Source organism: Aeromonas sp. Prich7-2, from assembly GCF_017939255.1.
GTDB classification, from domain to species: Bacteria; Pseudomonadota; Gammaproteobacteria; order Enterobacterales; family Aeromonadaceae; genus Aeromonas; species Aeromonas caviae.
The window spans coordinates 57,672-114,385 of record NZ_JAGKRI010000169.1 but is presented as its reverse complement, the minus strand read 5'-3'; the positions used below and the strand labels follow the sequence as shown (position 1 = coordinate 114,385).

The window sequence follows — 56,714 nt, the reverse complement described above, 5'->3', positions numbered from 1 at the left end:
CTTCCCGTTCGCCGTCGCTGCGCAGCGACTACCCGCTGACCGATGACCAGATTCACCGCGTGGCCCCGTCCATCTTCGCGGAGGCCCCGCACGAAAGCCGTTCGCAGCGGTACGCCTATATTCCCACCGCCGCCGTGCTGGCCGAACTGCGCAAAGAGGGTTTTCAGCCGTTCATGGCGTGCCAAACCCGCGTGCGCGACGAAGGCAAGCGCGAACACACCAAGCACATGCTGCGCTTGCGCCACGCCAGCCAGATCAACGGCGCGGAAGCCAATGAAATCATCCTGCTGAACTCGCACGACGGCACCAGCAGCTATCAGATGCTGGCCGGGATGTTCCGGTTCGTGTGCAGCAATGGCCTTGTGTGCGGCGACACCGTGGCGGATGTGCGCGTGCCGCACAAAGGCGACGTGGCCGGTTCCGTCATCGAAGGCGCTTACGAAGTCTTGCAGGGCTTCGAGCGGGTGAAGGAATCCCGCGATGCCATGCGCGCGATCACGCTGGATGAAGGCGAAGCCGAAGTGTTCGCCCGCGCCGCGCTGGCCCTCAAGTACGACCCCACCGGCAACAAGCCCGCGCCCATCACCGAATCGCAAATCCTGATGCCGCGCCGGTTCGACGACCGCCGCCCGGACTTGTGGAGCGTGTTCAATCGCACCCAAGAAAACCTGACCAAAGGCGGATTGCATGGCCGCAGCGCCAATGGTCGCCGCCAGAAAACCCGCCCGGTGCAGGGCATTGACTCCGATGTGCGCCTGAACCGCGCCCTCTGGATGCTGGCCGATGGCCTGCGCCAGTTGAAAGTCTGAATCCCCACGCGGCAGGGGCAGGCAGCAGCCCTTGCCGCTTCTTTCGCTGCTGCATTCCTCACCGCAAGGAGTTATCACCATGAACGCCATCCCCCAAAGCGAAGCCCGCGCCATCCAAGTCCCCGCGCTGGAAACTGTCGACCCGACCAAGAGCCTGATTCTGGTTCCGCTGTCGCGGCTGGTGTCGCGCCCGACTGGTCGCAACGTGCGCAAGACCCCGCGCATGTCCATCCCCGAGCTGGCCGCGAGCATCCAACGTGTCGGCCTGCTGCAAAACCTCATCGTCACCGCGACCGCTGACGACGAACCTTATGAAGTCGTCGCCGGTGGCCGTCGTCTTGCCGCGTTGAAGCTGCTGGCGAAGAAGCACCGCATCAGCAAAGAATGGGAAGTGCCTTGCTTGCTGGTGGCCGATGGCACCGCCCGCACGGCCAGCCTCACCGAGAACGTGCAGCGCGAAGCCATGCACCCGGCAGACCAGTTTGAAGCCTTTGCCGCGCTGGTGGCCGAAGGCCGGCCCATCGAGGACATTGCAGCGGATTTCAGCGTTACGCCGTTGGTGGTGCAGCGCCGCTTGAAGCTGGCGAACGTATCGCCGCGTCTGATGGCCGACTATCGCGCCGATGCCGTCACGCTCGACCAGTTGATGGCCCTTGCCATCACCGACGATCACGCCGCGCAGGAAACCGCCTTCTACGATGCGCCGACGTGGCAGCGGCACCCGTCCCAATTGCGCGACCGCCTTACCGAGCGTGAGATTGACGCCTATCGGCATCCACTGGTTCGCTTTGTAGGGCTGGATGCCTACGAAGCTGCAGGCGGCGGCATCCGCCGCGACCTGTTCGCGGATGATGATGCAGGTGTGTATCTGACCGATGCCGCGCTACTGGAGAAGCTGGCGCAAGACAAGCTGGCCGGTATTGCCGCCGAGGTGAAGGCCGAAGGCTGGGCATGGGTGGATGCCACGCCGAGCGTGACCCATGCCGACTTGCACGCCTTCCAACGCGTCCCGAGGGAACGCCTTGCGGCGAACAAGCGCGAAGCTGCCCGCATCGAGAAGCTGCAAGCCAAGCTGCACGACCTGGCAGAAGCCGTGGATGCTGCGCTGGATGCCGACGACGAGGAAAAGGCCGGTGTCTTGCAGGAGAAAGGCGAAGCCTTGGGCGAACAGTTGCAGGCCATCGAGGACAGTTTGCAAGACTACAGCCCGAACGTGAAGGCCGCAGCCGGTGCCATCGTCACCATCGACCGCAGCGGCGAAGCCGTGATTCATCGCGGCCTGATGCGCGAAGCCGAAGCCAAGGCGCTGCGCACGCTGGAACGCTTTCGGCAGGGTTTCGGTGGCGCAGACGCTGAAAACGAGGATAAAGCCGAGGACGACGAGCAGCCCAAGGCAGCCGCCATGTCCGACCGGCTGGCACAGCGGTTGAGCGCCCACCGCACCGCCGTGCTGCAAATCGAAGTCGCCCGGCGTCCGCAAGTGGCGCTGGCTGCGCTGGTGCATGGCATGGTGCAGACCGTCTTGCAGAAAAGCCACTACGGCCACGACCTGCCATTGGGCGTGAGCCTGAAGGTGCAAGACCGACTGGAAGGCATGGCCCCGGACTGGCCAGAATCGCCCGCCGCCGTCGCGCTGCGCGAACTGCAACAGGTAGCAGGCGACGCCTTGCCGGAGGACAGTGCCGAACTGTTCGCCGTGCTGCTGGCGAAGTCGCAGGATGAACTGGTGCGGTTGCTGGCCGTGTGCGTGGCACCCACGGTAGACGTGGTGACGCTCCGCGCCACCACGCTGCAACCCGGCGCGGAACTAGCGCAGGCCGTGGGGCTGGACATAGCCGCATGGTGGAAGCCCACCAATGAGGGTTATTTCCGGCATGTGCCGAAAGCCGCGATTCTGGAAGCCGTGGGCGAGTTTGCACCGGAGCATGTGACCCGGCTGGCGAAGTTGAAGAAGGCCGACAGTGCCAGCGAAGCCGAACGGCTGGCCGATGGCACCGGCTGGATGCCCGCCATCTTCCGCACCGAAGGCCCGCAAGAGGTAATGCCGGAAGCAGGCACGGAGCAGGACGGTACGGGAGAAGCTGCCGCCGTGGCGGATGAACCGGCCGAGGCATTGGCCGCGTGACCCTGCACCGCAGATAGGCGCTCCGGTTCCGACCGGGGCGCTTCATGCTGTCGAAACGAAGGACTCCCCCCATTCGCACCAGCTCCAGGCCGTTCCGCCTTGGAGCTGGCGGTCAAGAATCCGGGCGCGGCGGTAGCCGCGCTCGGATTCAAGGCCCAAGCCAAAACGCCCCTTCGCCGCCTTCGGGCAGGCGGCGAAGGGGCCGCGCACAAGCAGCCTTGTGCGCGAGAAACCCAAGAAGCCGGCAAGTGCGCCGGCGCATCGCGCCGCCGGTGCTTAGACAGCGCCCCGCTGCAATGGGCGAGGCTTGTAGGGCTACGCTCAGGTTTGCTGCGGCAGGTTGTGCGAAAGCGTGCCGTCCCCGACGCTGGCAGTTCGCTGCCTGGTCGTCACGAAGGACGGTTCACCGACACGCCGCACGGCCATGCCTATGGAGCTTCCACGCCACGCCTCAAGCACGTTGCCGCCTGCGACGGCAGGCGCGTTCTCGCCCTTGTCCTTGGTGGTTGGCCTTGCCCGCGTCAGGGCGCAAGCCGGTGAAGCCGTCGCGCGGGGATGCCGAGTCGGCCATGTCTCCATTCGGGGGCGGTCGGCCTGTACGTCCTTGTCTTGTTGTGAATCCTGGCGGGGGGGCGGCTGCGCCTTGGGCTTGATGGTCGCAACCTTCCAGCGAAAACAATTTCCCCTGCGCTGCGCGCATTCCTCGCGGGACAAATTCTTTTCGCTTCCAGGCTCTCCGCTGCGCTTCGACCGCAAGCGGTGCGGCCAGCCCATCCCCCGCCGGACGGATCACAACAAGGACGCACTGGCGCGACCTTGTTCAACCCGAAAGGAGAAACATCATGGCTAACATCGGCACCTTCATCGCAGAGAAAGACGGCTTCACCGGCACGCTCCGCACCCTGACGCTCAACGTCAAGGTCAAGCTGGTTCCCAACGACAAGGGCGACACCGAGAACGCCCCCGACTTCCACCTTCAGGCGGCCGGCCACGAGATCGGCGCGGCGTGGAAGAAAACCAGCCAGGCCGACCGTCCGTACCTGTCGGTTTCACTCGATGACCCTTCGTTCCCCGCGACGGTCTATGCCCGCCTGATCGAGAACGAGGACGGCACGCACGACCTGATCTGGTCGCGTAGCAAACCCAAGGCAGCCTGACGGCCGCCTACCGCGCCCCGCCCCTTGCGGCGGGGCATGGCATCTCTCAGTTCCAATCGCTCGCCTGCGCGTTAGGCGAGCGCAATCTTTCGATCTACGCCGCAAAAATCAGCGATCACTCCAACCACTGCCTGCGCCTGTGAAGGCAGCGCGGATGGCGTGGGAGCTTGGGGCGAAAAGGCTGCGGACTCTAACGCAAGGGCCACATCGAACGCCGCTGACCCCGTTAGGTTCCTGGCAAAGAACTCGGCCAACAGATCGGCTTTGACGTTACTGGCCTGTTGCTGAAGCTCCTGTTGCAGCGTATCAGCGAGGCCAGGTTGAGCCGCGACGCCCTCCACCAGTGCTGCCGCCATGCGACCGACCTTCTCCGTGAAAGCCTGCCCTGATACGCCGTAGCGTATTCCGCGTTCGATGATCTGACGGCGTTGCTCCTGATCCTCAGCAATGAATTCTCTGAGGATGAAGTCCATCGCGATCATGAAATGCGAGCATGAGGCATAGAAGAGTCTCCATGCCCGATTGCCGGAGGCGATTTGGGTCAACAAATATTCGATGTCTTCAAGCCAAGCGTTGCATCCGTCGAAGTTCAAGGAGTGAAGCAGGCGAGATTTGCTTTCCTCATACCTGCCACGCCAGTCACCACTCAATCGGCCTAGAGAGCCCGATTCAAGATCCGCAAGGAAGTCTTCCTCGGTGATGCGCTCTTTGTGGCTGCGTGCGCTATTAGTTAGTCGCGAAAGGAACTTACCATCCAATACCCGGACATTGTGTTGGAGGCCAAACTCGCGAACATCCGGCCTAGAATCTGTTGTCGCGACAATGCACGAGTCAAGACCTAGAACTGACTGCAGTCCCTTTGCCCAAAAAATGCGTTCGAGAGCCTGCGGTGTCTTCTTGTTCTTGATGTCGACGCAGATGCGTTCTCTGCTGAGAGGCGAATTGCGCGCATATAGCCACAGATCGACATCGGTTACATCAAATCGATGGAATGTAAACTTGATGCCTCTGGCAACATAGTAGCCAATGCTTAGGAAATAATTCCGCAGCGCTTCCTCGGCGGCAGAGCCCTTTAGTGGTTGACTTTTCATCTCTTGAGCCCGCCGGTTCGAATTTCTTGGAGCAGGTTGCGCGCCTTCAGTTTCACTGCCTCTGTGGCATTTTTCCGCTGCACTTCTCGATTCAATTCCGGCGCGACGTACTCAGTGATACGTGCACCAGGAATATGCGAAACGCTCTCGGCCGTTATGTCGCCATCTTCGATTACGGCGAGTGCAAGACGCCCCACTTCCGGCTTCAGGAGCCTCATGCTGAACATGCCGTTATCAGCAGGTGTCACGGCGACGACGCCTTTGAGCTCAAGGGCCTGATAGTCGCTTCCAATAGCGGTGGCGGGACCGACGCTATGGCCTGCGATCAGCTTATTCATGAGTGCCGAAACCATCTGGATACGGCCACGGTAATAGCTGCTGACGGTCATCCCGTAGGTGAGCGAGGCTACCAGCGCCTTGGCCAAATCCAACGCGTCGTCCGCAATGGAGTTGCTGAATTTGGAGAATGCAGCCGGACGGGTAACGAAGTAGCTCTTTCCCTGATCATTACCCACGACGCTGACATCGAATAGACCAATGGAGTGAAGGCGTGCGAAAAGATCCTGCCCGAGAATCCTGTTGACCGTCTCCAATGGTAGGCAGCCTGTTTCTTGAAGCTTCTGATTCACTTCTGTCAGAAGCGCAGCCTCGGGGGCTTTCAAGGTTGATAGAATTGCATTGACCTTCCGCGCATCATCGCGCCGGAACAGGTTGCCATTGAAAAGTAATTTCTCTTGAGCCGAGATCGGCTCAGAGTCAAAGAAGCCGATGTTGGTCGCAAGATCCAGCGTATCGCCGACTTCCTTGCGTGAAAGCTTCAAATTATCGGAAACGACCTCGGCGATAGCTTTGTCCGTCGTGGGCGTCTCGGAGGCAATCTCTGATACGAAGATTACGGCTTCTTCATGTGCCTCGTGGCTGCTTTCATCGAAAATTCTGGATGTGTGCTCGAGCACGCTATGTCCAGTCAAACCGAGGACTTCCACCCCCCCGCTGCCCGGCAGGATTAGCTTTTGTCGCGCGAGTTCGGCAACGATTGCAGGGAGTTCCGTTTTGGGGCTGATGTGGTTGGCACGTGCGAGGGCTTCTAGGCGTTGTTGCGTGACAACGCTTTGCCTTTCCGCGGAGATTGCGGACAACAACGTGCCACTTTTCCCAGCGAAGGCGATCGAGTCAAAATCTTGGTTCGTTGTTGCTTGAAGTTTTCTTGCGTGGTGCAGCAACCACGCGCCTTGGGTCTTCTTATCCATGAACATCCCGTTGCTTGATAGATAGCAGCTCTTGTTCTATTTGCTTAAGCACACGCCTTACCTTGTCCATGTCGTCGCCTGCATAGGCCAGAGTCAGCAACGTGAGCGGATGCACGTCCATGACCTTGCACAGTTCGGTCAGCTTGTGCATGGTCGGGCTTTTCAAGTCGCGCTCCAGCGAACTCATGTAGGTACGGCTGGACACGTCGGAGAACGCTTCCTGGCTCAAGCCGCGCGCCTTCCTGACTGTCCGTATCGCCGTCGCCAATGAGTGTTTCGCTGCCACCAACTTGGTTTCCCCTAGAAAACCAAGATGACAGCTCATTGCACCCAATAGGGCTACAATCTATAGTATTCATTCCTGCTGAGCAATCCGCCTCATGCTTTTACGGAAATCCGCAACTGCGGATTTAGCCGGAGCCAGAGAGTTACTTCCGTGCCTTTCCTGACCCTCACAATTGCGCTTCTGCGTTTCTGTGCATGTACGGATTCGATGGCTTGCGCCTTCGTGCTTTCCCGCCAAAGCACGCAGCCGCTTCAGCGGTTCCGCGCTTCGGTGGAAAAGCGTACCCGTGCATCTTCGGATGCGTGGGGATTCGGGGCATGACCCAGCCGCTCGTCACCGCTGAACAGCGGGCGCAACTGCTCGCCGTCGGCGCGGCACGCACCGCTGGCCGGAGCATCGACCCGATGCCGGCGGTGCGACTGTTCACCCCTGACGCGCACGCCACCTGGCTGCTAGCCGCGCTTGACCCGGACGACGGTGATACGGCCTGGGGACTGATCGACCTGGGTATCGGCCTGCCGACGTTGGGAACGGTGAAGCTATCCGATCTGGCATCCATCGTCGGGCCGAGCCAGCATCCGGTGATGCGTGATCTCTACTTTCTGGCAGAGCGCCCGCTGTCGGAGTACGTCCGACGGGCGCAGGAGAACGGCTCGATCACGGATTGAGCGGCCACGAAGACAGAGAAGGCCGAGCCAAGGCGAGCACATTGTGACTATTTCGGTCTTGGTCAAGACCGAATAGATCTTGCTCGGCTTTATTGCACGAAATCGGTGCGTGCCTGACCGAAACAGACATGATCTTTGGCGCGGGTTTCGGCACGGTGCCTGATGCTGACTCCGATTTTCTGGCGTTTCAGCCGTCGCATCGAGACGATTTTCGCAATGCTTCGGAGCCAATCGGTCTTGACACCTGCCACATCAGTTCACCCCGACCCGATGACAGCTTGATGGCGATTCGATAGCTCCGTACGGCGAAATCCGTGGCGACGTTCCTGCTACACGGGAGGTTGCGTCATGGCCGAAGCGAGCGCCGAGCATTGGTATCCCACCGCCGCCTATCTCTACACACTGCACCTCGACGGCCCGGCACTGGCCTGGGAGTACCTGCGACGGAATCCCGATTACCGCCGCGACTGGCTGCGCCGTCGTCGCCGGCCGGACGCGGCGCAGGCTTGGGGCCTGCGCCTGCTGGAAGATCCCGCCCTGGATGCGCGGGACGCGCATCCGGCCTGGTTCCCCGATCACGATGCCGTGGTGCAGCTTCTTCCCGATGCCGATCCACCGCCCGAAGCCGCTGTCTTCGAATTCTGGCGCGTGCCTGGCCGCAAGCAACTGATCCACGATGGCAAGCGCCTGGTGCTGGTGTCGCACTGGCCCGGCTGCTGCTTGCGGCTCGCACTTGCGCCCGGCCTGGAAGACGGCATGGCGTATCTCTACGCCACCCGTGCTTGCGCCGCGCCTTGCGCGCGCTATCGCACGCTGGCGGCCGAGCTGGATGCGCTGTCCGCCGCGACCGTGGCCGCGCCTGCGGCAGCGGCCCGCTCCCGGCCTACGCCGTCCGCGGTGCTGGAGCTACACAGCTTGCAGGCGCTCGACGCGACCCTGGCGGGCGCATCCTTACGCGAGGTGGCCGAAGGACTGTTCGGCACCGATATCGTCGTGGCCGATTGGCACAAGGACAGCGCCTTGCGCGCCCGCGTGCGCCGGCTGGTGCGGCGTGGCGAGGCGTTGATGCGCGGCGGCTATCGCAGCCTGGCGCAGCTTCCGCCAGTTGCATCGCAGTAAGGGGGACGTTTTGCAGTCCCTGCAATTCGTCCCTTAGCAGGAAGCCCGGATTTCTCGAAAGTGCCTCTATCCGGTCGCGTGGTGTGGCCGGGCTTGATGGAGGACCATCCCATGCGACCCGCTCCCTTGCGGCCTGCCGCCGCTGCTGTCGCTGCGCCCGCGCAGCCCCAACGCTACCTGACCAACGACGAAGCCGCCGACTACCTGCGCCTTTCGCCGCGCACGCTGGAAAAGCAGCGCGTGATCGGCGGCGGGCCGAAATTCCGCAAGTTCGGCCGCCGCGTCATGTACGCGGTGTCCGACCTCGACGCCTGGGCCGATGCGCGCAGCTACGCGGCTACGTCCGATCCCGAGTACGCCGAGCGCCACGCGGGCGACTACCGTGATGGTCGCTGACCTTCGGCGCGTGGATGGCCTTCGCCATGCCCAGCCCGCCAGGGCAAGCCTTGCCGCAGCGCGAACAACTCGACCTGTTCCGCGCGCTGCCGGGCGACATGGCGCCGCGCGACAGCCAGGACTTGATGGCCTTTCCGTTCTTTTCGCTCGCCAAGTCGCGGCGCACAACGCCGATCGACTTTCGCACTGGCGGTATCACCATCCGCGTGGAAGGCACGCAGGAGCATGGCATCGCCACGATCTGGGATGCCGACATCCTGATCTGGGCCGCCAGCCAGATCGTGGAAGCCCGCGATGCGGGCATACCGACCTCGCGGCTGATGCAGGTGCGCCCCTACGAGATCCTGCGCTTCATCGGGCGCGGTACGTCGCTGCGCGACTACCAGCGCCTGAAAGCGGCGCTCGACCGGCTGCAATCGACCACGGTGGCCACGTCCATCCGCGAAACCACGGGAAGGCGTTTGCACCGCTTCTCGTGGATCAACGAGTGGAAGGAACTGGCCGATGCCAGCGGCACGCCGCTGGGCATCGAACTGATCCTGCCGGACTGGTTCTATGCGGGCGTGGTGGACGCGGCCCTGGTGCTGACCATCGACCCGACGTATTTCCGGCTCACCGGTGGCATCGAACGCTGGCTGTACCGATTGGTGCGCAAGCATGGCGGGCGGCAAGAACACGGCTGGCAATTCGACTTTCAGCACCTGTACCGCAAGTCGGGCAGCGTAGCGCGCTTCTACGACTTCGCCGCCGATTTGCGCGCCCTGGTGGCGCGGCAATCGTTGCCCGGCTACGTCTTGGGCATCGAGCGGATGCCTGGCGAGAAAACCGAGCTGCTGACCTTCCGGCCCGTGCTGCCTACGGCACGGGGATAAGTGCGGGAAAACCTGTGGATTCACTCGTGCTATCAGGCAACAGGAGGCTCGTGCTATCAGGCAACACATCCTCGTGCTATCAGGCACAAAAATCGGCTGAAAACCCGCGCCATTGCTGGCTTTGCGCGCCCTCTAACATACCTAACAAGAAATACATAACTTTTAGTAGAAGCGCGCCGCTTCGGTGGACAACTGCGAAACGGCACCACGCGCAACAGCCAAAGCCCGGCTTTCCAACCCGGAGGGCCGCGCCATGATCGTCGCGCTGCTCAACCAGAAAGGCGGTGTCGGAAAGACCACGCTCGCCACGCACCTCGCGGGCGAACTCGCGCTGCGCGGCCAGCACGTCATCCTGCTGGATGCCGACCCGCAGGGTTCTTCGCTGGACTGGACGCAGCGCAGAAGCCAGCAGGGCTTGCCACGGCTGTTCAGCGTCGTGGGCCTCGCCCGCGAAACGCTGCATCAGGAAGCGCCGGAGCTGGCCCGCCGCGCCGATCACGTCATCATCGACGGCCCGCCGCGCATCGCCGCCTTGGCGCGCTCCGCGCTGCTGGCGGCCGAGCGCGTGCTGATCCCGGTGCAGCCCAGCCCCTACGACCTGTGGGCCAGCGCCGAGATGGTGGCGCTGATCCGCGAGGCGCAGGTGTTCCGGCCTGCACTGCGCGCGGCCTTCGTCATCAACCGGCGCGTCAGCACCACCATCACCGGCAGGGAAGCGCGGCAGTCGCTGGCCGAACAGCCGCTGCCGGCGCTGCGTAGCGAAGTACGTCAGCGCATCGTCTTCGCCGACAGCGTGGCCGCTGGCCGGCTCGCCCGCGAGACGGCACCCGACAGCGTCGCCACCCGCGAGATTGCCGCGCTCGCCGATGAACTGCTGCGGTGGCCGACATGAGCAGCCCGCGCAGCAAGCGCGTTGGCATCGGCGCACGTCCGCCCGCGAATCCGCACGCCGAGGCGTGGATTCGCCAGGGCGATGCCGGTGCGCTCAACAAGGGCGACCTCTACACCGCACGCCTGACGCTCGACGTGACGCCCGCGCTCCGCGCGCGCATCAAGATCGCCGCCTTTGGCCAGGGCGTGACCGTGGCCGAACTGCTGCGCGGCCTGCTGGAGCGCGAGTTTCCCGACAAGCGCCTGGAGAACCCGCCATGAACGCATCCGCCTTGCCTGCCGCTCACGCGGCGACGGCTGCACCGGCTGCTGCGCGGCCTGCTGGAGCGCGAGTTTCCCGACAAGCGCCTGGAGAACCCGCCATGAACGCATCCGCCTTGCCTGCCGCTCACGCGGCGACGGCTGCACCGGCTGCTGCGCCGCCGCCTTCGCTTTCGGCACTCGCCGGCCAGGCCGGCAGCGTGCCGCTGACTCGCGTATCGCTCGCTTACATCGAACCGCGCTTCAAGCTCTACCTGCGCTTCGGTGAGCCGGCGCGCACGCTGCGGCTCGACCGCTGGCGGCGCTGCGCGGTGTTCCTGCCGCGAGCCATGTTCTGCCGCGTGCGCTGGGAGGCCAACGACTACGGCACGATCCGCTGGCAGCTCATGGTGATGCAAGCCGCCACGCCGCTGGACGACATGCAGCGCATCCCCGGCGTGCGGCCGGGCGCACGCCTGCTGCTGCACGCCGAAGGCGAGAACGCGGTGCGTTCCGTGCTGGAATGCATCGACGGCATCGACGCGCAAGGCATCGCCGCCATCGATGTGTCGCCCGCGTACTGGCGCACGCTGGGCAACCGTCTGGCGGCCCGTCTGCCGCTGCCCGAATACACCGCCGAGCGGTACGCCGCCTGGCTGGCCGGGAGGGCGCTGCCATGACGACCCAATCCACCACCGCGCGCACGCACGAAGCCGCGCCGCATCCTCGCTCGCGCCTGCGCGCTCGCATCGTGCTGGCGTGCTTCGCCGCCGTCGGCCTCGCTGCGCTGGCCTGGGCGGCTTTCGTGTCGCCGCTGCCGCGTCTGACCTACAACCCGTCCGACAGCGTGGCGGTCGGTTGGTATCGCATCGAGCCGTTCGACCCGCGCACCGCCTCGCTGCCACGTCCGTTGTCCGTGGACAGCATCGTGCTGGTGCCGCTGCCCGATAGGGCCGCCATGCTGGCTGCGCATCGCGGCTACCTGCCGATGCGCGTGCCGCTGCTCAAACGTGTGGGCGCGGTCGCGCCGCAACACGTTTGCATCGTCGCCGGGCAGGTAAGCATCGACGGCGTGCCTGCGGCCGCCGCGCTGCCTGCCGACCGGCTGGGCCGGCCGCTGCCATCCTTGCAGCTTTGCCGCCGCCTCGAACCGGGCGAGCTGTTCCTGTTGAGCGTGACCAATCCGGCGTCGTTCGACAGCCGCTATTTCGGGCCGGTCAGTGCGTCCGCCGTGATCGGCGTCGCGCATCCGGTCTGGCTGGAGACAAGCCCATGATGGCCGCCGATTCGCAGCACGTTGCCGTGCCTCTCATCGTGCCATCGGGCAAGTCGTTCCGGCTGCTGCAGCCGTGTCGTCGCGCGTGCAGCGCGAGCGCATCCGCGCCGCGCTTCGCGCAACATCCGGCGCAGCCGTCCAACGTGCAGGCGTCTTGCCTCGAACGCGCCCAGCCTGCGGCCATTGGCGCGTTCGCCGGCGGGCTGGCTGCTGGTGCAGCAGCGCCGCCGGGCCGCCGACGCCCGGAGCGACAGCGAAGGGCAAAGGCGGAAGGCAAGACAAAAGGACGCGGCACCGGGCCGCGTCGAAAACCAGTCTGCACATGGGGGTTGCGCGGCACGGAGCGGCTTCGCCGCCGTGCCGCTTGTGGCGCGAAGCCCGCGCCGATGCGGGCATGTCTGCGTGCTTCGCACGACCGGACACGCCAGAGCTTGCAAGGAACGCGGCCATGACCGACCGCCGCGATGACGATTTCCGCATCCGCCCCAGCGCCCCGAAGAACCGGGGCCAGGGCTTCGTCTCCAAGGTGCTCAAGCAGGCAGGCAAGGTCAGCAGCGGCAAGTCGTCGGTGCGTCGTCCTGGCGTTGCCAGCGGCTCCGCGAGGGGCACGGGCCAGCGGCCCGGCTCGCGCCTTGGTCGCGGCCACACGGCGGCGCGCTTCGCCGGGGCGAAGCTGACGCCCATGTCGCGGCGCGTGACCATCAAGACGCTACTGGTCAACCAGCGCCAAGCCAGCCCGCAGTCGCTCGCCAAGCACCTGCGCTACATCGAGCGCGACGGCGTGGGCCGCGACGGCGAGCCGGGCCAAGCCTACGGGCCGCAGACAGACGTGGCCGATCTCGACGCCTTCAAGGAACGCTGCGCCGACGACCGGCACCATTTCCGCTTCATCCTCTCGCCCGAGGATGGCGCGGAGCTGGAAGACCTGCGCACCTACACGCGGCACCTCATGGGCCGCATGGAGGCCGACCTGGGTACGGGCCTCGATTGGGTGGCCGTGAACCACTGGAACACCGACAACCCGCACACGCACATCGTCGTGCGCGGGCGCGACGACACCGGCAAAGACCTCATCATCGCGGGCGACTACATCGCCGATGGCTTCCGCTATCGCGCCGCCGAGCTGGCGACCGAATGGCTGGGGCCGCGCACCGAACTGGAGATCCAGCAGACCTTGCAGCGTGAGGTGGAGCAAGAGCGGTGGACGAGCCTGGATCGCACCCTCAAGCGTGAGATAGGCGAGGCCGGCGGCGATGGCCTGGTGCGCGTCGAAAGGTTCAACGCCCCCCGCTTGCAGCGCCAACGCCTGATGCTAATCGGCCGCCTGCAACACTTGCAGCGCCTGGGCCTGGCCGACGAGACGCAGCCCGGCACCTGGGCCATCCATGCCGATGCGGAAAAGACATTGCGCGCGCAGGGCGAGCGCGGCGACATCATCCGCACCGTGCAGCGGGCCATGCGCGGCGAGCCGCGCGAGCTGGCCGTGTTCGAGCCGGGGGACGATGGCCGAACCATCCTCGGCCGTGTGGCCGCGAAGGGGCTGGCCGACGAGCTGCGCGACCGGGGCTATCTGGTCATCGACGGGGTGGACGGCAAGGCCCATTACGTCGCGCTCAACGCCCGCGACGAGCTGGCGAACTACCCGAGCGGCGCCGTGGTGGAGGTGAAAGGCTCGGCCGACGTGCGCGCAGCCGACAAGAACATCGCCGCGCTGGCGAGCGATGGCCTGTACCGCACTGACCATCACCTGGCGATCGGGCAGGGCCGGGCCAAGGCCGGACGCGACCCGCAAGAAGTCGTCGCCGCCCACATCCGCCGGCTGGAGGCCCTGCGTCGGGCCGGCATTGTGGAGCGCGTTGCCGAAGGGCTATGGAAGGTGCCGGACGACCTGGCCGAGCGTGGCCGCCAGTACGACGCGCAGCGCCTGGGCGGCGTGGCCGTGGAGCTGAAATCGCACTTGCCCATCGAGCGGCAGGCCCGCGTGATCGGGGCCACGTGGCTCGACCAGCAGTTGATCGGCGGCGGCTCGGGCCTGGGCGACCTGGGCTTTGGTGGCGAGGCCAAACAGGCCATGCAACAGCGCGCCGACTTCCTGGCCGAACAGGGGCTGGCCGAGCGGCGCGGGCAGCGCGTGATCCTGGCGCGCAACCTGCTGGGCACACTGCGCAACCGGGAACTGGCACAGGCCGCGAAGGGCATTGCCGCTGAAACCGGCCTGGAGCATCGCCCGGTGGCCGACGGGCAGCGCGTGGCTGGCATCTACCGGCGCAGCGTCATGCTCGCCAGCGGGCGCTACGCGATGCTGGACGACGGCATGGGATTCAGCTTGGTGCCGTGGCGGCCGGTGATCGAGCAGCGGCTGGGGCAGCATATCGCCGCCGTGGTGCGCGGTGGCGGCGTATCTTGGGAGCTTGGACGGCAGCGCGGGCCAAGTATTTCTTGAGACCCTTCATCTACTTTTCGAACGGCCGAGCGCCTTCATCAGCCCCGGCTTCTGGCTCGCAAAGGTGCCATAGAAGACCTCATTACCGATGAGCGTGATCGGAGCCACGCGCACGCCGGTTCGTGACTTGGCTTCCGCAGAAATCTTCGGGTCGGTCAGGTCGCGTTCTTCAAACACGATGCTCTGCTGGGACAGCCACTCCTTCAGCACCCGACAGTCCGGGCAGGCTGGAGTGCTATAGATGATGATGCGCGGGGTGCTGGCTTGGTTCATGGTCGTGCCTTCACTTTCCCCGAGCGGCAAGCCAGCTCTTCATCATGGCGATCTCTCCTTCCTGCGCAGAGATAACCTCCTGAGCCAACTCGCGGACCTCCGGGTCCTTGCCGTACTGCAACGCCACCTTGGCCATGTCGATCGCGCCCTGGTGATGCGGGATCATGCCGCGCATAAAGTCCACATCGGCATCGCCGCTGAAGTCAATCATCATGTCGGCGTGCATGCGGTCATTGCCGGCACGGTAGGCGGTCGTCGAGGCGTCGCCCGAGCTGCCGGTCGCCGCCTGTTGGCCGCGTTCTCCAAGCCACTTATTCATCATGGCGATCTCGCCTTCCTGCGCAGAGATAACCTCCTCAGCCAACTTGCGGACCTCCGGGTCCTTGCCGTACTGCAACGCCACCTTGGCCATGTCGATCGCGCCCTGGTGGTGCGGGATCATGCCGCGCATGAAATCGACGTCGGCGTTGCCAGTGAACTGCGCTCCCATCCCCGCGTGCATCTGGTCGTTCACGGCGCGATACGCGGTCGTGGAAGGGCTGTCATTGGCCGAGGCGCTGGAGGGCATCGCGTGCCCTTGGTGATCTCCGCTCGCATTGGCCTGCATCACTTCACCCGACGGGACCACCTTCTTCTGAACGGCCATCAGGCCGATGGCGACCACGACGGCGCCCGCAATGAACAACAGGCTGAACTTGTTGACTCTCATGAAAAACTCCTTGAATGAGATTGATGGAGTCACTGTAGGGCTTCCCATTGTTGGAAGGTCAAGCCCCTCATTTCGCCGTTGATGCCGATGAAGACCCTCGGCGCAAGATCCAGTCCTTCACTTCCGCCGCCTACGACAACGCGCTGTCGAAGCTGCAGCGGTGGAAGCAGGTGATGTAGCGCCTGAGGCGACCGCTAGATGGAACACCTCCCGCATCGGCCCGATCAGCCCGGACCTAGCCGCACCGGCTTTCGCGCGGTCTGCCACAGCAGCGGCACCAAGATCAGCGCCAGGGCCGGGAAGATCATCCAGTTGACCGCCTGCCAGCCCGAGCTGTGCAGGATCGATCCCGCGAGGAACGACACGGCCGCCGTGGCGGCGAAGACGAAGAAATCGTTCATGCCCTGCGCCTTGCTGCGCTCGGCCGGGGTGTGGCAATCGGTGACCACCGCCGTCGCGCCGATGAAACTGAAATTCCAGCCGATGCCCAGCAGCGCCAGCGAGCCCCAGAAGTGGGACAGGCCGAGCCCGCCCAGGGCCACCACCCCAGAGGCGGCGAGCAGCACCATGCCGACGGCGGTCACGCGCTCCTTGCCGTAGCGCACCATCAGTCGTCCGGTGAAGAAGCTCGGCCCGAACATCGCCAGCAAGTGCCACTGGATGCCCAGGGCGGCGTTGTCCACCGAATGTCCATGGTTGACCATCGCTACAGGTGCGGCGGTCATCACGAACGCCATCACCCCATAGGACACCACGCCCGCAGCCACGGCCAGCAGATAGCGCGGCATCGCCAAGAGCTGCAGCACCGTCCGACCGCTATCGGCGACTGCTTCGGCCTGGGTCTGGCGCGGCGTGCGCAGCATGAGCAGGATCGGCAAGGCGATCAGCGGCAACAGCGCCTGGCTGAGGAAGCTGCCGACGTAGGGCGTGCCCGCTACCGCGTCGCGTGTGAAGATCACCAACTGCGGCCCGATGATAGCGCCCGCGAGGCCGCCCACCATGACCCAGGAAATGGCCTTGGCCTTGAGTGCGTCCTCGGCGGTGTCGGCAGCTGCGAAGCGGTAGCTCTGCACATACGCGCTGTAGAAGCCTGCCAGGAAGGTGCCGGCGCAGAAGATCCAGAACGACGCCAGCATGATGCCCAGTGCGGCGATCAGGCCCGAGGCTACGCCGAAGCCGACCCCGACCACGTATCCGTTACGGCGGCCATGGCGTCGCATGATGAACGCTGCGGGCAAGGTGCCGATGGCAAGGCCCAGGCCAAACAGGCTCACGGGCAACGTGATCCAGGCCGAATCGTTGGCAAGCTGCTGGCCGACCAGCCCACCCAGCGACATCACGATGGGCGCGCTGGCGCCGCCGAGCGCCTGCGCGGCGGTGAGAACACCGATGTTTCGGCGCGTGATGTTCGGGTCGGTCATGGCGTCTTTCTTATTCGTTTGTCTGGCCGGAAATATTACACGAATGAATATATATTCAGTTATAAGGCCATGCGATGCTCACGAGCCATCGCGAGCCGGTCCATCCTCGGAAGCCGCCCCGTGCAAGGCCAAGCCGAGCAGGTGCTCTTTCACCTGGATCAGTTGCTCCATACGTTCCTCGACACAGGCGAGATGGCCTTGGACAGCCTGCCTTAGCAGTTCAGGTTCCAGCAACCCCTCATGTGCCCAACTCAGCAGACGGCGCACGTCATCCAGGCCGATCCCCGACGCACGGTAGTTGCGAATCAGGTGAAGCCGTTCGACATGCGCCGGGCCATAGCGCCGATAGTTGTTGCGTGACCGCTCCGGGGCTTGCAACAGGCCCTCCCGCTCGTAGAAACGAATGTTCTCCGGGGGGTGCCCGTCAAGCGCGCAAGCTCACCGATTCTCATCCAGTTCTCCGTGCGCAACGATGGGGAACGCCACCGTTGCGCATAGCCTTTATCCCGGCGACCGGGTGGATGATTGCGCGGTGGAGCCCGATTGCACCGTATGCTCAGTCCAGCCGCCACCCAGCGCCTTGTAAAGGTGGATGAGGTTGTTCAGCCGCGTCAGGCGCGTGCGCACCAGGGTCTGCTGCGCACCGTACTGTGTGCGTTGCGCGTCGAGCAAGGTAAGGTTGTCGTCCACGCCTTCTTGAAAACGCTGCCCGGCCAGCTCGTAGGCCTTTTGACTCGCGGCCACCAGGAGTTGCTCCGAGCGGATCTGCTCATCGAGTGTGCGCTTGCCCGCCAAGCCGTCGGCCACCTCTGCGAAAGCCGCCTGAATAGACTTCTCGTAGTTGGCGATCTCTATCCTCTTTTGTACCTGTGCCATGTCCAGGCTGGCGCGCAATGCGCCGCCGCGGAAGATGGGCAGCGTGAGCTGCGGCAGAAAGCTCCAGGCCCGCGAGCCCGAATCGAACAGGCCGTCGAGCGAGGCGCTGGCCGTGCCGGCCGAACCCGTGAGGCTGATCGTTGGGAAGAATGCTGCCCGCGCCGCGCCGATGTTGGCGTTGGAACCGATCAGCATCTGCTCGGCAGCGCGGATGTCAGGACGGCGCGCGAGTAGTTCCGACGGTAAACCGCTTGGTAGATCGGTTGGCACGATGTTGTCGGGTAGCACCACAGCCTCGTCCAACTGTCGGGAAAGCTCGGGCGTCAGCGGCTGGCCCAGCAGCAGTACCAGCGCGTTGCGGTCCCTGGCCGCCTGTCGCGTGTAAGCAGCATGATTGGCCTCGGCGGTGCGCAGCGCGATCTCCACGAGGCGCAGGTCGAGCTGAGTGGAGTTGCCAGCTTCCACCAGTTGGGTCGTCAGGTCGTAGGAGAGCTTCTGTGTGGCGAGGGTGTCGCTTGTCAGGCGCAGCAGCTCCTGGTCGGCAAGTAGCGTGAGGTAAGCGCCGGCCACCTCGGACACCAAGCTCATCTGCGTAGCGATGCGGGTCTCGTCGAGGGCCAAGTAGGGCGCCAGCGCTCGGTCGTTAAGGCTGCGGATGCGGCCCCACAGGTCCAGTTCCCAGGCGGCCGCCACCCCGGCCACGTCGTAGCGCCTGAGCACCTCGCTTTGCCCCGTGGTGCTGAGGTCGGCCGGTACACGTTCTGACGCGCCGCTGGCGGAAACGCCCAGGTTTGGCAGCACCTCGGCGCGCTGGATGCGGTACAGCGCCTGCGCCGCTTCGACGTTGAGCGCGGCCTTGCGCATGTCGCGGTTGTTCTCCAACGAGATGCCGATCAACTGCAGCAGCAGCGGGTCGCGGAAGAAGTCCCGCCAGCCGATCTCGGCCGTGATCGCGTCGTCGGGCGTCGCGACCGCCGGTTCCACATAGGCCGCGCCGGAAGGATACGCTGTGTCGATCGGCGCTACGGGCCGGTCATATTTCGGTGCCATGGAGCAGCCAGCCAGTGCCGCCGCGAGGACGAGCGGCGCCAGCATCTTGGCGGATCGTTTGAGTGTGAAAGATGTCTTCATGTCGTATGTCCTCCTGGCCGTCACGCCTGCTGGTCGGTCATGCCGACATGGGCATGGCGCGCTTCGCGGCGCAGCGCCAGCTTACGCACCACAACGTAGAACACCGGCGTCAGCACCAGGCCGAATACCGTCACGCCCAGCATGCCGGCGAACACCGCGATGCCCATGGCGTGGCGCATCTCGGCGCCCGCACCGCTGGCCAGCACCAGCGGCACCACGCCAGCGATGAAGGCGAACGACGTCATCAAGATCGGGCGCAGCCGCAAGCGCGCGGCTTCGAGCACGGCTGCCAGCGGATCGGCCCCTTCGCTTTCCTTCGCGCGGGCGAACTCCACGATCAGGATCGCGTTCTTGGCAGCCAGGCCGACCAGCACCACGAAACCGATCTGCGTGAAGATGTTGTTGTCGCCCCCAGAGAGCCAGACGCCGGCGATCGCCGAGAGCAGCGCCATGGGTGCAATCAGCAGCACAGCGAACGGCAGCGACCAACTGTTGTACTGGGCCGCCAGGAACAGGAAGGCGAGCAGCACCGCCAGCGCGAAGATGTAGATCGCCGTGTTGCCAACCCGTTTTTCCTGGAAAGTCAGGTCCGTCCATTCGTAGGTCATACCGTCCGGCAGCGATTCGCTCACGATCTTCTCAATCGCGGCGGTGGCCTGGCCGGACGAGTAGCCCGGCGCTGGCCCGCCGCTGATGTCGGCCGAGGGAAAGCCGTTGTAATGCATCACCCGGTCGGGGCCGGAACTGCGCTCGATGGTCGCGATCGCGCTCAGCGGGATCATGTCGCCCGCTGCATTGCGCACCTTGAGCATGCCTATGTCCTCAGCCTGCATGCGGAACTGCGCATCGGCCTGGGCCATGACCCGGTAGGTGCGACCGAAGCGGTTGAAGTCGTTGACGTAGAGCGAGCCAAGGTTGACCTGCAGGGTGTCGAACACCTCGGTCAGCGATACGCCCTGCGACTTGGCCTTCACCCGGTCGATGTCCACCTGCAACTGCGGCGCATTGGTCTGGAAGCTGGCGAGCATGTTCGCCAGCTCGGGCGCCTGCATGGCCTTGCCCATGATCTGGCCCTGTGCCTGCGCAAGCGCCTCGGGACCCAGGCCCGCCCGGTCCTCGATCTGCAGCTTGAAGCCGCCCATCGAACCCAGGCCCGGCACCGGCGGCGGCGGGAAGATGCCAACGAAGCCGTCCGGGATCTGGCTGAACTTGCCCATGAGCTTGCCCTGGATGGCGAAGGCCGACAGCGACGGGTCCTTGCGCTCATCGAAGGGCTTGAGCATGGCGAACATCAGCGCGGTGTTCGGCTGGTTCACCGGTCCATTGACCGACAGGCCCGGGAAGGCCACCACGCTCTCGACGCCCGGCTCAGCCAGTGCGATCTTGGTCATCTCCTTGACGACCGCCTCGGTGCGATCCAGCGAGGCGCCGGTCGGAAGCTGGGCGATGCCCACGAGATAGTACTTGTCCTGGGCCGGCACGAAGCCCGCAGGCACCTTGTGGAAGCCCAGCCAGGTCAGGCCCAGGAAGCCGACGTAGAGCAGCAGCACGATGGCGCTGCCGCGCACCGCGCGGCGCACGCCCCCGACGTAGGAATTCGAGGCGCGATCGAAGAAGCGGTTGAAGCGGCGGAAGAAGCCGCCGAACACGCCGTCGATGATGCGCGTGAGACGATCGGGCTTGGCCGCGCCGTGGTGCGGCTTGAGCAGGATGGCGGCCAGCGCTGGCGACAGCGTAAGCGAGTTGATCGCCGACAGGATGGTCGAGAACGCGATGGTCAGCGCGAACTGGCGATAGAACTCGCCCTGCAGCCCCGACAGGAACGCCGAGGGGATGAAGACCGCTGCCAGCACCGAGGTGATGGCCAGGATCGGGCCAGTCACTTCATCCATCGCCTTGCGCGCCGCATCCTTGGGCGATTCGCCCAGCGCCATGTGGCGCTCCACGTTCTCCACCACCACGATGGCGTCATCCACCACGATGCCGATGGAGAGCACGAGGCCAAACAGCGACAGCGTGTTCAGCGAGAAGCCGAACATGTGCATCACCGCGAACGTGCCGACCAGCGAGACCGGCACGGCGATCAGTGGAATGATCGACGCGCGCCAAGATTGCAGGAACAGCACCACCACGATCACCACCAGGAGGATGGCCTCCAGCAGCGTGACGGCGACGGACTGGAGCGAGGCGCGCACGAAGACTGTGGGGTCGTAGGCGATCTTGTACTCGATGCCTTCGGGGAACTTGGCCTGCAGCCGCTCCATCGTCGCGCGCACCGCGCTGGACGTGTCCAGGGCATTGGAGCCGGGCGTCATCAGGATTTGCAGGCCGACCGCGTTCTCGCCGTCGAGCTGGCCGCGCATGGTGTAGTTGTCCGAGCCCAGTTCCAGGCGTGCGACGTCGCGCAGGCGGGTCACCTGGCCGTTGGCGCCGGCCTTGATCACGATGTCGCCGAACTGCTCTTCGGTGGTCAGGCGCCCCAGCGCATTGACGCTGACCTGGAAGGCGGCCGACGCATTCGGCTGCTGGCCGATCGAGCCGGCTGCGACCTGCACGTTCTGCTCGCGGATGGCGGCGACCACATCGCTGGCGGTCATGCCCCGCGATGCGACCTTCTCGGGGTCGAGCCAGACGCGCATTGCGTACTCGCCTTCACCGCCGATGATCACGTTGGCGATGCCCGGCAGGCGCGCCAGTTCGTCGCGCACGTTGAGCATCGCGTAGTTGGACACGTACAGCGGGTCGTAGCGGTCCCCCGGCGAGAGCATATGCACCACCATGAGAATATCGGGCGCGGTCTTGTCGGTGACCACGCCGATGCGCTGGACCTCGGGCGGCAACCGGGGCAGCGCGCGTGAGACGCGGTTCTGCACCTGGATCTGCGCGACGTCGGGGTCGATGTGCTGCTCGAACGAGATGGTCAGCACCATCCGCCCGTCCGTGGACATCTGGGACTGCATGTACATCATGCCTTCCACGCCGTTGACCGCCTGCTCCAGCGGCGATGCCACGGTGTCGGCGATCACCTGCGGGTTGGCGCCGGGATAGCTGGCGGTGACCTGCACCGTCGGCGGCGTGACCTGGGGGTACTCGCTCAGGGGGAGCTGGAAATAGCTGATCGCGCCCGCGATCAGCATCAGCACCGACAGGACGATGGCGAAGATCGGCCGGTTGATGAAGAAGCGGGGGAAATTCATTTGCGGGCCTCCGCCGAGCCGGCCGCGCCGTCAGCCTTGGCGGGGTCCGCGCCACCGGCCTTGGCAGGCGCCGCAGCGGGAGCCGGAGCGTTTGCCGCAGCCTTGGTCGCGCCGGTCGCGCCGGCGGCCGGTGCCGCGGGCGCCTGCATGGGCACCATGCGCGGCGTGACCGCCATGCCGGGGCGCACGAGGCCCTTGATGATGATCTTCTCACCGGCCTGCAGGCCGCCGTTGATGACGCGCAGCCCGTCCACCACCGGCCCCAGTTCGATGGGCCGGTACTGGGCCTGGTTGTTCTCGCCCACGACCAGCACGTAGTTGCGCCCTTGGTCGGTGCCCACGGCCTGATCGTCGATCAGGACGGCCTCGCGCGCCGCGCCGGTGGACAGCTTGGCCCGGGCGAACATGCCGGGTGCCATGCGCCCATCCGGGTTGGGCACAACGGCGCGCGCGCGGATCGTGCCGGTGCTTCGGTCAATGGTGTTGCCCACGAAGTCGAGCGCGCCCCTGTGCGGGAAACCCTTGTCCGTGGTCAGCCCGACCTGCACGGGCAGCGAAGCCTTGCTACCGGCGCCCGCAGCGGGCCGCGAGCGGCTGACGACGTTGAGATAGGTGGCCTCATCAATGTCGAAGTACACGTGCAACGGGTCGATGGATACGATCGTGGTCAGCAGCGTGGCCGCGCCGGCGCCGCCACCGCTGACCAAGTTGCCCTCGGTCACGAGCACGCGGTCGACGCGCCCGGCGATGGGCGCAGTGACGCGGGCGTAGGACAGGTCCAGCTGAGCCGCAGCAACGGCGGCCTTAGCCGCCTGCACCTGAGCCTGGCGCGCGTTGCGTGCGGAGGCGGCATCGTCATAGGTCTTGCGCGCGACGGCGCCGGTCGCCACCAGGCGCTCGGCGCGGTCAAAGTCGGCCTGGGCCTGGCTGGCCAGCACCTCGGCCTGACGCAGTTGCGCCACGGCCGTGTCGAGCGCAACCTGGAACGGCCTCGGGTCGATCTGGAACAGCAGTTGGCCCTTGCGCACGAGGCTACCTTCGGGAACGCTCACCGCATCGACGGCGCCGCCGACCCGCGAGCGCAGCTCGACGGTCTTGGGCGCGGCCAGGAAGCCGGTGTACTCGGCCGATGGCGCGACCGTGCGGGTAATGACCTCGGCCACGGGCACCTGCGGCGCCATCGGCGCGCCCGCCGGGGGCGCCGCGGCCTTGCCCTCGTCCTTGGCGTCGCGGGCAGCGATCGCTATCCCCCCGACGGCTGCGATGACGCCTGCCACCACAATGATTCTGTTTTTTTACGCATGGAAGTGACCCTTTCTTGGATGCAGAACTCCGGCCCTTCCGAAGCGCTCTGCAGACATTTGTGTGGAGGCTAGGCGTTACAACGACGGCAAGGTCAAGCCCTCTTGTTGCCTCAGCGGGCAGACGGCACGGACAAGGTGGTGGGACGCCCGGCGTCGTCGCCGTGGTTGGCCTCCGGCGCGCCCTTGAAGCGCAGCAGGCGCAGTGCGTTCAGCGTGACCAGGGCCGTGGCGCCGGTGTCGGCCAGCACGGCAACCCACAAGCCGGTGATACCCAACACGGTGGTGACCAGGAACAAGCCCTTGAGGCCAATGGCGAATACGACGTTTTGGTGAATGTTGGCCATCGTCGCCCGCGACAGGGCCACCAGGTGGGCCACGTCCGTGACGCGGCTCTTGAGCAGCGCGGCATCGGCGGTTTCCAGCGCCACGTCCGTGCCGCCGCCCATGGCGATACCCACGTCGGCGGTCGCCAGGGCCGGCGCGTCGTTGATGCCGTCGCCGACCATCGCCACCTTGGCATCACGCTTCATCTCGTTGACCAAGCGCAGCTTGTCCTGCGGCAGCAGCTCGGCCTCCCACTCGATGCCCAGCTTGCCGGCGATCGCCTGCGCGGTGCGGCGGTTGTCGCCGGTCAGCATGACCGAGCGCACGCCCATGGCGTTGAGCTGGGCCACGCCTTCGCGCGCGTCGCGGCGGGGCTCGTCGCGCAGGGCCAGCAGGCCCAGAACGTTCTTGCTGGCTTCGTCGAACAGGACCACCACGGTCTTGCCGCCATCCTCCAGCTTGTCGATTTCCCTGCGGTGCGCGGCTGTCAGCGTGGCCGTCTGTTCCGCATGGGCGGGCGATCCGACAGCGAGCGCACTGCCGTTCACGGTGGCGCGCACCGCCTTGCCGGCAATGGCCGATGCGCCCGTGGCCTGGGGAATCGCCACGTCCAGGCTCTTGGCATGGGCGACAATGGCCTTCGCCAAGGGATGGTTTGAGCCGGACTCGACAGCGGCGGCAAGCGCAAGGACCTGTTGATGCTTGAACAGCCCGAAGGGCAGGACCTCGGTGATGCGCGGCTTGCCCTCGGTCAGCGTGCCAGTCTTGTCGAAGGCAATGGCGCGCACGCGGCCGATGGTTTCCAACGCGTTGCCACCCTTGATCAGCAGGCCCCGTCGCGTGGCCACCGCAAGGCCCGAGGCGATGGCCGCCGGTGTGGAGAGCACCAGCGCACATGGGCAGGCAATCAACAGCAGTGCGAGGCCGCGGTACAGCCAGGTACCCCAGTCGCCACCCATGGCAAGTGGCGGAACCACCACGATCAACGCCGCGATGGCCATGACGGCAGGGGTGTAGTAGCGGCTGAACTTTTCGATGAAGCGAGCCGTGGGCGCCTTGGAGGACTGCGCCTGCTCCACCAGTTGGATGATGCGAGAAATGGTGTTGTCCGATGCCGTCTTCTCGACTTGTACTTCGAGCACGCCATCGACGTTGATGGAGCCGGCGAACACGTCGGCACCGATAGCCTTTTGACGCGGTACGGACTCGCCGGTGATAGGCGACTCGTCCAGGCTGCTTTCACCGCGGAGGATCTTGCCGTCCGCAGGCACCCGGTCACCAGGGCGCACCAGCACGCGGTCGCTCACGCGCAGGGAAGCGGCGGGCACTTCGCGCTGCCCGCCCGCGGCATCGAGCAGTACCGCCGTCTTAGGCACCAGGGAGGCCAGCGCCTTGATGCCGGCGCGCGCGCGGCCGGCGGCCACGCTTTCCAGCAGCTCGCCGATCGCGAACAGGAACACCACGGCAGCAGCTTCCTCGGCCTCGCCTATCACGAGCGCGCCCAGCGAGGCGACGACCATCAGCGTTTCGATAGAGAACGGCGAGCCTGACACAGCCAGCGCGAAGGCTTTGCGAGCGAACGGCAGCACGCCCGCGATCACCGCAGCGGCGAAGATCCATTCAGCGTAGCCAGGAACGAACTGCGCGATCGCGTAGGCCGAGCCCATCAGGCCGCCCAGGCCCAGCACGTGCTTGCCTTTCTTCGTCTGCCACCAGCGCTGATGGCGCGCCGTCGATGCTGCTGCTGGGGCCGCGGGTGCTGAGCCATCATGGCGGCGCACGTCGGAGACGCCGAAGCCCAGGCTCTTGATGGTCTTCTCGATGTGGCCGAGCTGCGTGGGGCCGCCAGACGCGAGCGTCAATTCCAGCGTTTCTGCGGTGAAGTTTATGCGGGCATCGGACACGCCATCCATGCGAGCGAGCGCCGTTTCGATCTTGCCGACGCAACTGGCGCAGTCCATGCCCTCGACGCGCATGGACACGTTGGGGGGCGTGCTGGGTGCTCCACGGGAGGCAGAGGCCGGCGCATGGTCATGCCCGCTGCAGGCCCCGTGATCGTGACCGTGGTCATGGGCATGGGCATGGCCGTGAGCATGGCCATGCCCATGGTCATCACCGCACGCTTTGCCGTGCGAATGATCGTGCCCGTGGTCGTGGGCATGCCCATGGTCATGGTGGCCGCCGCAGCCGGCGTGGTCATGCGCGTGGGCCGCATGGCGCGGTGCAGGTGCTGCGGACATTTCGGACGCGGGCAGTGCCTGCACGTCGAAGCCCAGGGACCGGATTTTCTTGGCAATGTCGCGTGCAGTATTTCGGCTACTTGTGCTGCGCGTCAACGTCAGCGTCTCATTTGTAAAATTAACCTGTACATTTGATACGCCATCAATTCGACCAAGCGCTGTTTCAATCTTGCCGACGCAACTGGCGCAATCCATACCTTCGACCCGAAAGCCCAGTTGTTCGTCCTGCGCTCCTGTGCCGTCCAATGTTTCCAAAGACATATCAATCTCCTGGTTCTCTGAGTAATCGCCGTGGCAGGACGCACAAATCAGCGATCGGAATGTTATGCAAACAAATGAACACTTGTTTGTATGTTTATTCAAAAAAAAGAAAGAATCTCTTTCTGGCTGAACCATCCGACCGCTGCTTTATGCAGCTGCCATTAAGTCATTTTTTGTTGCGCAGCATCTGGTAGGTTTCAAATGCGGTGCGGTAGGCATCACTATAGGTATCAGGCGTCTGCTCACCAGCCCAGAATCCAGCCATTCCCGCAACCTGCCAATCTGCCAAATCACTCTTTACTTGAGCACGAGTCAATGCCACCGGAGCCTTGTAAGCCGCACCCAGCTTGAGCTGGAGATAGCTCTCGTAGGCTTGTTGGTAGGCTTGGGTGTGCGAAGCGGTGGTGATTCCGCGCGAGGTGAACGCGTGCATGCCGGAGATTTTCCACAGTTCCAAATCAGCCATCACTTCAGCACGAGTCTTTCCTGCTGAGGGCGCCTGATACATATCACCTTGGGTCAATTGCAAGTAGCGCTGAAAGGCAGCCTGGTATTGAGGGCTGAACGTATCCGGGCCGCTTTCGCCGCGAGACAACGCTTCCAGCCCAGATTGCCTCCAAGCAGCCAGATCCTCTTGGACCTGTTGCCGTGTCATATCTGCGGCGAACGGTTGAGCGTTTACTCCAGCAGCAAAAAGTGCGGAAAGCAGAACAGCAAAGCGAATTTTCTTGGACATGGTCAATACTCCTTGACGTTAAAAATAATGGCGTGGTCCTTACGCCTTTCGGATACCCCGTAGACAAATAATAACACACATGAAGATATGTTCAAGTGTTTATTTTTAGAGTGCTTTTTGCTTGGGGTCTTCTAGGCATTCAGCAAGGCGCGCCGGTGTCTCTCTAGATTGATAGCCAAAAAAAGCCTACCCCTTGAAGGCGTAGGCCGGCGCGCACTCACATGTTCAGTCAATCGTCGTGTCTGTCCTCCGAAATGTGAACCGCCATGTCCTGGAGTACCTGGCTGACGTGCTGGTCGGCAATGCCGTAGAAGATGTGCTTGGCTTGGCGCTCGCCGCGCACGAGGCGCGCGCCGCGCAACAGGCGCAGGTGATGGCTGACCAAGGACTGCGACAGGTCTAGCGAGCCAGCAATGTCGCCCACTGCGACCGATCCGCGCATGCACTGCAACAGGATTTTCAATCGCGATTGGTCGCCCAGCAGGCGGAAGGTCTCTGCCAGAACAGCGACGTCACTTTGCGATAGTGCGAGGACATCAGTGGTCGTGCCGTGGTTAGAGGTCGAACATTGCACAATAGCGGCGCTGGTGGTTTTGCGGGATGTCATGGATTCAAACCCTCCAGTGAACTGCGAACCGTCTAGCACGGCCTCAATGCTTGTGACCGGGAGCGGAGTGGTCATGGTCATGATTGTGCTCACTGTGGTCGTGGCCGCTGTGGTCCTGACGGCCTGTCGTGGGTTGCAGGCTGCAGATGTTCTCGTCAGCCTCCGAGTTCCAGTCGATTCCGACTGTGGCGTGTTCGATGCTGAACTGCTCTCGCAGCACCGCCTCGACGCGCTTGACCACAGCTCGCGCCTCCTCGTCCACGTTGGGTCGAACGTGTAGCGTGGCCATCGTGCGACCGGAAGTGAGTTGCCACACGTGAACATGGCTGACAGCCGCCAGGCCGGGCACAGTGCTCATCAGGCCTTGTTCCACCTTTTCCGGCGAAGCGTCCTCTGGCGCACCCTCCAACAGGATATGGATCGACTTGGCCAGGAGCTTCCAGGCGCTGCGCAGAATCAACGCCGCTACTAGAACCGACAGGATGGGGTCGATCGGAGTCCAGCCGGTGAAGTAGATGACGATCGCTGCAACGATGGCGCCGACAGAGCCGAGCAGGTCACCCATCACGTGGAGGATGGCACCTTTCACATTGACGTGATCGGTTTCGCCGCGGGTCATGATCCACAGCACGAGGACGTTGATCAGTAAGCCGAGCACGGCGACGATCATCATCGGGCCGGCGAGGATGACGGGCGGCGCCTGCAGCCGCTCCCACGCCTCGTAGGCGATCCATGCGACGATCGCGAACAGGGTCACGGCGTTCAGGAAGCCGGCGATGACCTCGAAGCGCAGGTAACCGAATGTGCGTTTGCTGTCGGCTGCGCGGCGACCGAATCGGAAGGCAGCGTAAGCCAGGGCAAGTGCCACGGCGTCGGTCAGCATGTGGCCAGCATCGGCAAGTAGGGCTAGCGAGCCCGACAGCACGCCGCCGACAGCTTCCACGAGCATGAAGCCGAAGATCAGGAAGAAGGAAACCAGAACCTTGCGCTCGTTGGCGCTCGTCACTGTGGGGGTGTGGTCGTGATCATGGTCGTGACCATGGTCATGTGCATTGGATTGGGACATGGGCGCCTCTGCTGGTTGAGTGTTTGACTATGGCGAAATATAACACATGAATATGTGTTCATGTGATATATTTTCGCTCACCCTTCTCAGCCTCCGAAGCCATGCGTTGTGATGCCGCAACGAGAAAATGTGCCTATCCTTTCGGCCAGATACGGTGCAGGTCATCCAGAATCAGCTGGTGATGGTGCCTGCCTTGGTCTGCGTGTGTGCGTAAATGAGGGTGATCCGGCGGCAAGCTGGGGTGGTCATGCGCCACGTCAGAAGGGTCGCTGGCCGGCCACAGCCAGAGCGTCAGCGCCACGCCGGCCAAGCCGACCAGGGACATGACAATGAAGGTCGATGGCAAGCCCATGACCGCGCCGAAGCGGCCGGCAAGTGGGTAGCAGATGAGCCAACAGGCGTGCGACAGCGCGAAGTGTGCCGCGAAGATCGCAGGACGGTCCTCGGCATGGGCCGAGCGGCGCAGAAGACGGCCGGATGGCGTTTGCGCCACGCTGTAGCCAAAGCCGATGATCAACCACAGCGGCAGCAACAATGCATAGCTCGGCAGCAGTGCGCCGATCCCCGTGCCCACGACCAGTACGGTAGCGCCGGTGAGCATCGCGGTTCGGTCGGCCACCTTTTCCAGTAAGGATGGCAGAACGAAGGCTGCCACCATCGAACCGCCTCCGAATGCCGCCAGTGCCGACGCCACTTCGACCTCGCCTAGGCCAAAGCGCGCCTTCACGAGAACCACCGTGTTCACGATCACCATGGCGCCCGCCGCCGAGACGGCCAAGCTGATCGCCAGCAGGCCCCGCAGGCGTGGCGTAGCGAGATAGATGCGTGTGCCGCGGGTCGTGCGATCCCAAATGCCGCGGCGCGGTCCGGGAATAGTTGTGGGCAACCGCACGCTGACCACGAGCGCGGCTGAAACGAGGAAACCGAGCACTGTTCCCGCGAACAGGTTGTGAAAGCTGATGACGGTCAGCAGCGCAGCAGCCAGCATCGGGGAAATCAGGCTTTCCAGGTCATAGGCCAGCCGGGACAGCGACAGCGCCTTCGTGTAGTCCTCTTCATCGGGAAGGATGTCCGGGATAGTGGCTTGGAAAGTCGGCGTGAAGCCGGCGGATGCCGCTTGCAGGACAAAGATCAGCAGATAGATCTGCCAGACCTCGGTGACAAAGGGCAAACAGATCGCGACAACCGCTCGTACCAGGTCCAGCGCTACGAGCAATGACCGTCGCGGGAACTGGTCGGCGAAGGCCTGTGCGACTGGAGCGACTCCCACATAGGCCAGCATCTTGATAGCCAGCGCCGACCCGAGCACCGCACCTGCATCGGCCCCGGCCAGCTCGTAGGCAAGTAGGCCGAGCGCTACCGTCATCAGGCCTGTGCCGACGAGTGCGATCACCTGCGCGGTGAACAGGTGGCGGTAGGTGCGGTTCTTTAGGACGGAGAGCATCGAGAGACCTCAGAGCAGTCTGGTTAGCGCCTTCATTTCGGCTAGAACGGAGTCCTCATCATGAGATAGGCAGTGGTCGATGTGGTCATGGATCAGGACGCGCTTGGCCGCTGTGACGGCGCTCTCCACCGCAGCGAGCTGGCGAGCGATGTCCAGGCAGGTTTCTTCTCCTTCGATCATCCCGATGACGTGTCGCAGATGACCCTCGGCGCGCTTGAGCCGTTTCACGAGATCTGGGTGGCTGGTGTGCTTGTGCATCTCTTTCATGCAGCAATCATATCCCCCCCCGGGGGATATGCTCAAGGAGTCTGCATAGCTGTTTGCGCAGTGGATTAGCCCCACCTCGCCTCTCGATGTCTTGCGCCCGACGCCCTCTCTAAGGCGATTGGTGCTCAAAGGATGTAAGGTTTTCTTTCCCATTCATATGAATAGATATACAATTGTTCATATCTAAGCCAGTGAACAGTGGCTTTTCAACGACAAGCACTTGCTCGGAAAGAGAACACCCAGCCGGGGGTAAGTACTGATGCAACACCGATGGAGAATTGAATGCTTCGCAAAGACATACGCAAGGGATGGATATGGGCGGTATCCACGCTTTGGGCCGGCACCGTGCTAGCCCAGCCAGTAGCCGCCCCTCACGTCCCATCCAGACCAGACAGCCACATGGTCGCCCAATTGTGGGAGTCAGCTTGGCAGCGGCAGCCAGAAGCCGCTGGAGAAGGCGCCTGGCAGCAGGCCGCCCAAGCACGCCAAGAGACGGCCGGCAGTTGGGTGGCAGGTCCGATGGCGCTGGAAGCCTCCACCAAAACTGATCGGTTCAACAACCGCAACGGACAGCGCGAATATGAAGTCGGGGTGGCTATTCCCCTTTGGATGCCTGGTGAGCGCGCCTCGTCGGCACGCTGGGCGGACGCGGAAAGCCTCGCGCTATCCAGCCGGATGCTGGCCGCCAAGCTACGCACGGCCGGACAGGTTCGCCAGGCATGGTGGGCATGGCAGCGTGCCCAGGCCGAATTGGTGGCGGCGCAGGATCGCACCCGCAGCGCGGACGAGTTGGCGCAAGATGTGGCTCGCCGGGTTCGCGCGGGCGACCTGGCGCAAGCCGACAGAAACCAGGCCGATGGCGCCTTGGCGTCGGCTCGTAGTGCCCTGGCCATTGCTCAGGCCGAAGAAATCACGCAGCGCGAGGCGTTGTTGGCACTGACCGGCATCGAGAGTATCCCGTCGCAGGCCGATTCCGCGCAGCCGGAGCAGTCAGGTGTCCGAGTTCAACCGGCATCGGCACAGCCGTCCGGCGCGTTGTTGGGTAACCACCCTGCGCTGCTGGAACTGCAGCACAAGGCGCTGGCGGCCCGCCGCTCTGCGGAACTGGTGTCCCATCAGAAGTACGCCAACCCCGAACTGACCCTGGCGACCACGCGGGATCGGGGCGGCTACGGCGAACGCTACAACCAGACGATCACGGTGGGTGTGCGCATTCCCTTCGGTACGGGTAGCCGTCATACCGAGCAATTGTCCAGCGCCAATGCGCAGGCACTGGAGGCTGAGTCGGCACTCGCGGCCCAGCGCACCCGGCTACTCTCGGAAATTCGAACTGCCCAATCGCGCGAACTGGCAACCAGCACCCAGATGCAGGCCGCTTCGGAGCGCCAGCGACTAGCCCAACAAACGCGCACCTTCTACCAAAAGTCGTTCGCGATGGGCGAGACGGACATGCCGACACGCCTTCGCATCGAGCAGGAGGCCACCGAGGCCGAGCGCGCGGCGCTGCTCGCCAAGGTGGAGCATGCCGCGGCCATCTCGTCCCTGTTGCAGGCACAAGGCACGCTGCCGCAGCCGACCGAGACTTTCACTGACATCTCCGGCACGCGCTGATCGGCGCGCGCTCAACCATCCTGGAACCTTAGAAATGTCGCAATCCTCTTTCTGGCGTGCAGCTGCCTTGTCCAGCCTCCTGCTTGGCAGTAGCGCAACGTGGGCCGGCGACGGCCATGACCATGGCGAAGCCGCTCCTGCCCCCGCAGCGGCCGCGCTTCCGCGCTTTGCCGCAGTTTCCGATGACTTCGAACTGGTGGGTGTGCTGAACGGCCAGCGTCTCACACTCTACCTCGACCATGCTGCCGACAACCGGCCGGTGACCGATGGCGAGCTGACCCTCGAGCTGGGTGGTCAACAGGTAAAGGTCAGCTCACACGGGGTTGGAGAGTTCGAGGCCGATCTGACTGAGCCGCTATCCGATGGCGAGACCTCAATCATGGCCACTATTACTGCGCAGGGCCAATCGGACCTGTTGACGGGCGTTCTCGATGTTCATAGCGAAGACGCCGAACACGAGCATGCCGTCGCATCCGGCCGTGTGGTCGTACTAGGTGGCGGTGCCGCAGTCCTCGGCGTCGGTGTCCTAGCGTGGGCGCTGCGCAGACGTACACGCACCAACGGTGCACTGCGAGGTGCAGCATGAAGCGCAACTTCCGTTTCCTAATGACGACGGCCATGGCGGCTGCATTGGCTCTGGCTGCTCCCGCGTTCGCTCACGACGGCCATGACCACGGCGACGAAGCGCCGGCTGCGTCTTCCAATGGCCCCCAGCGCCAGCCTGATGGCAGCGTGTTTCTTCCGAAACCGTCGCAACGTCAGATCGGTGTACGCACCCAGCTGATCAAGCAGGAGCCCTTGGCCCGCAGCCATGAACTGGCTGGCAAAGTAATCATGGACCCGACGACAGGCGGCAAGGTCCAGGCAATGGTAATGGGCCGGCTGGTGCCCGGGCCGGATGGTCTGCCGCAGATCGGCCAATCCGTGCGCAAGGGCCAGGTGCTGGCTTACATCGAACCGGCCAGCGGTGTGCTGGAGCGCTCAGGCCAGATGGCCCAGGTTGCCGAGCTGCGTGCGGGCCAAGCGCTCGCGCAGAAGCGCTTGGCCCGGCTGCGCGAGCTGTCGGAGACCGTGCCCCGCAAGGAGATCGAAGCAGCCGAAAGCGAAGTGAACAGCCTGACCGAACGCGCCCGCGCCTTGAGCGGGGGCCTCGCCGGCAGGGACGTACTGAAGGCCCCAGTCAGCGGCGTCATCGCATCCAGCCCCGCAGTTGCCGGGCAGGTCGTGGATGCGCGCGAACTGGTGTTTGAGGTGGTCGATCCGACCCAACTGCGCATCGAGGCGCTTGCCTACGATCCGGCAATGGCACAGAACCTGGCCGGTGCTGCACTCGCAGTAGGCGGTCAGAAGGTGCCGCTGAGCTTCGTCGGTGCCGCCAGCAGCCTGCGCGAGCAGGCCCTGCCCATGCTGTTCAAGGGCACCAGCGAAAGCCTCTCGCGCTTGGCGGTCGGTATGCCGGTGGTGGTCTTCGTGCAAGAGGCGACGACGGTACCTGGCTACCGCGTGCCTTCCGGTGCGCTGATGAAGAACCCTGCCAACCAGAACATCGTCTGGGTCAAAGACCAGGCCGAGCGCTTCGAGCCGCGTGTCGTGAACATCACTCCTTTGGATGGTGCATCCATCGCTGTCACTTCGGGCCTGGCGGACGGCGACCGCGTGGTTGTCGAGGGCGCGTCCCTGATCAATCAAGTTCGTTGAGGGGCACCATTCCATGTTCAAGTGGCTTCTCGAAAATAGCTTACGAAACCGGCTCCTGGTCATCATCGGGGCGCTGGTGCTGATGGCGTATGGCGCGTTCACCCTGACGCGCACGCCGGTAGATGTCTTTCCCGATCTCAACAAGCCGACCGTCACTCTCATGACGGAGGCTGGCGGCATGGCTGCCGAAGAAGTCGAGCAACTCATCACGTTCCCGCTCGAAACGGCCATGAACGGCCTGCCCAGCGTCGAAAGCGTGCGCTCGGTCTCCAGCGCCGGGCTTTCCTTCATCTACGTGACATTTGACTGGAAGACCGACATCTTCCGGGCGCGCCAGATGGTCTCCGAACGCCTGACGTCCATGGAGGAAGGGCTAGCCCCGGGCGTGACGCCCACTATGGGGCCAATCAGCTCAGTGATGGGCGAGATCATGCAGATTGCAATCCCCATCGGTGCCAAGCCCTCAGGGCAGAAGAACGCAGCCCCGCCGCTGTCGGCCATGGACACTCGCGAGTACGCGGACTGGGTGCTACGCCCCCGGCTGATGGCCATACCTGGTGTTGCCCAAGTCATCCCGATCGGAGGCGAGGTCCGTCAGTTCCAGGTCCAGCCCAACACCACGCGAATGTCAGAGCTGGGCGTGACTGCGTCCGATCTGGATGCGGCTCTCAAGGGCTTCTCCGCGAACACTTCCGGCGGCTTCCTGGAGATCAATGGCCGCGAGTACCTGATCCGCAACCTGGGCCGCACGTCCCGACTCGACGACCTGCGTAACCTGCCTCTCGCGGTGCGTGCGGGCCAACCCATCCTGCTCCACCAGGTCGCCGATGTTCAGTTTGCGCCAGCCATCAAGCGCGGCGATGCGGGCTTCGAGGGCCTGCCAGCCGTGATCCTGGGCATCCAAAAGCAGCCCACGGCCGATACGATTGCACTGACCCGCTCGATCGAGTCAGCGTTGGCGGACATGAAGGGCTCACTGCCGGCTGGCATGGCCGAGCCACAGGTGACCTTCCGACAAGCCAACTTCATCGAGGCGTCCATCAGCACGCTGCAAGGCAAGCTCATCGGCGCATCGGTCTTCGTGGCGGTGATCCTGTTCTTCTTCCTGGGCACTTTGCGCCCCCTGGTGATCGCGTTGACCGCGATTCCTGCCTCGATCTTCGTGACCGGGCTGGTGTTCCACTATTTCGGCCTATCAATCAACACCATGACGCTCGGTGGGCTGGCGATCGCCATCGGCGGTCTCGTGGACGATGCTGTGGTCGATGTGGAGAACATCATGCGGCGGCTCAAGGAGGACCGCACCCGCCACCCTGAGAACCGGCTGACGCCCCTGGTCATCGTTGCCAGGGCCTCGATGGAGGTTCGCTCGGCGATTCTCTACGCCACGATGATCATTGTGCTGGTGTTCCTGCCCCTGTTCGCGCTGCCGGGGATGGAGGGGCGCTTGTTCGTGCCGCTGGGCATCGCCTTCATCGTCTCCACGCTGGCCTCGCTGCTGGTCTCTGTGACGGTCACTCCGGTGCTTTCGTACTACCTGCTGCCCAAGATGAGGACGCTGGACCATGGCGACACTCGGCTTCTAGCCTGGTTGAAGACGCGCTATCAGGGCGGCCTGCAGCGGGTCTTGCAGCGGCCGCGTGCCGCCCTTGGCATGGCCGCTGTGGCTGTCACACTGGCTGTCGCCGCGGTGCCATTCTTCCCGACCACGTTCCTGCCCCCGTTCAATGAAGGAACGTTGCTGGTGGGCCTGCGCCTGAATCCCGGTGTGACGCTGGCCGAATCTTCGGCGCTTGCCCAGCAAGCCGAGCTGCTGGTCGCGCAGGTGCCAGAGGTGCAGCACGTGGGCCGGCGCAGCGGACGGGCCGAGCTGGACGAGCATGCCGAAGGCGTGCATGTCAGCGAGCTGGACGTGGGCCTGCTGCCCGCCTCGGAGCTAAAGCGCTCCATGGAGGAGATCACCGCCGACATCCGTTCGCGTCTGGCTCACTTGCCCGGCTCCATCGGCATTGGCCAGCCGATCTCGCACCGCATCGACCACATGTTGTCGGGGGTGCGCTCGCAGATCGCCATCAAGGTGTTCGGCGAGGACCTGGACGTCCTGCGCGGGCAGGCGGATCTGCTGCGCGCCAAGCTGGCCGGAATTCCGGGGCTTGCTGACCTGGAGATCGAAAAGCAGGTCCTAGCGCCGCAGATCAAAATCCGCGTGGATTATGCGGCGGCGGGACGCTACGGCGTGGCCGCACCGCAAATTCTGTCCACGCTGCAAAGCCTGGTCGAAGGCGAAAAGATCACCGAGGTCATCGAGGGCAACCGCCGCTTCGCGCTGGTGGTTCGCCTGCCCGAGCAGGCGCGGTCGATTGAGGGCTTGAGCCGCATCCTCATCGACACGCCCATGGGTCGGGTCCCGTTGTCGCGCCTTGCCACCATCGAAGACAGCGACGGCCCCAACCAGGTCAGCCGCGACGATGGCCGTCGACGCATAGTTTTGTCGGCCAACGCTCAGGGACGGCCGCTGTCCGAAGTAGTGGCCGACATACGCAGCGTCGTCCAAGAAGTGCGCTTGCCCGAAGGCTACTTCATCACGCTGGGCGGCCAGTTCCAGGCACAAGAGGAAGCCTCGCGACTGGTGGGCCTGCTGTCCATCGTCTCCCTGACGCTCATGTTCGTGGTGTTGTACACGCGCTACAAGTCGGTCGTCCTATCAGCGCTCATCATGGTGAACATTCCATTGGCCCTGGTCGGCGCCGTGTTGGGGCTGTGGCTGTCTGGCCAGCCGTTGTCCGTGGCCGCCCTGGTCGGCTTCATCACGCTCGCGGGTATTTCTGTGCGCAACGGCATCCTGAAGGTGAGCCACTACCTCAACCTCATGCGCATGGAGGGCGAGGACTTCGACCAGAAGATGATCGTGCGTGGCTCGCTCGAACGGCTTTCCCCGGTTCTGATGACCGCGCTGGTCACGGCCTTCGCGCTGGCCCCGCTGCTGTTCGAGGCGTCCCGACCCGGTACTGAGATCCTGCACCCCGTCGCGGTGGTGATCTTCTCGGGGCTGGTCAGCTCCACGCTGCTAGACACCTTCCTTACACCCGCCATGTTCTGGCTGTTCGGCCGCAAGCCTGCCGAACGCCTGCTGGACGACCGCGACGCGGAGGCATTCTGATGCAACGCCTTCTGTCACCCGATTTCAACCACCGTAACCCTATAGGAGCTTTCATGTCTGTTCGATTTCGTTCCCTCACGGCCGGCACCGCCCTCGCCCTGGCATCCGTCACCGCCTTCGCCGCAGGCGACCATGACCACGCGCATGACCACAAGCCGCTGCATGGTGGCGTCGTGACCGAAGTCCGGGACGTGGACTACGAGTTGGTCGTTCAGCCCGCAGCAGCGCAACTCTACCTGCGCGACCACGGCAAGCAGGTCAATGTAAGCAACACCAAAGCCAAGCTCACACTGTTGACCGGCTCACAAAAGCAGGAGGTGCAACTCACGCCTGCCGCGGACGGAAGCCGCCTCGAAGGCAGCGGGACCTTCGCCGCAGCCAAGGGCACGAAGGCCGTCGTCCAAGTCGAACGTGGGGGCAATACCGCGAGCGCCCGGTTCGTTCTGCCGTAGTGTTCAACGTGATCGTCAGGGAACGAGCTGTAATCTGGCGACCACCTGACAAAAGGCGCGACATAGGCGCTCACTATTTCCTCAAAAACTTTGGAGATGTAAATCATGGAAATGCATTTCGACGTCATTGTTATCGGTGCCGGCCCAGGCGGATACATCGCGGCCATTCGCGCTGCCCAATTAGGCATGAAGGTCGCTTGTGTAGATGCCTGGAAGAACAAGGACGGAAAGCCAGCACCTGGCGGCACCTGCAACAACATCGGTTGTATCCCTTCGAAAGCGCTACTGCAGTCGTCAGAGAACTTTGAACAAGCCAAGCACCACTTTGGCACGCACGGCATCTCCACGGGTGATCTGCGCATGGATGTGACCACGATGTTGGAACGTAAGAATCAGGTCGTGAAGTCCAGCAACGAAGGCATCCTTTATCTGTTCCGCAAAAACAAGGTCCAGTTTTTCAACGGCCTGGCGTCTTTCACCAGGACTGTCGATGGTGGCTTCGAGGTGAGCGTCGCCGCCGATGAGGCTGTTACCTTGGTGGGCAAGCAGATCATCGTTGCCACAGGCTCCAACGTGCGGCCACTCCCCAACCTACCGTTCGATGAGCGGGTCGTGCTCTCCAACGACGGCGCGCTGGACATCGCGGCCGTGCCCGATCGGTTGGCCGTCATCGGTGCCGGCGTGATCGGCCTGGAGCTGGGCTCCGTTTGGCGCCGCCTGGGGGCGGATGTCACGATCCTCGAAGGCTTGCCCAGCTTCCTGCCAATCGTCGACCAAGCCATCGCCAAGGAGGCGAAGAAGGCGTTCGACAAGCAAGGCCTGAAGATCGAACTAGGTGCGAAGGTTCGCGAAGTCAATGCAACCGAGGCTGGCGTGACTATTCACTACACCGACAGCCAGGGCCAGACGCAGTCCTTGCAGGCAGACAAAGTGATCGTGGCTATCGGCCGTGTGCCCAACACCGAAGGCCTGAATCCGGCCGCCGTGGGACTCCAACTGGATGAGCGCGGCGCCGTGCTGGTGGACGATGAATGCCGCACCAGTGTGCCCGGCATCTGGGCCATCGGTGACGTGGTGCGTGGCCCGATGTTGGCGCACAAGGCGGAAGAGGAAGGTGTCGCAGTGGCCGAGCGCATTGCCGGCCAGCACGGTCACGTCGATTTCAATACGATCCCCAACGTCATCTACACCAGCCCAGAGATTGCCTGGGTAGGCCGCACCGAGCAGCAGCTCAAAGAGCAGGGCACCGCCTATCGAATCGGTTCCTTCCCGTTCATGGCCAATGGCCGCGCGCGTGCGCTGGGCGACACGCCGGGCCTCGTCAAGGTGATCGCCGATCCTGCCACTGATGAGATACTCGGCGTGCATGTGGTCGGCCCGCAGGCCAGTGAACTGGTGGCCGAGGCCGTGATCGCCATGGCGTTCAAGGCCAGCAGCGAAGACATCGCCCGCATCTGCTTTGCCCATCCGACCCTCTCCGAGACGTTCAAAGAGGCCTCGCTGGCCGTGGACAAGCGCGCGCTCAACTTCTGATTGATCGGAAGCGGCATCCAAACCACCTCACCGAACGCAGCTGCGGGCGGTGGGGCGCATATCGCCATGGAACGTAGGCCACGCCGCAACGGCATGCTATGCCCAACAGTTACTCGTCGTTGTGGTCTTCCGCGATGTGGGTGGCCATATCCAGCAGCACCTGGTTCACGTGCTTGTCCGCCACCTCATAGAAGATCTGTTTGGCTTGGCGCACGCCCTTGACCAGGCGAGCACCGCGCAGCAGCCGCAGGTGGTGGCTCACCAGCGACTGCGAGAGTTCGAGGGTTTCAGCGATGTCCCCGACCGAGGAAGAGCCTTTCATGCAGCACAGCATGATTCTCAGCCGGGACGGGTCACCCAGGAGGCGGAATGTCTCAGCCAAGATGGTCACGTCATTCTGTGACAGCGATTCCAAATCGGCGCTGGGACCCTTCGGTGGGGTACTGAATGGCTTACTTGTATTCATTTTTAAAATATTTCCTAACCTCGAATGGCTGTTTTCGCCCTTCAGAATTAACAAGGCAGCGGCCGCTTAGGCGCGCGCAGCAAAGAACCAGTGCGAGCCTGGCAGGCAAGGCCTCCGTTCCCCGTGCACCGGGTCATTTCTGAAACCTGACAGCATCCGAAAAAGCGCTTGACCTTCCCACGATGGTAAACCCTAAGCTCCCTCCATGTCGAATTTCAACTATGGGAAGCACACCATGAGCATGGCAACAACGAGTAGTGCTGGCGCCCAAGCAGCGGCAATCAGCCTGCCCATCGAGGGCATGACCTGCGCAAGCTGTGTCGGCCGAGTCGAGGCCGCCCTTGCCAAGGTCGAGGGCGTGGCAAGCGTGTCTGTCAATCTCGCCACCGAGCGAGCGGACATTCGCCTGAACCGTCCTGTCGATCGCATGGCGCTGATCCAGGCAATCGAGAAGGTAGGGTACGACGTGCCTCAGGGCACCATTGAGCTGGCGATCGGAGGCATGACCTGCGCTTCGTGCGTGGGCCGCGTCGAGAAGGCGCTCAAGGCGGTACCGGGCGTCACTGAGGCTGTGGTCAACCTGGCGACCGAGCGCGCTACCGTACGCGGTGTGGCGTCCGTGCAGGATCTGATCGCTGCTGTCGATAAGGTCGGCTACGAGGCAAGCCCGGTCGATACTGGCATGCAGGCCGACGAGGAAGCCGCCGAGAAGAAGGATGCCGAGCGCGCCGAACTCAAGCGCGACCTGACCCTGGCCGCCGTGCTGGCGCTGCCTGTGTTCGTGCTTGAGATGGGTTCGCACATGATTCCTGGCATGCACGAGTGGGTGGCTTCCACCATCGGCATCCAGCAGAGCTGGTATCTGCAGTTCGTGCTGACCCTGCTGGTGCTCGCCATTCCGGGCTGGCGCTTCTACGAGAAGGGCTTTCCGGCGCTGTTCCGCCTGGGGCCCGACATGAACTCGCTGGTCGCGGTCGGCACGGCCGCGGCCTTCGGCTATTCAATGGTCGCCACCTTCGCGCCCAGCCTGCTGCCGGCCGGCACGGTGAACGTCTATTACGAGGCGGCCGCGGTCATCGTGGCGCTGATCCTGCTGGGCCGGTTTCTTGAGGCACGGGCCAAGGGCCGCACCTCCGAGGCCATCAAGCGCCTAGTCGGCCTGCAGGCCAAGGAGGCGCATGTGCTGCGCGACGGCCGCATCGTGGACATCCCGATCAACGACGTGGCGCAGGGCGACATCGTGGAAGTGCGCCCCGGCGAGCGTGTGCCGGTCGATGGGGAGGTGACCGAGGGCCGCAGTTTCGTGGACGAGTCGATGATCACCGGCGAGCCGATTCCCGTCGAAAAGGCGGAAGGCAGCACCGTGGTCGGCGGCACCGTCAACCAGAAGGGTGCGCTGACGCTGCGCGCGACCGCCGTGGGCGGCCAGACCATGCTGGCGCAGATCATCCGCATGGTCGAGCAGGCGCAAGGTTCCAAGCTGCCAATCCAGGCCGTGGTGGACAAGGTGACGCTGTGGTTCGTGCCCGCCGTCATGCTGGCCGCCGTGCTGACCTTCCTGGTTTGGCTGGTGTTCGGCCCGTCGCCCGCGCTGTCCTTCGCGCTGGTCAATGCCGTGGCGGTGCTGATCATTGCCTGCCCGTGTGCCATGGGCCTGGCGACGCCGACCTCCATCATGGTCGGCACGGGCCGAGGCGCCGAGATGGGCGTGCTGTTCCGCAAGGGTGAAGCCCTGCAACTGCTCAAGGACGCCAAGGTGGTGGCTGTGGACAAGACTGGCACGCTGACCGAGGGTCGCCCGGTCCTGACCGACCTGGAGATTGCCGACGGGTTTGACCGCAACCAGGTGCTGGCGAAGGTCGCCGCTGTCGAATCGCGCTCGGAGCATCCGATCGCACGCGCCATCGTCGAGTCAGCCGTGGAAGGTGGCATCGCGCTGCCGACGATGACAGACTTCGATTCGGTCACGGGCATGGGCGTGCGCGCCACCGTGGACGGCGCGCGTATCGAGGTCGGTGCCGATCGCTTCATGCGTGAACTGGGGTTGGATGTGGGCGGCTTCGCTCGCACGGCGGAGCGCCTGGGTAACGAAGGCAAGTCGCCGCTGTACGCCGCGATCGACGGCCGGCTGGCCGCTATCATCGCCGTCGCCGATCCGATCAAGTCCAGCACGCCCGCGGCCATTGCCGCGCTGCACCAGCTCGGCCTGAAGGTGGCGATGATCACCGGCGACAACGCGCGTACCGCGCAGGCCATTGCCAAGCAACTGGGCATCGACGAGGTGGTGGCCGAAGTGCTGCCAGAGGGCAAGGTCGAAGCCGTGCGCCGGTTGAAGGCCAGCCACGGCCAGATCGCCTACGTGGGCGACGGCATTAACGACGCCCCAGCGCTGGCCGAGGCAGACGTGGGCTTGGCGATAGGCACCGGCACTGACGTGGCCGTTGAATCGGCGGATGTGGTACTGATGTCGGGCAACCTGCAGGGCGTGCCCAATGCCATCGCGCTGTCCAAGGCGACCATCGGCAACATCCGCCAGAACCTGTTCTGGGCATTTGGCTACAACACGGCCCTGATCCCGGTGGCCGCGGGCGTGCTGTACCCCGCCTATGGCGTCCTGTTGTCGCCGATCTTCGCGGCCGGCGCAATGGCACTGTCCAGCGTGTTCGTGCTCGGCAACGCGCTGCGTCTTCGCCGCTTCCAGCCGCCGCTGGCGGCCGACACCGCTCAATGAGAAAGGAGGAACATGATGAACATCGGTGAAGCATCCAAGGCCTCGAAGGTCTCGGCCAAGATGATCCGCTACTACGAGCAAATCGGCCTGATCCCTCCGGCTGACCGCACCGACTCGGGCTACCGCGCCTATACCCTGGACGATGTCCATCGGCTGCATTTCATCCGGCGTGCTCGCGACCTTGGCTTCTCGGTGGCTGAGATTACGGATCTGCTAGGACTTTGGAATGACAAAGCGCGTCAGAGTGCCGACGTAAAACGCTTAGCCCAGCAGCATATTGACGAGTTGGACCGGCGTATCGAGAGCATGCTGGAGATGGCTGACACCCTCAAGGCGCTAATCCAGTGTTGCGCCGGTGACGAACGGCCCGACTGCCCGATTCTTCACACGCTTGAGCAGCCCGATACTAGCGATGACAAACCTGAGCCGCGCACCGGTGCTGTGCCGCGTCGCGCGCGAACCAACACATCGGCAAAAAAGCCGCGTTCACATTGATCGGCTAGGAGAGACATGCCTAAGATCACCGTCTTGCCCCATTCTGAACTGGCGCCCGAGGGAGTCGAGCTAAACGTGCCAACCGGTATCTCGATCTGCGAGGCTCTGCTGGACAACGGCATCGAGATCGAGCATGCCTGCGACATGAGCTGTGCATGCACGACCTGTCACTGCATCGTGCGCAAGGGGTTCGATTCGCTAAACGAAGTCGAGGAGTGCGAGGACGATCTGCTCGACAAAGCCTGGGGACTGGAGGCGCAGTCGCGCCTGAGCTGCCAGGCCATTGTTGCGACCGAAGACCTGATCGTCGAGATCCCCAAGTACACGATCAACCACGCCAAGGAGAACCACTAGGGCCGGGTATGCGGTCGCAGGAGCAGGAATGTGCTGGTGAACGCCGAGTGGAGGCTGTACCACCTGATGACCTACTGAGATCCAGATGCTTACACACCGTTGCGCTACTGCTTGTTAGGCTAAAGAGGTCGCCAAAGTCTTTCGATGACGGTCAGTGCTACGGCCAGTCCCTCGAAAGTCATACAGGAGAAGTCCAGCATGTCTGCGCCCAAACACGCCACGCTATATCGGATGGTCATGCCCGGCCATACCTGCCCCTATGGGCTGAAGTCGCTCGATCTGCTCGAACGCAAGGGCTACAAGGTTGAAGACAAGCATCTGGCGAGCCGGGAGCAGACGGATGCATTCAAGAAGGAATATAGCGTTGAGACTACGCCGCAAGCCTTCATCGACGAGCAGCGCGTGGGCGGCTACGACGACCTGCGAAAATTCTTCGGTATGTCCGTGAAGGACAAAAACGCTGTGACCTACACCCCAGTAATCGCACTGTTCGCCATGGCTGCTGCGATGGCGCTAGCGACGGGCTGGGCGGCCTCCGGCCAGTTCTGGGGCATGCAGGTGGCGGAATGGTTCGTGGCCTTTGCCATGTGTCTCTTGGCTCTGCAGAAGCTCAAGGACGTGGACGGCTTCACGACGATGTTCCTCAATTACGACCTGCTCGCCAAGCGCTGGGTTCGGTATGCCTACTTCTACCCGTTTGCGGAGGCCACCGCGGGAGTTCTGATGGTCGCGGGCGTGGGGATGTGGGTGTCGATTCCGTTGGCGCTGTTCATCGGGACCGTCGGGGCCGTGTCGGTTTTCAAGGCGGTCTATGTCGATCGCCGGGAACTCAAGTGCGCCTGTGTGGGCGGGGACAGCAACGTGCCGCTGGGCTTCGTGTCCCTGACCGAGAACCTGATGATGGTGGCGATGGCCCTGTGGATGTGGGCCAAGGTCGCCTACCTTGGGATGCACTGAGCGCCGCGCCAGGTACGGCGCAGCGCACGTGCTCGCATCGGCCGTCCTGTGTGCAGGCCGGCCACGACGCGGTGTTACTGCGCGCGCGGCGGGAAGCCAGCTTCGCTCAGGGCCGCGGCGATCTGCTCTTGCGAGGCCGAGGTCTGGACCTCGACACGGCGGGTCGGCGGGTCCGTGACGATCTTGGCGTTGGGGTCGATCGTTTGGATCGTTTTCGTAACGGTGCGGGCGCAGCCGCCGCAGGTCATGTCTTCGAGATGGAATTGCATGGAAAACTCCTTTCGGGTTGGGGTGTTTGAAGTCTGGTCCTTGCCACGGTTGGAAGGTCAAGCGCTATTTGCATCCCCGCTACACCAATCGGCCGAATGCTCATAGGGCAAGGCCGTGGTGCTCTTTACCCGATCCAGCACGAAGCTTGTCTTGCAGTCCTGCACGCTGGGGTGCTTGAGCAGCGTGTCGAGCACGAAGCGAGAGTAGTGAGCCATGTTCCTGACGACCACCCGCAGCAGATAGTCCATGTCGCCGGTCAGCGCATGGCATTCCACGACCTCCGGCCATTTCTGGACCGACGCGCGGAACACGTCCATGGGATTGCGCTTGTGCGAGTCGGAGTGCTTTTCGAGACGCACGTTCAGGTAGGCCGTGAGCGTGAGGCCGATCTTCTCCGAGCCGCTGCTCGGCCCGGTGTTCTTCGAGTTCATCGAGCGCAAGGGCAACTACCGCGAGGGCTTCGGCGAAGGTAACTTCGGTGCCTTGTTCGAGTCGATGGAGCGCGACCAGATCAACCGCGGCGCGCTGGAAATCAACCCAGCCTGATTCGGGCTTTCCCCCTGAAGGCATAGCACCTTCCGCATCTCGCGAGCCCCGGTGGGGCTCGCACTATTTTGGCAAGCGGCCTCCACGATGCCCATTGGCCCTCGTGCAGCTTGCACCATTCATCTCCTCACAATCGAACATCACCACGGCACGGTGCAGGCTTCTTTGACTAATATATGAACACATGTATAATTGTTTATTCAATATTTGGCCTCAGCTCGACTGGTGCTACAGCAGGCGTGCATCTCGTCCCCCGAATCAACATGGATCATGGAAGGACAAGACTATGGAACTTCGTCACTTGCGCTGCTTCATTGCGGTTGCTGAGGAACTCCATTTCGCCCGCGCTGCCGAGCGGCTGCACATCGAGCAGTCTCCACTGTCACGGGCCATCAAGGAACTGGAAGAAGAACTGGGCGTGATGCTGTTTGCCCGCACCACGCGCAGCACTCGGCTGACCCGTGCGGGCGAGCTGTTTCTGGAGCACGTGCGCCGCGTGCTCTCCGCCTTGGAGCAGGCACGCGATAGCGTGAAAGCGGCAGCAAACGGTTTTCATGGCCAGTTGCGCGTGGCATTGTCCGACGGCATCACGCCGTCGCGCCTTTCTGCGTTGCTCGTACTTTGCCGCCAGGAAGAACCCGAGGTCGAAATCCGGTTCTTCGAGGTGCCCCTATCGCAACAGATCAAGGGGCTGCATAGCGATCTGTATGACGTAGGGTTTGCTCAATCCGACGAAGTGGGCGACGGTATCGTCGCCACGCCCGCATGGAGCGATGCGCTGATGGTGGCCGTGCCAGCTCGGCATCCGCTTCTGGCCCACAAGCGCATCCCCTTGGATGAGTTGCTTCGCTATCCACTGGTTCTGTGCGATCCACAGGCATGTGAGGGCCATGCCAAGCAAGTTGAACGGGTGTTGCGCCGTGCGGATGTGGAGCCACTGATTGCAGAGAGGGTTTCGTCCACCGACCTGATGATGGCCCTAGTCTCGGCCGGTTTTGCGCTCGGCCTAGCAGGCAGTGCACACATTGCCGCCAGCCGTGAGCCGGGTGTAGTGGCCCGGCCGCTAGCTTCGCGCGTGTCGCCCCTCACGACCTATCTGTTGCGGCTGGACGGAGATCCGTCCGACGAGTTGGCGCGGTTTATTGAGCGCGCACAGGCCATCGAACAGCCGGAAACCCCCAGGCCCATACGAGGCCGTAATCCCGATCACCCGGAGGAACTGACGCCATGAAGAAGATCATCCCATTCTTGCTGGTTGCCGTGTTGACTGCCTGCGGCCAGTCCGATGGGCCACAGAAGTCCGCCGGTTCCGCAGCCAACATCCCGACAGTGGAAGAGCTGGCGGCCAACCCCGAACGGCTCAAGGAACTGCGCCAGCAGTGCAAGACCGACCGCCCCAAGCTGGGCGACGTGTTGTGCAACCGGGTGGCCGAGGCCACGCGCAAGCGGTTCTATGGCGACGGGGAAACGCCCTACACACCGCCGAAGGAGCCGCCTAAGTTTTGATCGTGGCCGCTTCGCCACGAATATTGGATTTCCTGACCGACACGCCGCAACGCGCCTGCGCTTGCGACGTTTTTCGTTGGCTCGCCACCGCGCTAATTCTTTCTTTTTGCTCGATCTTTCTGCTTAAAACGGTCTTTGACCGGCACTGACGCGGCACCGATCCTGACGCCTCCGGCACGTCCTTGTGCCGCTTTTTCCATGAGGAATCGGCGCAGGAGAAATCGGAGGCCAGGTCATGCAAGGGACGAACGTGCTGTTCGGTCAGATCGCCGTGGTATTCGGCATCGTGATCGCCGGAGTGTGGGGTGCCACACAATGGACAGCAGCAGCCCTTGGCTATCAAGTACGCCTTGGCTCGCCCTGGTTCGATCTTCTTGGCACGCCGATCTATCACCCGTGGAAGCTGTTTGAGTGGTGGTTTTCTTACGGCGCCTATACCCCGGAAATCTTCGACACCGGCGGAGCCATCGCTGGCAGCAGTGGCATGGTCGCCGTGGCCGTCGCCATTGCCATGTCGGTCTGGCGCTCGCGGCAGGCACGCCTTGTCACGACCTACGGATCGGCCCGCTGGGCGAACGCGCATGACATTCGCAAGGCGGGCCTCACGCAGCCAGAGGGCGTGTTCCTCGGCCAGCACGACCGCCAGTACCTGCGCCATGAGGGGCCAGAGCATGTCCTGACGTTCGCACCCACGCGCTCGGGCAAGGGCGTCGGCCTGGTGGTGCCGACGCTGCTTTCTTGGCCCGCGTCCGCCGTCATCCACGACATCAAGGGCGAGAACTGGCAGATCACCGCAGGCTGGCGCTCGCGCTTCTCGCATTGCCTGCTGTTCAACCCCACGGATGCGAAGTCGGCGGCCTACAACCCGCTGCTGGAGGTGCGGCGCGGCGCGCATGAAGTGCGCGACGTGCAGAACATCGCGGACATTCTGGTCGATCCCGAAGGCGCGCTGGAGAAGCGCAACCATTGGGAAAAGACCAGCCACGCGCTGCTGGTCGGCGCGATCCTGCATGTGCTCTACGCGGGCGAAGACAAGACGCTGCGCGGCGTCGCCAACTTCCTCAGCGACCCGGCCAGCCCGTTCGAGCTGACCTTGCATCGAATGATGACCACGCCCCACTTGGGCGAGGGGCCGCATCCGGTAGTCGCGTCGGCGGCGCGTGAAGTGCTCAACAAGTCGGACAACGAGCGTTCCGGCGTGTTAAGCACCGCCATGTCGTTCCTCGGCCTGTACCGCGATCCCACGGTGGCCGAAGTCACCTCGCGCTGTGACTGGCGCATCGCCGACCTGATCGCGGCCGAGCATCCGGTGTCGCTGTACCTGGTGGTGCCGCCTTCGGACATATCGCGCACCAAACCGCTCATCCGCCTGATCCTCAACCAGATCGGGCGACGCCTCACCGAATCGCTGGACGGCAGCGACGGCATCGAACGCCGCCACAAGCTGCTGCTGATGCTCGACGAGTTCCCGGCCCTGGGGCGGCTCGACTTCTTCGAGACAGCCTTGGCCTTCATGGCGGGCTACGGCATCCGCAGCTTCCTCATCGCGCAGTCACTCAACCAGATCGACAAGGCGTATGGACAGAACCATTCCATTCTCGACAACTGCCACGTCAGGGTGACGTTCGCCACCAACGACGAACGCACCGCCAAGCGCATTTCCGAGACGCTGGGCACTGCGACCGAGCTGCGCGCGCAACGCAACTACGCGGGCCACCGGCTCGCGCCGTGGCTGGGCCACCTCATGGTGTCGCGCCAGGAGACGGCCCGCCCGCTGCTGACGCCGGGCGAGGTGATGCAGCTTCCGCCGGACGATGCCGTAGTGGGGTTCTAGGGATTTTCCGTCCAAAAACGACAAAGTGCTCTGGAGGCCACGCCGTCCGCGGCCTCCAGAGGGGTATTACTTTTTTGGCGCTTCACATAGCCAGTCACAATAAATCAATCACTTAGCAGTCTGAATGTCGCATTTGGACGGAAAATCCCTAGAACCCCGCCTCAGAGCAGTTTGGTCAGCGCCTTCATTTCGGTCAGAACGGAGTCCTCGTCATGGGACAGGCAGTGGTCGATGTGGTCGTGGATCAGGACGCGCTTGGCCGCCGTCACCGCGCTTTCCACCGCCGCGAGCTGGCGGGCGATGTCGAGGCAGGTTTCTCCCCCTTCGATCATCCCGATGACGTGCCGCAGATGCCCCTCGGCGCGCTTGAGCCGCTTCACCAGGTCGGGATGGGTGGTGTGCTTATGCATGTCTTCCATGCTGAAATCATATCCCCCCAGGGGGGATACTGCCACTGGATGTTAGATCAACGGCTGCTTGCCAGGCGGGGGGAATGGTCGCCGAGCCAGGCTAAGGCAATTGCCCGGAGCGGCATCCCGGCCGTGGTGAGACGCGAACACAAATGTGTACAACAATTCACACGAAAACATGTTCATGTGTTATATTTTGAGCCACAGTCAAAGACCCAGTTTCCCGAGGCCCCATGTCCCAATCCCACGCACATGACCATGGTCACGATCACGACCATGATCATGACCACACCCCGACCGTGACCAGCGCCAACGAGCGCAAGGTCCTGCTGTCCTTTTTCCTGATCTTCGGCTTCATGGTCGTGGAGGCCGTCGGAGGCGTGCTGTCGGGCTCGCTGGCCTTGCTGGCCGACGCGGGCCACATGCTGACCGACGCCGCGGCGCTCGCACTGGCCTACGCAGCATTCCGGTTCGGCCGCCGCGCGGCCGACAGCAAGCGCACCTTCGGCTACCTGCGCTTCGAGGTCATCGCCGGTTTCCTGAACGCCGTGACCCTGTTCGCGATCGTCGCTTGGATCGCCTACGAGGCGTGGGAGCGGCTGCAGGCGCCGCCCGTGATCCTGGCCGGCCCGATGATGATCGTCGCCGTGCTCGGCCTGCTGGTGAACGTGCTCGTGCTGTGGATCATGACCCGCGGAGAGACCGATCACGTCAACGTGAAGGGGGCCATCCTGCACGTGATGGGCGACCTGCTCGGCTCGGTCGGCGCCATCGTCGCTGCGATCGTCATCTACCTCACGGGCTGGACGCCGATCGATCCCATCCTGTCGGTCCTGGTCGCGGCGCTGATCCTGCGCAGCGCATGGAAGCTGCTCGCCAAGTCGATCCACATCCTGCTGGAAGGCGCGCCGGAGGATGCTTCGCCGGAGAAGGTGGAGCAAGGCCTGATGGGCGCCGTGCCGGGCCTGGCGGCCGTCAGCCACGTTCACGTGTGGCAGCTCACCTCCGGGCGCACGATGGCCACGCTGCACGTTCGCCCCAACGTGGACGAGGAAGCACGCGCCGTGGTCAAGCGCGTCGAAGCGGTGCTTCGAGAGCAATTCAGCATCGAACACGCCACGGTCGGGATCGACTGGAACTCGGGCACCGACGAGAACGTCTGCAGCTTGCAGCCCACGTCGGAGCGTCAGGACCACAGCGGCCACGATCACAGCGGTCATGACCACAGCGGGCACGACCACAGCGGCCATGATCATGGCAATCACAAGCATGGCGGCGGGCACAGCCACGGCCATGACCACGACCATTCCGCTCCTGGTCACAGGCATTGAGGCCGCGCGAGCCGGCTCGCACTCCACTTGAGGATTTGCATCCATGACGTCCCGCAAAACCACCAGCGCCGACACCGCGCAATGCTCGACCACCAGCCACGACGCGGCGACCGATGCCCTCGCAATGTCGCAAAGTGACGTCGCTGTTCTGGCCGAGACCTTCCGCCTGCTGGGCGACCAATCGCGATTGAAGATCCTGCTGCAGTGCATGCATGGCTCGGTCGCCGTGGGGGACATCGCCGAAGCGCTCGACCTGTCGCAGTCTCTGGTCAGCCATCACCTGCGGCTGCTGCGCGGTGCGCGCCTCGTGCGCGGCGAACGCCAAGCCAAGCACATCTTCTACAGCATCGCGGACCAGCACGTCAGCCAGGTGCTGCAGGACATGGCGGTCCACATTTCCGAGGACAAAGCCGACGACTGACCAGGCCCAAGCACCCAGGCGAATGGCAGGTTGCGAGGCGCCGGTACCCACGCCGCCGGTTAGCCTCAAGGACGTCCTCGATGCGGCCTGGGCGCAACACCCTGAATGGGGTTCTAGGGATTTTCCGTCCAAAAACGACAAAGTGCTCTGGAGGCCGCGCCGTCCGTGGCCTCCAGAGGGGTATTACTTTTCGCTGACGGGTAAATATCCCTCGATTGAGCGCATAAGCTCCTCCAGATCTGGCAATTTTTCGCTCAATTCGAAGTGGTAAGTCCCCTTGAGGTTAATGTTGTGCCAGGCCACAGGGGATGCCTGTTTGACGATATCTATTCTCTTGGTATCTCCTTGGTATTCGAAGCTGGTCAACAGCTGGCTGAGTATCCTGGAGTTGAAGTAAACGATGGCATTGGTGACCAGGCGAGCGCACTCATTCCATAGCTGGATTTCTTCGTCTGAACTGCCCCGGAACTGATCCCCATTGACGCTGCTCACGGCCCGACGCAGTTGGTGATAGGCCTCTCCCCGGTTCAGCGCGCGCTGAACATAGTTTCTTAAACTGGCATCATCGATGTAGCACAGTAGATAATTCGCTTTCACCAGGCGATTGTATTCCGTCAGGGCTTCCAGCAGCGGGTGATTGCGCTTGTACTCCGAGAGCTTTCTCACCAAGGTGGCTTGCGTTGTTTTCCGCTGCTTAAGTGATACTGCAATCCGTTGGATGGTATCCCAGTGCTGCGCAATACGATGGGTATTGATTGGCTTTTTTAAGCACAGCTGAATTCGGTGTTCTTTGTCTTCCTTGACATCAAACATGTCATTGATCACTTTGCCAACCTGGGCATAGCGTGGGGCAAACTGGTATCCGAACAGATCCAGTAACGCGAAGTTCACATGGTTCACCCCATGGGTATCGGTTGAGAGCACATCCGGAATGATGTCTGACGTATTGCTCATCAACAAATCAAAGATGTAGTGCGATTCATGTTCGTTGGCGCCGATCACTCTGGCGTTGATCGCAGCGTGATTGGCGATCAAGGTCATGGCAGAAACACCTTTTTGAGTGCCAAAGTACTTCGACGAATAACGGGTTTTGAAGGTCTCGCGCCGGGCTTCGAACTTTTGACCATCGGCACTGGCGTGGATCACATCTTCCTGGATGTTGTAGTACCGGAAGATGGGTAGCTTGGCTGTCGCGTTATTGATGTTGTCGTTAGCAGCATTCAATGTTTCCAGGCGAAGATAGTTCGCCTGGATAGTGCTGAGCTGATCATAGGTACGATCAGAGATCTGTGCCATGCCGTAAATGCCTTGATTGGTTGCATTGCCGACCAGAATTGCCAACAGGTCATATTCATGGGAACGGCTTCTGGATTGGGAACCCAGCACATGAGCGAAGCAGTCAATGAAACCGGTGTCACGATCAACCATGCGCAGTACATCCGCAATCCCCGTTGTGGGAATTTGCTGGAAGAAGGGATTGTTGACCAGATGATGTTTGCTGGCCGAAGGCAGGCGCCAGAAGCGTTTACCCTGCGGATTACGCAAGATGATATTCCGGTTGTCTTCCTGTTCAAGATATTCGCCGACTTCGTACAAACGGGTATCCAATTCCATGGCCATCTGTTTGATCAGCTTTTCAGGCTCCTCCGCTAATTTTGTAAAATGGCTCTGTTGAAGCAGCGTATATTTGTTTTTTCGCCAATGTTCCCCGTCGATCAGGTCGGCGTCGAGTGCCCGGTATTTAGTGATATCAGGCAGCGTCAGCTGGCCATTCAGGCGATCAGGAATCTGTTGATAGAGGAACCACTCATAACGATCGATCAGGATATTCCCTTCACCATCCAGCAGGAATTCACGTGATTTTTTGGAAAGGAGTCTGGTGTCGGCAGTTTGCAACTGAGCGTCCTGGCCGTTGAGTTCGTTTTGTGTTTTCGCCAAGGCGGCCGCTAAGTGCTGGGTGCCGTCGCAGCCTTCGAAGCGCAGACATAGGAACAACTCTCGCAGCAAACCTTTCCGCAGACTTTCTTTCTCGTCGCAGTACTGCCACATGGCTTCATCGACCGATCGTCGCTGCTCGTTCAGGAAGAGACATACAGATTCCAGATCCCTTTTGGTCAGCAGGCTCAGTGCTTGCTGTCTTACTGTTGCAAACGGTAGTTGCAGATCAATGCTGTCATCAATGAACAGGTGCAGTACTTCAGCTGCCTTGCTGACATTTTTAGCTGCTTTTTGCCAATCCTTAAACACCGCTTCCTGCGCATAATCCTTTGCCTTCTGTTTGGTCTGTCTGACATGATGCACAAAGCCATCGGCAATACGTTCCAGCGCTTGCTGCCATCGCGTTTGAAGATAGCACAATAAATACAGCCATTGGCTGCCTACGGTTTGACGTTTCAGTTTGGCACCGTAGTAGTCGACTTTCTCTGCCAGGTGTTGCAGATTTTTCTGCGACAGTGATAGCGTGCTCAACAGCAGATCCACTTCCGGCATCCAATGCTGGATATGGCGATAGACAATCAGTTCTTTCTCCAACTCGGTTCCGGTGAAGTTACGAGCCGATTGTCGCAACTGTCGGAACGGCAGTGGACCTGTGCCGTTCACGAGCTCCGCCAGTGCTTGCTTAAGACCGCGTGACATTGCACGCTCAAGGTGCGCGGCCATGTGTTCCTGTTCGTCTCCCACCACCTGACTGATGATCTTTTGCAGCGTGCTGTAGGCAGGGATTGCGATCTTCTGCCCCGAACAATATTCAATGGCCGCATCGAAGAGGTGCCTAGGCGCTGTCCAGGCTCTGGCTTGCTGGGATAAGTAATCTCTCAACGCCGCTCCATGGTCTTTGACATTCCAGCGCTGGTAGTTGCAGAGCTGGAAAACACGTTGGTAAATCCGTTCGTTCTCTTTTGGCGTGAGATTAAAGGGTCTACAGCCTGGGCCTGGTAGAACGGTTTGATAAACGTATTTGAGGTCCTGCTTGATCTGATGAAAGCCGGGATTCAGCACCACCGGCTTGGCTTTGAAATAGCCCAGCAGTACCACCAGCATGTAACGCTGGCCCCGATGACGGAGGCTTTTAGCGATCGCCAGTTCCTTATCGTTCAGCGAGAAAAAGAAGCGTTGGTCGGCGGAGGTGAAAGCGGGGGGTCCATATAACTCATCTTGTTCTGCCTCGGACAAGATTTGGACACGTTCTTCGAATGCCATGGATTTAGCCCAAAAAGACTAAATCTTACTCAAACAGAGCCCAAATAGGGATCTCGAAAAAAGTAATACCCCTCTGGAGGCCACAGACGGCGGGGCCTCCAGAGCACTTTGTCGTTTTTGGACGGAAAATCCCTAGAACCCCAACTAGTAGCGGAAAGGATGAAACTTTATTTTTACGATTCTCAGCATTTTCCAAGGTTGAGCGAAAATTAGGATGATACTTTAATGATTCCGGCCTCCATCCCCACAAAACGCTTGCAGATGGCAGAATTGAAATAAGTCATTGTTTTAAATGGATTTTTGCAGGAATTGCTACGTTGCAGGGTCCTGTAGTTAGGATGACACTTTATTTTCCTCCCACATGAAGATATCCGCGCCCGGCATGCCGCCGGGGTGCAGTTCGACACCCATCTGATCCCCAACCCGGGCAATACCCGAGAGTGGATCGTGCTGTTGAAGAAGGGCGTGGGCACCAGCTACTTCCTGATCGACGAGCAGGACGAGGTGGAGTCCTTCGCCGACCTCAACGCCCTGATCGACGAGCTGCGCCAGCTGGGTATCAAGCACGCGGAAATTCATTGCTAGCATGCCAATCCGCTATGCCAGGCGTCTGACCGGGCGCAAACGCACGGTGCTGGCCAACCGGCACCTGGGTTACGCCCTGGCCTTTGTCGCCGGGGCGATCAATGCCGGCGGTTTTCTCGCCGTGCAGCAGTACACCTCGCATATGACCGGGATCGTCTCGGCCATGGCCGACCATATCGCCCTGGGTGCCTATGACCTGGTGCTTGGCGGCCTGGGCGGGGTGCTGTCCTTTATCCTCGGCGCCATCGCCTCGACCCTGCTGGTCAATTACTCCAGGCGCCGTCGCCTGCACAGCGAAAACGCCCTGCCGCTGCTCTGCGAGGCAGCGTTGCTGCTGTGCTTCGGCCTGCTCGGCGCTACCCTGGCGAGCATCGAGGGCCTGTTCGTGCCGCTGACGGTGATGCTGCTGTGTTTCATCATGGGCCTGCAGAACGCCCTGATCACCAAGCTGTCGCGGGCGGAGATTCGCACCACCCATATCACCGGCATCGTCACCGATATCGGCATCGAGCTGGGCAAGCTGCTGTACTGGAACCGCCACGGCGAACAGTTCGGCCGGGTCCAGGTCGACCGCCAGCGTCTACAGGTGCTTAGCCTGCTGGCCCTGTATTTCTTTATGGGCGGGATTGCCGGGGCCTTTGGCTTTAACCGCCTGGGCTATGTGTCCACGCTACCGCTGGCCTTGCTGCTGATCAGCCTGGCCCTGGTGCCGATGCTGGATGACCTGCGCTCGGGCTGGCGGCGCTTTAGGCGCGCCCGCCAGATTTAGCAGGGAATAACAGCGGGTGGACAAGCTGCGCGTTGTCCACCCTACGCCACGTCACGCCAGCATAGGGTGGACAACCGCCCCTCAGACTTCTGCCTTGGTCTGCGCCTTGATCCCGTAGAACACGCAATAGAGCACCGGCAGCACCACCAGGGTGAGCAGGGTGGCGAAGCCCAGGCCGAACATGATCACCACCGCCATGCTCTGGAAGAAGGCGTCGGTCAACAGCGGGCTCATGCCCAGGATGGTGGTCAGGGCAGCCATGGATACCGGGCGTACGCGGCTGATGGAGGCCTCTTCCACGGCCTGCAGGGCGTCCTTGCCGCTGGCCAGCTGCAGCTGGATTTCATCCACCAGAACGATGCCGTTCTTCACCAGCATGCCGCTCAGGCTGAGCAGGCCGAGCAGGGCCATAAAGCCGAAGGGAATGCCGGTGAGCAGAAAGCCCAGGGTTACGCCGATCATCGCCAGGGGCACGGTCAGCCAGATCACGGTGGCGCGCTTGAACGAGTCGAACAGCAGGATGGTGATCATAAACATCACCAGATAGCCCAGAGGCAGACTGCCGAACACCGCGCCCTGGGCATTGCGCGAACTTTCGTATTCGCCGCCCCATTCCAGGTGATACCCCTCGGGCAGGGGGATGGCTTCGATCTCGGGCTTGATACGCTGGAGCAGCTGGGCTGCTGTTTCGCCGCTGAGCAGGGCTGGATCGGCCTGCACGGTGAGGGTGCGTTTGCGATCCAGACGCATGATCAGCGGGTCTTCCCACTCGGTGGAAAAGCCCTGCAGCACCTGCTCGATGGGCAGGTAGATGCCACGCACGCTGCTCCAGATCTGCAGGTCACTGAGGCTGTCGGCATTCAGCCGCTCGTTGTCCGGGGTGCGCGCGACAATCGGCAGCAGGCGGGTGCCGTCGCGGTACAGGCCCACGTTCATGCCGGAGAAGCTCATGCGCAACAGGTCATCCAGTGCACTCTTGTCCACCCCCAGTTCACGGGCGCGGGCCTCGGCAAATTGTGGACGAACCAGCTTGGTGCGCTCATGCCAGTCGTGCATCACTGCATTGGCTACCGGATCCTGGCGCATCAGGCGGCTGACTTCGCCACCCAGGCGGCGCAGTTCGTCGGGGTCGGGGCCGCTGAAGCGCGCCTCGATCTTGCTGTCGTTGCCGGGGCCGAGCATCAGCTGCTTGAACTTGGGTTTGACCTGCGGGTACTGCTCGGCCACGTATTGTTCGAGCTGATTGATCAGCGGTTCGATGCGTTCCAGGTTGTCGGTGCGTACCAGCAGCTGGGCGTAGTTGGGGTACTGCTTCTGTGGTGCGTAGGTGAGGATAAAACGCAGGGCGCCCTGGCCAATGCTGCTGCTGACCGTGGTCACCCCTTCCTGCTCAAGCACGTGACGATCCAGTTCGGCCACCAGCTGCTCGGTGTAGCGGATATCGGTGCCTTGGGGCAACCACAGGTCGATAAAGAACATCGGTGTGTTGGACGGTGGGAAAAAGTTCTGGCGCACCTTGCCGAAGCCGGCGATGGCCACCACCAGCAGCACCGCCAGCAGCCCGAGGGTGAGGCCACGGCGATTGAGGGCGAAGTCCAGCAGGGCACGGTAGGCAGTGAAGATCACGCCACCGTATGGATCGCCCTGATCCTGGTTGGTCAGGGTCTGGCTATCGCGGAAGAACAGGCTGGCGAAGAAGGGCGTCAGGGTGATGGCGGTGACCCAGCTGAGCAGCAGGGAGATCATCAATACCTGGAACAGCGACAGGCAGTATTCGCCGGTGGAGTCGTCGGACAGGCCGATGGGAGCGAAGGCGATGATGGCGATCAAGGTGGCGCCCAGCAGCGGCAGGTTGGTCTGCTTGACGATGGCCCGCGCCGATTCCAGAGTGCTCTGGCCACGCTG

At 63.0% G+C, this 56,714-nt stretch carries 50 protein-coding genes and 3 pseudogenes (2 of these 53 cut by a window edge); 30 read left to right on the top strand and 23 right to left on the bottom strand.

The features are described from left to right. The 3 genes from J9892_RS20075 to J9892_RS20065 all read left to right on the top strand — a co-directional run. Window positions 1-809, top strand: partial view of a DUF932 domain-containing protein gene (locus J9892_RS20075; RefSeq protein ID WP_047337395.1) — the 3' portion only. 22 nt of this gene lie to the left of the window's left edge; 809 of the gene's 831 nt are visible here — the last part of the coding sequence; its start codon lies beyond the left edge, outside the window; the stop codon is at window positions 807-809. A 79-nt stretch (window positions 810-888) separates the two neighbouring features. Beyond that, window positions 889-2,934, top strand: a complete 2,046-nt coding sequence (locus tag J9892_RS20070) for a ParB/RepB/Spo0J family partition protein (RefSeq protein WP_210538762.1) — start codon at window positions 889-891, stop codon at window positions 2,932-2,934. Window positions 2,935-3,776: 842 nt separating this feature from the next. Continuing rightward, on the top strand, window positions 3,777-4,091 hold the full coding sequence (locus tag J9892_RS20065) for a DUF736 domain-containing protein (RefSeq protein ID WP_047337397.1): 315 nt from the start codon (window positions 3,777-3,779) through the stop codon (window positions 4,089-4,091). 71 nt (window positions 4,092-4,162) lie between these two features. On the opposite strand, the gene J9892_RS20060 is transcribed toward J9892_RS20065, so the two are convergent. The 3 genes from J9892_RS20060 to J9892_RS20050 are packed head-to-tail and all read right to left on the bottom strand — an operon-like array spanning window position 4,163 to window position 6,718. Beyond that, window positions 4,163-5,182: a hypothetical protein gene (locus J9892_RS20060; protein WP_116326034.1), complete on the bottom strand. Its 1,020-nt coding sequence runs from the start codon at window positions 5,180-5,182 to the stop codon at window positions 4,163-4,165. Continuing rightward, window positions 5,179-6,432, bottom strand: a complete 1,254-nt coding sequence (locus J9892_RS20055) for a hypothetical protein (protein ID WP_116326035.1) — start codon at window positions 6,430-6,432, stop codon at window positions 5,179-5,181. The genes J9892_RS20060 and J9892_RS20055 overlap by 4 nt, the downstream gene beginning before the upstream one ends. Next, window positions 6,425-6,718 carry a helix-turn-helix transcriptional regulator gene (locus tag J9892_RS20050; RefSeq protein WP_047337410.1) on the bottom strand — a complete coding sequence of 98 codons (294 nt, stop codon included), beginning with the start codon at window positions 6,716-6,718 and terminating at the stop codon, window positions 6,425-6,427. The genes J9892_RS20055 and J9892_RS20050 overlap by 8 nt, the downstream gene beginning before the upstream one ends. A gap of 317 nt (window positions 6,719-7,035) precedes the next feature. Here J9892_RS20050 and J9892_RS20045 point away from each other — a divergent pair, with 317 nt between their 5' ends. The 9 genes from J9892_RS20045 (at window position 7,036) to J9892_RS20005 (ending at window position 14,623) form a co-directional block, all read left to right on the top strand. Continuing rightward, window positions 7,036-7,386: a DUF2958 domain-containing protein gene (locus J9892_RS20045; protein ID WP_047337399.1), complete on the top strand. Its 351-nt coding sequence runs from the start codon at window positions 7,036-7,038 to the stop codon at window positions 7,384-7,386. Between the two features lie 348 nt (window positions 7,387-7,734). Further along, window positions 7,735-8,505: a DUF2285 domain-containing protein gene (locus J9892_RS20040; protein ID WP_047337400.1), complete on the top strand. Its 771-nt coding sequence runs from the start codon at window positions 7,735-7,737 to the stop codon at window positions 8,503-8,505. A 111-nt stretch (window positions 8,506-8,616) separates the two neighbouring features. After that, window positions 8,617-8,901, top strand: coding sequence for a helix-turn-helix domain-containing protein (locus J9892_RS20035; RefSeq protein ID WP_011241663.1), 285 nt, complete (start codon window positions 8,617-8,619; stop codon window positions 8,899-8,901). A 26-nt stretch (window positions 8,902-8,927) separates the two neighbouring features. Then, window positions 8,928-9,773, top strand: coding sequence for a replication initiator protein A (locus tag J9892_RS20030; RefSeq protein WP_113994982.1), 846 nt, complete (start codon window positions 8,928-8,930; stop codon window positions 9,771-9,773). A gap of 253 nt (window positions 9,774-10,026) precedes the next feature. After that, window positions 10,027-10,665, top strand: coding sequence for a ParA family partition ATPase (gene parA, locus J9892_RS20025; protein WP_116325961.1), 639 nt, complete (start codon window positions 10,027-10,029; stop codon window positions 10,663-10,665). Then, window positions 10,662-10,925, top strand: a complete 264-nt coding sequence (locus tag J9892_RS20020) for a hypothetical protein (protein ID WP_047337411.1) — start codon at window positions 10,662-10,664, stop codon at window positions 10,923-10,925. The genes parA and J9892_RS20020 overlap by 4 nt, the downstream gene beginning before the upstream one ends. A 101-nt stretch (window positions 10,926-11,026) precedes the next feature. Next, complete coding sequence (locus tag J9892_RS20015) at window positions 11,027-11,584, top strand: DUF2840 domain-containing protein (RefSeq protein ID WP_047337403.1); 558 nt, start codon at window positions 11,027-11,029, stop codon at window positions 11,582-11,584. Beyond that, a complete protein-coding gene (locus J9892_RS20010) occupies window positions 11,581-12,180 on the top strand; it encodes a S26 family signal peptidase (RefSeq protein WP_116325962.1) in 600 nt (199 codons plus the stop codon). The genes J9892_RS20015 and J9892_RS20010 overlap by 4 nt, the downstream gene beginning before the upstream one ends. 448 nt (window positions 12,181-12,628) lie before the next feature. Beyond that, the gene (locus tag J9892_RS20005; protein WP_210538761.1) at window positions 12,629-14,623 is read left to right on the top strand and encodes a relaxase/mobilization nuclease and DUF3363 domain-containing protein; all 1,995 of its coding nucleotides are present in this window, start codon (window positions 12,629-12,631) and stop codon (window positions 14,621-14,623) included. Window positions 14,624-14,629: 6 nt separating this feature from the next. On the opposite strand, the gene J9892_RS20000 is transcribed toward J9892_RS20005, so the two are convergent. The 13 genes from J9892_RS20000 to J9892_RS19940 all read right to left on the bottom strand — a co-directional run bounded on the left by J9892_RS20000 (window position 14,630) and on the right by J9892_RS19940 (window position 30,479). Continuing rightward, complete coding sequence (locus J9892_RS20000) at window positions 14,630-14,896, bottom strand: glutaredoxin family protein (RefSeq protein ID WP_210538760.1); 267 nt, start codon at window positions 14,894-14,896, stop codon at window positions 14,630-14,632. A gap of 10 nt (window positions 14,897-14,906) precedes the next feature. Then, complete coding sequence (locus J9892_RS25070; RefSeq protein WP_008786731.1) at window positions 14,907-15,605, bottom strand: DUF305 domain-containing protein; 699 nt, start codon at window positions 15,603-15,605, stop codon at window positions 14,907-14,909. A 224-nt stretch (window positions 15,606-15,829) separates the two neighbouring features. Next, on the bottom strand, window positions 15,830-17,026 hold the full coding sequence (locus tag J9892_RS19990; protein WP_210538759.1) for an MFS transporter: 1,197 nt from the start codon (window positions 17,024-17,026) through the stop codon (window positions 15,830-15,832). 78 nt (window positions 17,027-17,104) lie between these two features. Next, a complete protein-coding gene (locus J9892_RS19985; protein ID WP_319896389.1) occupies window positions 17,105-17,404 on the bottom strand; it encodes a MerR family DNA-binding protein in 300 nt (99 codons plus the stop codon). A gap of 123 nt (window positions 17,405-17,527) precedes the next feature. Next, window positions 17,528-19,033: an efflux transporter outer membrane subunit gene (locus J9892_RS19980; RefSeq protein WP_270835329.1), complete on the bottom strand. Its 1,506-nt coding sequence runs from the start codon at window positions 19,031-19,033 to the stop codon at window positions 17,528-17,530. Window positions 19,034-19,053: 20 nt separating this feature from the next. Then, window positions 19,054-22,230, bottom strand: a complete 3,177-nt coding sequence (locus J9892_RS19975; protein ID WP_210538758.1) for an efflux RND transporter permease subunit — start codon at window positions 22,228-22,230, stop codon at window positions 19,054-19,056. Further along, the gene (locus tag J9892_RS19970; RefSeq protein WP_234493403.1) at window positions 22,227-23,507 is read right to left on the bottom strand and encodes an efflux RND transporter periplasmic adaptor subunit; all 1,281 of its coding nucleotides are present in this window, start codon (window positions 23,505-23,507) and stop codon (window positions 22,227-22,229) included. The genes J9892_RS19975 and J9892_RS19970 overlap by 4 nt, the downstream gene beginning before the upstream one ends. Window positions 23,508-23,644: 137 nt before the next feature. Beyond that, window positions 23,645-26,359 carry a heavy metal translocating P-type ATPase gene (locus J9892_RS19965; protein WP_210538757.1) on the bottom strand — a complete coding sequence of 905 codons (2,715 nt, stop codon included), beginning with the start codon at window positions 26,357-26,359 and terminating at the stop codon, window positions 23,645-23,647. 166 nt (window positions 26,360-26,525) lie between these two features. Continuing rightward, window positions 26,526-27,095 (bottom strand): DUF4148 domain-containing protein, encoded by a 570-nt coding sequence (locus J9892_RS19960; protein ID WP_003821150.1) that lies wholly within the window; start codon window positions 27,093-27,095, stop codon window positions 26,526-26,528. Between the two features lie 229 nt (window positions 27,096-27,324). After that, a complete protein-coding gene (locus tag J9892_RS19955) occupies window positions 27,325-27,702 on the bottom strand; it encodes a metalloregulator ArsR/SmtB family transcription factor (protein WP_003821152.1) in 378 nt (125 codons plus the stop codon). A 43-nt stretch (window positions 27,703-27,745) separates the two neighbouring features. Beyond that, a complete protein-coding gene (locus J9892_RS19950; protein ID WP_003821153.1) occupies window positions 27,746-28,768 on the bottom strand; it encodes a cation diffusion facilitator family transporter in 1,023 nt (340 codons plus the stop codon). 133 nt (window positions 28,769-28,901) lie between these two features. Beyond that, window positions 28,902-30,212, bottom strand: coding sequence for an MFS transporter (locus J9892_RS19945; RefSeq protein WP_003821155.1), 1,311 nt, complete (start codon window positions 30,210-30,212; stop codon window positions 28,902-28,904). 9 nt (window positions 30,213-30,221) lie between these two features. Next, complete coding sequence (locus tag J9892_RS19940) at window positions 30,222-30,479, bottom strand: metal-sensing transcriptional repressor (protein WP_003821156.1); 258 nt, start codon at window positions 30,477-30,479, stop codon at window positions 30,222-30,224. Between the two features lie 399 nt (window positions 30,480-30,878). Here J9892_RS19940 and J9892_RS19935 point away from each other — a divergent pair, with 399 nt between their 5' ends. From J9892_RS19935 to lpdA, 6 genes are all read left to right on the top strand, one after another. Then, window positions 30,879-32,090 (top strand): TolC family protein, encoded by a 1,212-nt coding sequence (locus J9892_RS19935; protein WP_223656232.1) that lies wholly within the window; start codon window positions 30,879-30,881, stop codon window positions 32,088-32,090. A gap of 34 nt (window positions 32,091-32,124) precedes the next feature. Continuing rightward, window positions 32,125-32,676: a hypothetical protein gene (locus J9892_RS19930; protein ID WP_015912829.1), complete on the top strand. Its 552-nt coding sequence runs from the start codon at window positions 32,125-32,127 to the stop codon at window positions 32,674-32,676. Further along, the gene (locus tag J9892_RS19925) at window positions 32,673-33,788 is read left to right on the top strand and encodes an HlyD family efflux transporter periplasmic adaptor subunit (RefSeq protein WP_003821159.1); all 1,116 of its coding nucleotides are present in this window, start codon (window positions 32,673-32,675) and stop codon (window positions 33,786-33,788) included. The genes J9892_RS19930 and J9892_RS19925 overlap by 4 nt, the downstream gene beginning before the upstream one ends. Window positions 33,789-33,801: 13 nt before the next feature. Next, window positions 33,802-36,948 carry an efflux RND transporter permease subunit gene (locus J9892_RS19920; RefSeq protein ID WP_012614056.1) on the top strand — a complete coding sequence of 1,049 codons (3,147 nt, stop codon included), beginning with the start codon at window positions 33,802-33,804 and terminating at the stop codon, window positions 36,946-36,948. Between the two features lie 53 nt (window positions 36,949-37,001). Further along, window positions 37,002-37,400 carry a hypothetical protein gene (locus J9892_RS19915; protein ID WP_015912828.1) on the top strand — a complete coding sequence of 133 codons (399 nt, stop codon included), beginning with the start codon at window positions 37,002-37,004 and terminating at the stop codon, window positions 37,398-37,400. 105 nt (window positions 37,401-37,505) lie between these two features. Beyond that, window positions 37,506-38,933, top strand: a complete 1,428-nt coding sequence (gene lpdA, locus J9892_RS19910) for a dihydrolipoyl dehydrogenase (protein WP_015912827.1) — start codon at window positions 37,506-37,508, stop codon at window positions 38,931-38,933. A gap of 109 nt (window positions 38,934-39,042) precedes the next feature. Here lpdA and J9892_RS19905 read toward each other — a convergent pair whose 3' ends face one another. Continuing rightward, window positions 39,043-39,399: a metalloregulator ArsR/SmtB family transcription factor gene (locus J9892_RS19905; protein ID WP_015912826.1), complete on the bottom strand. Its 357-nt coding sequence runs from the start codon at window positions 39,397-39,399 to the stop codon at window positions 39,043-39,045. A gap of 235 nt (window positions 39,400-39,634) precedes the next feature. On the opposite strand from J9892_RS19905, the gene J9892_RS19900 reads away from it, so the two are divergent. From J9892_RS19900 to J9892_RS19885, 4 genes are all read left to right on the top strand, one after another. Beyond that, a complete protein-coding gene (locus J9892_RS19900; protein WP_196739817.1) occupies window positions 39,635-42,130 on the top strand; it encodes a heavy metal translocating P-type ATPase in 2,496 nt (831 codons plus the stop codon). Window positions 42,131-42,145: 15 nt separating this feature from the next. Further along, window positions 42,146-42,625, top strand: a complete 480-nt coding sequence (cueR, locus tag J9892_RS19895; RefSeq protein ID WP_196739816.1) for a Cu(I)-responsive transcriptional regulator — start codon at window positions 42,146-42,148, stop codon at window positions 42,623-42,625. Window positions 42,626-42,640: 15 nt separating this feature from the next. Continuing rightward, window positions 42,641-42,979, top strand: a complete 339-nt coding sequence (gene fdx / locus J9892_RS19890) for an ISC system 2Fe-2S type ferredoxin (protein ID WP_196739815.1) — start codon at window positions 42,641-42,643, stop codon at window positions 42,977-42,979. A gap of 198 nt (window positions 42,980-43,177) precedes the next feature. Next, the gene (locus tag J9892_RS19885) at window positions 43,178-43,936 is read left to right on the top strand and encodes a glutaredoxin (RefSeq protein ID WP_210538756.1); all 759 of its coding nucleotides are present in this window, start codon (window positions 43,178-43,180) and stop codon (window positions 43,934-43,936) included. Between the two features lie 74 nt (window positions 43,937-44,010). On the opposite strand, the gene J9892_RS19880 is transcribed toward J9892_RS19885, so the two are convergent. Both J9892_RS19880 and J9892_RS19875 read right to left on the bottom strand, forming a co-directional pair. Next, a complete protein-coding gene (locus J9892_RS19880; RefSeq protein ID WP_003821167.1) occupies window positions 44,011-44,205 on the bottom strand; it encodes a heavy-metal-associated domain-containing protein in 195 nt (64 codons plus the stop codon). 57 nt (window positions 44,206-44,262) lie between these two features. After that, entirely contained in the window at window positions 44,263-44,637 is a 375-nt protein-coding gene (locus J9892_RS19875; protein WP_008786746.1) for an Lrp/AsnC ligand binding domain-containing protein, read from the bottom strand. Here J9892_RS19875 and J9892_RS19870 point away from each other — a divergent pair. The 3 genes and pseudogenes from J9892_RS19870 to J9892_RS19860 form a co-directional block, all read left to right on the top strand. Further along, window positions 44,594-44,752, top strand: a pseudogene (locus J9892_RS19870) (4-hydroxyphenylpyruvate dioxygenase); the annotation flags it as partial. The gene J9892_RS19875 and the pseudogene J9892_RS19870 overlap by 44 nt on opposite strands. A 286-nt stretch (window positions 44,753-45,038) precedes the next feature. Beyond that, window positions 45,039-45,983, top strand: coding sequence for a LysR substrate-binding domain-containing protein (locus J9892_RS19865; protein ID WP_008786747.1), 945 nt, complete (start codon window positions 45,039-45,041; stop codon window positions 45,981-45,983). Continuing rightward, window positions 45,980-46,258: an EexN family lipoprotein gene (locus J9892_RS19860; RefSeq protein ID WP_008786748.1), complete on the top strand. Its 279-nt coding sequence runs from the start codon at window positions 45,980-45,982 to the stop codon at window positions 46,256-46,258. The genes J9892_RS19865 and J9892_RS19860 overlap by 4 nt, the downstream gene beginning before the upstream one ends. Here the strand turns inward: J9892_RS19860 and J9892_RS19855 are convergent. Continuing rightward, entirely contained in the window at window positions 46,248-46,499 is a 252-nt protein-coding gene (locus J9892_RS19855; RefSeq protein ID WP_124014400.1) for a hypothetical protein, read from the bottom strand. The two genes, J9892_RS19860 and J9892_RS19855, sit on opposite strands and share 11 nt — an antisense overlap. On the opposite strand from J9892_RS19855, the pseudogene J9892_RS19850 reads away from it, so the two are divergent. Next, window positions 46,494-48,083, top strand: a pseudogene (locus tag J9892_RS19850) (conjugal transfer protein TraG); the annotation flags it as partial. The gene J9892_RS19855 and the pseudogene J9892_RS19850 sit on opposite strands and share 6 nt — an antisense overlap. A 170-nt stretch (window positions 48,084-48,253) precedes the next feature. Here the strand turns inward: J9892_RS19850 and J9892_RS19845 are convergent. Beyond that, window positions 48,254-48,511 (bottom strand): metal-sensing transcriptional repressor, encoded by a 258-nt coding sequence (locus tag J9892_RS19845; protein ID WP_019396551.1) that lies wholly within the window; start codon window positions 48,509-48,511, stop codon window positions 48,254-48,256. Window positions 48,512-48,735: 224 nt separating this feature from the next. Here J9892_RS19845 and J9892_RS19840 point away from each other — a divergent pair, with 224 nt between their 5' ends. Both J9892_RS19840 and J9892_RS19835 read left to right on the top strand, forming a co-directional pair. After that, a complete protein-coding gene (locus tag J9892_RS19840) occupies window positions 48,736-49,833 on the top strand; it encodes a cation diffusion facilitator family transporter (RefSeq protein WP_008786738.1) in 1,098 nt (365 codons plus the stop codon). Window positions 49,834-49,876: 43 nt separating this feature from the next. Beyond that, window positions 49,877-50,254, top strand: a complete 378-nt coding sequence (locus J9892_RS19835) for a metalloregulator ArsR/SmtB family transcription factor (RefSeq protein ID WP_008786737.1) — start codon at window positions 49,877-49,879, stop codon at window positions 50,252-50,254. 183 nt (window positions 50,255-50,437) lie between these two features. Here J9892_RS19835 and J9892_RS19830 read toward each other — a convergent pair whose 3' ends face one another. Continuing rightward, entirely contained in the window at window positions 50,438-53,455 is a 3,018-nt protein-coding gene (locus J9892_RS19830; RefSeq protein WP_021740570.1) for a Tn3-like element IS3000 family transposase, read from the bottom strand. A gap of 393 nt (window positions 53,456-53,848) precedes the next feature. Between J9892_RS19830 and J9892_RS19825 the strand changes: the two genes are divergently transcribed. Both J9892_RS19825 and J9892_RS19820 read left to right on the top strand, forming a co-directional pair. After that, the gene (locus tag J9892_RS19825; RefSeq protein ID WP_206599706.1) at window positions 53,849-54,040 is read left to right on the top strand and encodes a hypothetical protein; all 192 of its coding nucleotides are present in this window, start codon (window positions 53,849-53,851) and stop codon (window positions 54,038-54,040) included. A 1-nt stretch (window position 54,041) separates the two neighbouring features. Further along, window positions 54,042-54,770 (top strand): annotated as a pseudogene (locus J9892_RS19820) (YoaK family protein); the annotation flags it as partial. A gap of 120 nt (window positions 54,771-54,890) precedes the next feature. Here the strand turns inward: J9892_RS19820 and J9892_RS19815 are convergent. Then, window positions 54,891-56,714 carry the 3' portion of an efflux RND transporter permease subunit gene (locus tag J9892_RS19815; protein WP_063941754.1) on the bottom strand. It continues 1,245 nt past the right edge of the window, so 1,824 of the gene's 3,069 nt are visible here — the last part of the coding sequence; the start codon falls outside the window, past its right edge; it ends in the stop codon at window positions 54,891-54,893.

Bases quoted from the DNA above. Each gene is read 5' to 3' on its own strand.
- J9892_RS20070 (WP_210538762.1), top strand. From the start codon at position 889: ATGAACGCCATCCCCCAAAGCGAAGCCCGCGCCATCCAAGTCCCCGCG.
- J9892_RS20065 (WP_047337397.1), top strand. From the start codon at position 3,777: ATGGCTAACATCGGCACCTTCATCGCAGAGAAAGACGGCTTCACCGGC.
- J9892_RS20060 (WP_116326034.1), bottom strand. From the start codon at position 5,182: ATGAAAAGTCAACCACTAAAGGGCTCTGCCGCCGAGGAAGCGCTGCGG.
- J9892_RS20055 (WP_116326035.1), bottom strand. From the start codon at position 6,432: ATGGATAAGAAGACCCAAGGCGCGTGGTTGCTGCACCACGCAAGAAAA.
- J9892_RS20045 (WP_047337399.1), top strand. From the start codon at position 7,036: ATGACCCAGCCGCTCGTCACCGCTGAACAGCGGGCGCAACTGCTCGCC.
- J9892_RS20040 (WP_047337400.1), top strand. From the start codon at position 7,735: ATGGCCGAAGCGAGCGCCGAGCATTGGTATCCCACCGCCGCCTATCTC.
- J9892_RS20035 (WP_011241663.1), top strand. From the start codon at position 8,617: ATGCGACCCGCTCCCTTGCGGCCTGCCGCCGCTGCTGTCGCTGCGCCC.
- J9892_RS20030 (WP_113994982.1), top strand. From the start codon at position 8,928: ATGCCCAGCCCGCCAGGGCAAGCCTTGCCGCAGCGCGAACAACTCGAC.
- parA (WP_116325961.1), top strand. From the start codon at position 10,027: ATGATCGTCGCGCTGCTCAACCAGAAAGGCGGTGTCGGAAAGACCACG.
- J9892_RS20020 (WP_047337411.1), top strand. From the start codon at position 10,662: ATGAGCAGCCCGCGCAGCAAGCGCGTTGGCATCGGCGCACGTCCGCCC.
- J9892_RS20015 (WP_047337403.1), top strand. From the start codon at position 11,027: ATGAACGCATCCGCCTTGCCTGCCGCTCACGCGGCGACGGCTGCACCG.
- J9892_RS20010 (WP_116325962.1), top strand. From the start codon at position 11,581: ATGACGACCCAATCCACCACCGCGCGCACGCACGAAGCCGCGCCGCAT.
- J9892_RS20005 (WP_210538761.1), top strand. From the start codon at position 12,629: ATGACCGACCGCCGCGATGACGATTTCCGCATCCGCCCCAGCGCCCCG.
- J9892_RS20000 (WP_210538760.1), bottom strand. From the start codon at position 14,896: ATGAACCAAGCCAGCACCCCGCGCATCATCATCTATAGCACTCCAGCC.
- J9892_RS25070 (WP_008786731.1), bottom strand. From the start codon at position 15,605: ATGAGAGTCAACAAGTTCAGCCTGTTGTTCATTGCGGGCGCCGTCGTG.
- J9892_RS19990 (WP_210538759.1), bottom strand. From the start codon at position 17,026: ATGACCGACCCGAACATCACGCGCCGAAACATCGGTGTTCTCACCGCC.
- J9892_RS19980 (WP_270835329.1), bottom strand. From the start codon at position 19,033: ATGAAGACATCTTTCACACTCAAACGATCCGCCAAGATGCTGGCGCCG.
- J9892_RS19975 (WP_210538758.1), bottom strand. From the start codon at position 22,230: ATGAATTTCCCCCGCTTCTTCATCAACCGGCCGATCTTCGCCATCGTC.
- J9892_RS19965 (WP_210538757.1), bottom strand. From the start codon at position 26,359: ATGTCTTTGGAAACATTGGACGGCACAGGAGCGCAGGACGAACAACTG.
- J9892_RS19960 (WP_003821150.1), bottom strand. From the start codon at position 27,095: ATGTCCAAGAAAATTCGCTTTGCTGTTCTGCTTTCCGCACTTTTTGCT.
- J9892_RS19955 (WP_003821152.1), bottom strand. From the start codon at position 27,702: ATGACATCCCGCAAAACCACCAGCGCCGCTATTGTGCAATGTTCGACC.
- J9892_RS19950 (WP_003821153.1), bottom strand. From the start codon at position 28,768: ATGTCCCAATCCAATGCACATGACCATGGTCACGACCATGATCACGAC.
- J9892_RS19945 (WP_003821155.1), bottom strand. From the start codon at position 30,212: ATGCTCTCCGTCCTAAAGAACCGCACCTACCGCCACCTGTTCACCGCG.
- J9892_RS19940 (WP_003821156.1), bottom strand. From the start codon at position 30,479: ATGAAAGAGATGCACAAGCACACCAGCCACCCAGATCTCGTGAAACGG.
- J9892_RS19935 (WP_223656232.1), top strand. From the start codon at position 30,879: ATGGTCGCCCAATTGTGGGAGTCAGCTTGGCAGCGGCAGCCAGAAGCC.
- J9892_RS19930 (WP_015912829.1), top strand. From the start codon at position 32,125: ATGTCGCAATCCTCTTTCTGGCGTGCAGCTGCCTTGTCCAGCCTCCTG.
- J9892_RS19925 (WP_003821159.1), top strand. From the start codon at position 32,673: ATGAAGCGCAACTTCCGTTTCCTAATGACGACGGCCATGGCGGCTGCA.
- J9892_RS19920 (WP_012614056.1), top strand. From the start codon at position 33,802: ATGTTCAAGTGGCTTCTCGAAAATAGCTTACGAAACCGGCTCCTGGTC.
- J9892_RS19915 (WP_015912828.1), top strand. From the start codon at position 37,002: ATGTCTGTTCGATTTCGTTCCCTCACGGCCGGCACCGCCCTCGCCCTG.
- lpdA (WP_015912827.1), top strand. From the start codon at position 37,506: ATGGAAATGCATTTCGACGTCATTGTTATCGGTGCCGGCCCAGGCGGA.
- J9892_RS19905 (WP_015912826.1), bottom strand. From the start codon at position 39,399: ATGAATACAAGTAAGCCATTCAGTACCCCACCGAAGGGTCCCAGCGCC.
- J9892_RS19900 (WP_196739817.1), top strand. From the start codon at position 39,635: ATGAGCATGGCAACAACGAGTAGTGCTGGCGCCCAAGCAGCGGCAATC.
- cueR (WP_196739816.1), top strand. From the start codon at position 42,146: ATGAACATCGGTGAAGCATCCAAGGCCTCGAAGGTCTCGGCCAAGATG.
- fdx (WP_196739815.1), top strand. From the start codon at position 42,641: ATGCCTAAGATCACCGTCTTGCCCCATTCTGAACTGGCGCCCGAGGGA.
- J9892_RS19885 (WP_210538756.1), top strand. From the start codon at position 43,178: ATGTCTGCGCCCAAACACGCCACGCTATATCGGATGGTCATGCCCGGC.
- J9892_RS19880 (WP_003821167.1), bottom strand. From the start codon at position 44,205: ATGCAATTCCATCTCGAAGACATGACCTGCGGCGGCTGCGCCCGCACC.
- J9892_RS19875 (WP_008786746.1), bottom strand. From the start codon at position 44,637: ATGAACTCGAAGAACACCGGGCCGAGCAGCGGCTCGGAGAAGATCGGC.
- J9892_RS19865 (WP_008786747.1), top strand. From the start codon at position 45,039: ATGGAACTTCGTCACTTGCGCTGCTTCATTGCGGTTGCTGAGGAACTC.
- J9892_RS19860 (WP_008786748.1), top strand. From the start codon at position 45,980: ATGAAGAAGATCATCCCATTCTTGCTGGTTGCCGTGTTGACTGCCTGC.
- J9892_RS19845 (WP_019396551.1), bottom strand. From the start codon at position 48,511: ATGGAAGACATGCATAAGCACACCACCCATCCCGACCTGGTGAAGCGG.
- J9892_RS19840 (WP_008786738.1), top strand. From the start codon at position 48,736: ATGTCCCAATCCCACGCACATGACCATGGTCACGATCACGACCATGAT.
- J9892_RS19835 (WP_008786737.1), top strand. From the start codon at position 49,877: ATGACGTCCCGCAAAACCACCAGCGCCGACACCGCGCAATGCTCGACC.
- J9892_RS19830 (WP_021740570.1), bottom strand. From the start codon at position 53,455: ATGGCATTCGAAGAACGTGTCCAAATCTTGTCCGAGGCAGAACAAGAT.